Origin of the sequence: Serratia sp. MYb239 (assembly GCF_002966855.1) — a bacterium.
In the GTDB taxonomy this organism is placed as follows: Bacteria; Pseudomonadota; Gammaproteobacteria; order Enterobacterales; family Enterobacteriaceae; genus Serratia_B; species Serratia_B rhizosphaerae.
In genome coordinates, this window is sequence record NZ_CP023268.1 from 3378586 (window position 1) to 3436256 (window position 57671).

Below are 57671 nucleotides of genomic sequence, written 5' to 3' on the forward strand. Positions count from 1 at the left end.
CGGTGGTGCGCGCCTGTGCGCAACTGGTCAAGCCGGGCGGCCATGTGTTCTTCTCCACCATCAACCGCAACACCAAAGCCTGGCTGATGGCGGTGGTCGGTGCCGAGTATATTTTGAAGATGGTGCCGCAGGGCACGCACGACCATAAGAAGTTTATCCGCCCTTCCGAGCTTATCCGCTGGGTCGACGGCACCGCGCTGCGGGAAAAGCACATGATCGGCCTGCATTACAACCCGATCACCGACCATTTCAAGCTGGGACGCAACGTTGACGTGAACTATATGGTTCATACCCAACACGTTGGCTAAGTGCCCTCACCCCGCGCCGGACGTGCTCTGATAACGTCCGGCGTGTCAAGCATTACACACAGAATGTCGCGCTTTTTCCGCTTTGATACTGAAAACGCTATATAAACTGTTTTTAATCATATTAAGTTCGATCAATATGCCGTTTTTATCTAACGTTTAAGAAATCGGCAATCGATCAAATTTTTGTAAACCAGAGGAAAATCTTATCGCGCTTATTGACAACCTTCGGGGCCAGACACGGCGCGCACTGGCAACGCACCCCCACATTTCACCCCCAAGTTATCCACAAAATCGGGCCATTTTGTTCACTTGCAAACCCCCGGCTTTCTCACTATCTTGTTACCACATCAATACACACCCCCTATATATAGTGTTTACATACTGAGCAGAGCGACTACACTTCTGCTTAGGGGAATCACACGGACAGGTAAAAATGAACCAAAGTCTACTTGTAACTAAACGCGATGGGCGTAAAGAGCGCATCAACCTCGACAAAATCCACCGGGTCATCGACTGGGCCGCGGAAGGTTTACACAACGTCTCGGTATCTCAAGTAGAGTTGCGTTCACATATCCAGTTTTATGACGGCATCAAAACCGCCGATATCCATGAAACCATCATCAAGGCGGCGGCCGATCTGATCTCGCGCGACGCGCCGGATTACCAGTACCTGGCCGCGCGTCTGGCGATCTTCCACCTGCGTAAAAAAGCTTACGGCCAGTTTGAGCCGCCGAAGCTGCACGAGCACGTGGTGCGCATGGTTGAGATGGGTAAATACGATAAGCATCTGCTGGAAGACTACAGCGTCGAAGAGTTCGAGCAGATGAATGACTTTATCGACCACTGGCGCGACATGAACTTCTCTTACGCAGCGGTTAAACAGCTGGAAGGGAAATACCTGGTGCAGAACCGCGTCAGCGGCGAAATCTACGAGAGCGCGCAGTTCTTGTATATTTTGGTGGCCGCGTGCCTGTTCTCCAACTATCCGCGTGAAACCCGTCTGGACTACGTCAAACGTTTCTACGACGCGATTTCCACCTTCAAGATTTCTCTGCCTACGCCGATTATGTCCGGCGTGCGCACCCCGACCCGCCAGTTCAGCTCTTGCGTGCTGATCGAGTGCGGCGACAGCCTGGATTCCATCAACGCCACCTCCAGCGCCATTGTGAAATACGTTTCCCAACGCGCCGGTATCGGCATCAACGCCGGCCGCATCCGCGCGCTGGGCAGCCCGATCCGCGGCGGCGAAGCGTTCCACACCGGCTGTATCCCGTTCTACAAACACTTCCAGACTGCGGTGAAATCCTGCTCTCAGGGCGGCGTACGCGGCGGCGCGGCGACGCTGTTCTACCCAATGTGGCATCTGGAAGTTGAAAGCCTGCTGGTGCTGAAGAACAACCGCGGCGTTGAAGGCAACCGCGTACGTCACATGGACTACGGCGTGCAGCTGAACCGCCTGATGTACCAACGTCTGATCAAGGGCGGCGACATCACCCTGTTCAGCCCGTCCGACGTGCCGGGCCTGTACGATGCGTTCTTCGCCGATCAGGATGAATTCGAGCGCCTGTACACCCAATACGAGCAGGACAGCAGCATCCGCCAGAAACGTGTGAAAGCGGTTGAGCTGTTCTCGCTGATGATGCAGGAGCGCGCCTCTACCGGCCGTATCTACATCCAGAACGTTGACCACTGCAACACCCACAGCCCGTTTAATCCGCAGATCGCGCCGGTGCGCCAGTCCAACCTGTGCCTGGAAATCGCCCTGCCGACCAAACCGCTGGAAGACGTCAACGACGAAAACGGCGAAATTGCGCTGTGTACGCTGTCGGCCTTCAACCTGGGCGCCATTGAGCACCTGGATGAACTGGAAGAGCTGGCGACCCTGGCGGTACGTGCGCTGGATGCGCTGCTGGACTACCAGGATTACCCGATCACCGCAGCCCACCGCGGCGCCATGGGCCGTCGTACTCTGGGCATCGGCGTTATCAACTACGCCTACTACCTGGCGAAACACGGCGTGCGTTACTCCGACGGCAGCGCCAACAACCTGACGCACAAGACCTTTGAAGCCATTCAGTACTACCTGCTGAAAGCCTCCAACCGTCTGGCGCAGGAGCAAGGCGCCTGCCCGTGGTTCAACGAAACCACCTATGCGCAAGGCATTCTGCCGATCGACACCTACAAGAAAGATCTGGATGTCATCTGCCAGGAGCCGCTGCACTACGACTGGGAAACGCTGCGTAAAGAGATTCAGGAAACCGGCCTGCGTAACTCCACGCTGTCCGCGCTGATGCCGTCGGAAACCTCCTCGCAGATTTCCAACGCCACCAACGGCATTGAGCCGCCGCGCGGCCACATCAGCATCAAAGCGTCGAAAGACGGCATTCTGCGCCAGGTGGTGCCGGAATACGAACGTCTGAAAGAAGCCTACGAGCTGCTGTGGGACATGCCGAGCAACGACGGCTATCTGCAGCTGGTCGGCCTGATGCAGAAGTTTATCGACCAGTCGATTTCGGCCAATACCAACTATGACCCGACCCGCTTTACCGGCGGCAAGGTGCCGATGAAGCAGTTGCTCAAAGACCTGCTCACCACTTACAAGTTCGGTGTGAAGACGCTGTATTATCAAAACACCCGTGACGGCGCCGAAGACGTTCAGGAAGATATTCTGCCGGCCAAAGGCGGCGATGACGACTGCGAAAGCGGCGCCTGCAAGATTTAATTAACGCTGAGGGCCGGGCGTTCGGCCCCTACAAAGTTCGCACGTAGGGGCCGGTATAATCCGGCCCCTACCTGTGTGGTATCAAAGGATTCAGGCTCATGGCTTACACCACTTTTTCTCAGAATAAAAACGATCAACTGCTCGAACCGATGTTCTTTGGCCAATCGGTCAACGTCGCGCGTTTCGACCAGCAAAAATATGAAATTTTTGAAAAGCTGATCGAAAAACAGCTGTCCTTCTTCTGGCGCCCGGAAGAAGTGGACGTTTCCCGCGACCGCATCGACTATCAGGCTCTGCCGGAACACGAGAAACATATCTTCATCAGCAACCTGAAGTATCAGACGCTGCTGGACTCCATTCAGGGACGCAGCCCGAACGTCGCCCTGCTGCCGCTGATTTCGATCCCTGAGCTGGAAACCTGGGTGGAAACCTGGTCCTTCTCCGAAACCATTCACTCCCGCTCCTACACCCATATCATCCGCAATATCGTCAACGATCCGGCGCTGGTGTTTGACGACATCGTCACCAACGAAGAGATCAAAAAACGTGCGAAAGACATTTCGTCCTACTACGACGATCTGATTGCGATGACCGGCTATTACCATCTGCTGGGGGAAGGCGAGCATCAGGTGAACGGTAAAACCATTACCGTCAATCTGCGCGCGCTGAAAAAACAGCTGTATCTGTGCCTGATGAGCGTCAACGCGCTGGAAGCGATCCGCTTCTACGTCAGCTTCGCCTGTTCATTCGCCTTTGCCGAGCGCGAGCTGATGGAAGGCAACGCCAAAATCATCAAGCTGATCGCCCGTGACGAAGCGCTGCACCTGACCGGCACCCAGCATATGCTGAACCTGATGCGCTCCGGCGCCGACGACCCGGAAATGGCCGAGATCGCCGTCGAATGTCAGCAGCAGTGCTATGACCTGTTCGTTCTGGCCGCACAGCAAGAAAAAGAGTGGGCCGAATACCTGTTCAGCGGCGGCTCGATGATCGGCCTGAACAAAGACATCCTGTGCCAGTACGTGGAATACATCACCAACATCCGCATGCAGGCCGTCGGGCTGGGCGCGCCGTTCGAAACGCGCTCCAACCCTATCCCGTGGATCAACGCCTGGCTGGTGTCCGACAACGTCCAGGTGGCGCCGCAGGAAGTGGAAGTCAGTTCTTACCTGGTCGGCCAGATCGACTCTGAAGTCAACGCCGACGATCTGAGCGACTTCGAGCTCTAAGATGGCAACGCCAACCGTCACGCTGCGGGCTTCCGGCACGCAGCTAAACTGTCCGGCGCATGAAAACAGCCTGCTCGACGTGCTGGAGTTGCACGACGTGCAGGTGGAATATCAGTGCCGTTCCGGCTATTGCGGCGCTTGTCGGCTCAAGCTGGTGAAAGGCCAGGTGATCTATCGCCAGCAGCCGCTGGCGTTTATCAATGACGGCGAGATCCTGCCCTGCTGCTGTATGCCGCAGGCGGATATCGAGCTGGAATTGTAAAAGGGTGCCTGAGCCAACGCCTGGATACCAGAAATAGACGGGGTAACCCGGTTGAAGCTCCGCCTCAACCCTGGCAAAACGCTGCGACAGCCTTGTCCGCCTTGCGCCATCTGAGGTTACCCCGCGCTATGATTACCGCTTCACATCACATGCCAGCGTCATGTGGATAGTAATATTCCCCTGGTCAATCTTCAGCTCGCAGAGCGAACCTTTTATCATCCCAAAGAATATTAAAACCGTAATACATACAACGACTAACAGGTGTAGCGCATATTTTTTATGCACTGCTTGCCTCCTTGCGGTGAAGGGGCTACCATACCGGTGTCTAGGCGGTATGAGCAGCCCCATTCTGATTTAGAGTCAGTCTGGGGCTTTCATTTATCCGCCCTGCCACACCATGCTCAAGACGAACAGACTCAAGCACCCGCAAGCAGAATAACAGCATTGTCCCGCGACGAATATCCCCTATAATATTATGATTAATAAGGGATATATCATTAACATCAACGATTCCTTACTCGATAATCTCCACCATCTCCAACCAGCCGTTTTTACCGCATACCTGTCCACCGGCCAGCCAGCGACGCAGCATATCCAGCGCCAGCATCGCCACCGACTCCTGCCGCAGACGCAGACCATGACGTGAGGCGCGATAGCGCACCGTCTGCCCGACGCTGCCGCGCGGCGTATGCAGCGCAATACTGACCTGCTCATCCTGCATCGCGCTGACCGCCAGCGCCAGCTGTGCGCCCGCCAGTTGCGCCAGCGATTGTGCGCGCGCGATGACCGTTTCCAGCGTTTCCAGACAGTGCGAAGGCAACAGTTCGCCCCCGGCCAGCGGCGCATCTGCGCTTTGCAACTGCAGGTTGATAAGGCCGGCGCTGAACTGTTCGCTGAGCGCCAGCTTCAGCCCCTGCTGACGCAGTTGCTGCGCCAGCGTTGCCGGCAGCCCCGCCGTGCCCTCAAAAATTGTATTGTCGCCGGCGACCTGACGCACTCGCTGCCAGGCAGCTTCCATCGCCGCGCGTTGTGTTTCCGGGCCGGTCAGCTTCAGCTCGATAATCGGGCTGGAAGAGCGGTAACCCAGCACCACGCCCTCCGGCAACGGCATACCGTCCAGCTCGGCGGCCAGATCGCTTTCCGAGCAGCCGAAGGTAGTCAACCGCAGGCACAGCGGCGGCGCGGACAGCGTAAAGTGCTGACGCAGACGCGGCACAATCTGTTCCGTGACCATGGTTTTAAATTCAGACGGTACGCCGGGCGTAAAGAACATCAGGCACTTATTCAGCCGTAGCATAAACCCACAGGCGGTGCCGACGCGGTTATCGATAAGTTCGGCGTTAGCCGGAATCTGCGCCTGCTTACGGTTCGAATCGGCCATCGGCCGGCCGCGCTCGGCGAAATACGCCTCCATGCGGGCGATCCATGCCGCCTGCTCCACCAGCTCAACGCCGGAGGCCGTCGCCGCCGCCAGCGCGCTGAGATCGTCGCTGGTCGGCCCCAGACCGCCGTTGACGATCAAGATGTCAGCGATTTGACTGCGTTCCTGCAGCGTTTCAATCAGGGAAGCGAGGCTGTCCCCCACCGTTTCACGCCCGCTCATCGGGATTCCCTGCTGGAACAGATAATCAGCCAGCCAGGCCGCATTGGTATCAATAATTTGCCCATGCAACACTTCGTCGCCGGTGCTGAGCATCTCAACCCTTAACATTGATCTCTCCCACATTTTCTGGTCATTCCACTATAGAAGTCTGTAAATAACTTTTCACTATCTATAAATCGTTTCTTATCACACTAAGCATTTTTCTGAATAACTGCACCGCCCACGAGGATGTAAACATAACTTTACACACCATGTAACGCATGTTTGACATAATTTGCACCTTCAACTATCCTGCCGCTCACGCAAATCGTTACCTATAATTTTTCCAAACTCATCAACCGCAGAGAAAAACGTGAAGAATCGCACTCTTGGCAGTGTTTTTATCGTAGCCGGCACCTCTATCGGCGCCGGAATGCTGGCCATGCCGCTGGCGGCAGCCGGCGTCGGGTTCGGCGTAACCTTGAGTTTACTGATTGGGCTGTGGTTGTTGATGTGTTACACCGCCCTGCTGCTGGTAGAGGTCTATCAGCATGAGCAGGCCGATACCGGCCTCGGCACCCTGGCAAAACGCTATCTGGGCGGCGGCGGGCAGTGGCTCACCAGTTTCAGCATGATGTTTTTGATGTACGCTCTGACCGCCGCCTATATCAGCGGCGCCGGCGAACTGCTGGCCGCCAGCATCAGCCAGTGGACTGACAGCCACATGCCCAATGCGCTGGGCGTGCTGCTGTTTACCCTGATTGCCGGCGGCGTGGTGTGTATCGGCACGCATTCGGTCGATATGTTCAATCGCCTGCTGTTCAGCGCCAAGGTGGTGTTCCTGATCGTGATGCTCGGCCTGATGCTGCCGAATATTCACCAAACCAATCTGATGACGCTGCCGCTGGAGCAAGGGCTGGCGCTGTCGGCCATTCCGGTGATTTTCACCTCTTTTGGCTTCCACGGCAGCGTGCCGAGCATCGTCAACTATATGGGCGGCAATATCCGCAGGCTGCGCTGGATTTTTATCATCGGCAGCGCGATTCCGTTGGTGGCCTACATCTTCTGGCAGCTGGCGACGCTCGGCACCATCAGCTCAGACACCTTTATCGGCATTCTGGCGCAGCAGGCGGGCTTAAACGGGCTGCTTCAGGCGATGCGCGACGTGGTGGCGTCTCCGCACGTTGAACTGACGGTGCACCTGTTCGCTGACCTGGCGCTGGCAACCTCCTTCCTCGGCGTGTCGCTCGGTCTGTTCGATTTCCTGGCCGATTTATGCAAACGCAAAGATAACATCGGGGGGCGTTTGCAGACCGGTCTGATCACTTTCCTGCCGCCGCTGGTCTTCGCGCTGTTCTACCCGCGTGGCTTCGTGCTGGCGTTGGGCTTTGCCGCCATTGCGCTGGCGGTGCTGGCGCTGCTGCTGCCTTCGCTGCTGGTCTGGAAAACCCGCCGTCAGCATCAGACTTCATACCGCGTGTGGGGGGGAACGCCCGCGCTGGCGCTGGTATTCATCTGCGGTATCGCGGTGATCGCCATTCAGTTAAGCATTGCCGGCGGCCTGTTGCCGGCGGTGGGCTAAGCGAAAATAACAACGGGGGCCGAGGCCCCCGTTATGATTGAGTCAGGTCAGAAACTCAAACCGACGCCAATATATGGCCCGTCGGCCAGCGTGTTATCACGGTGCCCGTCTTTACCTTTCATCTTCATATAGCGATAGCCGACATCCACGCTCAGCGGACGCAGGACATTCCAGCGCAGGCCGCCGTTGGCTTCGCTGTACGACTTCACGCCGCTGGTAAAGGCCTCCGGCGCGAAGTAGCCTTCGCCGTACAGGCTGAAGTAACGGTTAATCGTCCACTCCAGGCCGCCGCCCAGCGCCAGCGCCCCGCCGTCTTTGCCCTCTTTCGGGCTCAGATACAGCGCCTTGCCGCCGACGGTCGCACTCAGCGGGCCGGCAGGCAGGCTGAAGGTCAGCCCCAGGCTGCCGACGTTGCCGTCATGGTCGCTGCGCGCCCAGTTGCCGTTCAGGCCAAACCCGGCGCTGTTGCTGCCCAGGCCGACGCCCAGATTGGTGTAATGGCGCCCGGCTTGTGCAGAAACACCGATGGCGCTTGCCGTTCCGCTGACCAGCAGCAGACCTGCTGCGCATGCCACTAAACTTTTCTTCATGTGCTTTCCCTTTTTGCGTTGATCTGTTCGCCTGATATGCGATGGCTGAACGCGCCATCGTAACGCGAAATACCTATACCGAAGCGCAACAGCCTATCAGCGCAGCCTGCGTGAGAAAAACCTTTTCCAATCAAATGAATGTAAATTTTTGCCGATCGGCAGGAAAATTCTCACTGTTACCGGCAACAATAACTCAGACCTATTTGCCGCTGCGGATTAATAGGTCTACAAATAATAGTGCTTTACCGACGCGGAACGACAATCCGCTCCGCAGGTAAACACCGTGAACGCTGAGTCACCCGAGTATGCGCTATCACATTTAACTGCTATATCAAGGAGCATAGGATGAGCAAGAAAGGATTGACGACCACGGCCGGCGCGCCGGTTGTGGATAATAATAATGTCATCACCGCAGGCAAACGCGGCCCAATGCTGCTGCAGGACGTCTGGTTTCTGGAGAAACTCGCCCACTTTGACCGGGAAGTCATCCCGGAACGCCGTATGCACGCCAAAGGTTCCGGCGCTTACGGCACCTTTACCGTCACCCATGACATCAGCCAGTACACGCGCGCCAAGATCTTCTCTGAGATCGGCAAACAGACCGAGATGTTCGTGCGCTTCTCCACCGTGGCCGGCGAACGCGGCGCGGCCGATGCCGAGCGCGATATCCGCGGCTTTGCCATGAAGTTCTATACCGAGGAAGGCAACTGGGATCTGGTGGGCAACGACACGCCGGTATTTTACCTGCGCGATCCGCTGAAATTCCCCGATCTCAACCACGTGGTCAAACGCGATCCGCGCACTAACCTGCGCAACCCGGTTTACAAGTGGGACTTCTTCTCCCACCTGCCGGAGTCGCTGCACCAGTTGACCATCGACTTCAGCGACCGCGGGTTGCCGAAGTCCTATCGCCATATGCACGGTTTCGGCAGCCATACGTTCAGCCTGATCAATGCCGACAACCAGCGTTTCTGGGTGAAATTCCACTTCCGCTGCGAACAGGGCATTGAGAATTTGATGGACGATCAGGCCGAAGCGATCATCGCCAAAGATCGTGAAAGCTCACAGCGCGATCTGTTCGAGGCGATCGAGCGCGGCGACTTCCCGCGTTGGAAGCTGCAGGTGCAGATCATGCCGGAACATGAGGCGTCGCAAACGCCGTATAACCCCTTCGATCTGACCAAGGTGTGGCCGCACGCCGACTACCCGCTGCTCGACGTCGGTTTCTTCGAGCTGAACCGCAACCCGGACAACTATTTCTCCGAGGTTGAGCAGGTAGCGATGAACCCGGCCAACGTGGTGCCCGGCATCGGTTTCTCGCCGGATAAAATGCTGCAGGGCCGCCTGTTCTCTTATGGCGATGCGCACCGCTACCGCCTGGGCGTTAATCATCACCAGATCCCGGTCAATGCCGCCAAATGCCCGTTCCATAACTACCACCGCGACGGCGCCATGCGCGTGGACGGCAACAGCGGCAACGGCGCCACCTATGAGCCGAACAGCTTCGGCCTGTATCAGGAGCAGCCGGATTTCAGCGAACCGCCATTGAGCATTGAGGGTGCGGCCGACCACTGGAACCACCGCGAAGACGATGATTACTACAGCCAGCCGCGCGCGCTGTTTGAGTTGTTAAGCGCCGAAGAGCATCAGCGGATGTTCACCCGCATCGCCGGTGAGCTGTCGCAGGTGCCCGAGGCTATCCAGCGTCGTCAGGTCGACCTGTTCACCCGCGTCCATCCGGACTATGGCGCCGGCGTCGCCAAGGCGCTGGGTCTGAAATAAAAGGTAATACAACCTCAGGGGCCGTTTCTATCCGGCCCCTTATTGACTCGCCACCCGCCACTGTCGGCTGGCCCACTCCTGCACCTGCCGTCGCGCAATCTTGATGCCACCGCTTTTTAACTGCTCCGGCAAATGCCACAGCGCCACGGGCCGCTGGAAATTCGCCAGCCGATCCTGCGCCCACAGCAGCAGCGCTTCCAGCGACAGCGCGCCGTCCCCTTCAATCACCACTGCCGGACGCTGACCGAACTCGGCGTCATCCACCGGCACCACGAACACCTGCGAGATTTGCGGATGCGCCACCAACACCCGCTCCACATCCTCCGGCTGCACGCCCTCGCCGCCGCTGAAAAACAGATTATCCAGGCGCCCGATAATACGCAGCTCGCCCTGCGCCATCACGCCGCGATCGCGGCTGTGGAACCAGCCCTGCGCATCGCCAATCGGCTGCAGCCGGCCGTCGCGCCAGTATCCCAGCGCCATGCTCGCCGCGCGGATCCACACTTCTTCATCCACCAGCCTGATTTCCCGCCCTGCCAACGGCAAACCGACGCCCGGCAGCGCATCGGCACGCTTGGCGCACACCGTCGAGGCAAATTCGGTCAGGCCGTAGCCGCACCAGCAGCGGATGCCTTTGGCCTCCGCCTGCTCCGTCAGGGAGACCGGGATCATTGCGCCGCCAAGCAGCACCGCTTTCAGCGCCAGTGATGCCTGCGGCTGACTGAGCAAACGCCACAGCTGAGTCGGCACCAGCGACGCGTGGCTGCAGCCGGCCAGCGCCTGCGCCAACGGCATTCCGGCACGCACCACCAGCTGCGCCCCCGCCGCCAGCCAGCGCCAGATGATGCCCTGCCCGGAAACATGATACAGCGGCAGCGACAGCAGCCAGCTGTCGCCGGGCTGAAACGCCATCAGCTGCAGCACTCCTTCCGCGCTGGCCAGATGCCCGGCGCAGCTGTGCGCCGCGGCCTTGGGCAGACCGCTGGAGCCGGAGGTCAACGTCAGCGTCGCCAGGCGTTGGGGTTGCCAGCCGATGTCGCGCGGTTCGCCGCCGTCGGCCGCATCGGCGTCCAGCACCGGCACCCCGCTTATTCCCGCCGGCGTCCCGTCCGGCGCTACGGCGAACCGGATATCCAGCGCCGGCAGCAGCGCCTCCAGCGTCCGCGACGGCAGCGCCGGATTGAGCGTCAGCAGCCGGGCGCCGCACTGCAGCAGCGCCAGATAGGCCAGCAGCAGCGGATAATCATTCTTACCGCACAGCACCACGCCGCAGCCCGGCGTCACGCCCTGATGCTGAAAGCCCGCCGTCAGCGCATCGATCTGCTGGCGCAGCTGCCGCCAGCTTATCGCCTCCTGGCCCACCGTCAGCGCGGTGTCCGCCGGCCGCTGCCGCGCCCAGTAACGCCACGGCCAGTCGTTCAACTGCGCCATACGCACTCCAGCGCATCCGTCTCCAGCAGCGGCAGCGGGCTGCCCGGCCAGCGCCGCAGCAGTTGCGCCTGCATCAGCCCCAGCGTATCCAGCCCCGGTACGGTATCCGGCGTCAGCCAATGCGCCATCCGCGCCAGTTGGGTCAACCCCAGGCTGGACTCAATGCTGGAGCTGATCACCGCCGTCAGCCCGGCCTGATGCGCCTGCTGAATCAACGCGCGGCAGCGGTTCAGGCTGCCGGTCAGCGTCGGTTTTATCACGATGGCCGCCACGCCCGGCTCGGCCTGTACCACAAAACCCGCCTCGCGCACGCTTTCATCCCAGGCGATGGCGATGCCGCTCTCCTGCGCAAAGGCACGCGACTCTGCGCGGGTTTTGCAGGGCTCTTCAATAAACGCGATGCGCTTGCGCCACGCCGGGTTGACGTATTTGGCGAAGCCGGCGGCCCGCGACGGCGTCCAGCTGCGGTTGGCGTCCAGTCGCAGACGCAAATCCGGCAGCGCCTCCAGCAGCATATTGACCACCATGCCGTCACGTACCGCTTCATACAGCCCGACCTTCACCTTGGCGATCTTGTCGCCCGGCAGCGCCGCCAGTTCGGCAAACAGCGCATCGGGGTCGCCGGTGCACAGCGGCGCCTTGCGGTAATCGGCGTCGGCCGGCAACTGCTGCCCGCACTCCGCCAGCGCGCAGCTGACGCCGAACGCCACCGACGGCAACCCGCTCTCGGCCGGTAAATCGCCGCCCAGCCAGCCTGGCAACCAGGCCAGCAGCGCCTGCTGCGCCTGCTCCAGCGTCTCGCGGCTGAATTCCGGCAGCGGCGCGATCTCGCCCCAGCCGCTGCGTTCGCCCTGCTGCAGATGCACCAACAGCCCGTCGCGCGTTTTCAGCCGCTGGTGACGCAGCACCACGCCCGCCTCCATCGGCAGGCAATAGCGGTAAACGCCGGCACTACGCTCAGGGGCCGTCATTACGGATTACGCTTGAATTTGCTGAAGTCAGGCTGGCGCTTTTCGTTGAACGCATTACGTCCTTCCTGCCCTTCGTCGGTCATATAGAACAGCATGGTGGCATTGCCCGCCAGCTCCTGCAGACCGGCCTGGCCGTCGCAGTCGGCATTCAGCGCCGCCTTCAGACAGCGCAGCGCCATCGGGCTGTTCTGCAGCATCTCGCGGCACCAGCGCACCGTCTCTCTTTCCAGCTCGGCCAGCGGCACCACGGTATTGACCAGCCCCATATCCAGCGCCGCCTGCGCGTCATACTGACGGCACAGGAACCAGATTTCCCGCGCCTTTTTCTGGCCGACAATGCGCGCCATATAGGAAGCGCCCCAGCCACCGTCAAAGGAGCCGACTTTCGGGCCGGTCTGGCCGAATATCGCGTTGTCCGCCGCAATGGTCAGATCGCACATCATATGCAACACGTGACCGCCGCCGATCGAATAGCCCGCCACCATCGCCACCACCGGTTTCGGGCAGGTGCGGATCTGGCGCTGAAAATCGAGCACGTTCAGGTGGTGCACGCCGCTGTCGTCCTGATAGCCGCCGTAGTCGCCGCGCACCTTCTGATCGCCGCCGGAGCAGAACGCCTTGTCCCCCGCGCCGGTCAGGATAATCACGCCGATGTCGTCGTCGTAACGCGCATTGCTGAGCGCCTCAATCATCTCTTTTACCGTCTGCGGACGGAAAGCGTTGCGCACCTGCGGGCGGTTGATGGTGATTTTCGCGATGCCGTCGTGTGACTTGTGATACAGGATATCGCTGAAATCGCCGCTGCAGTCTTGCCAGTCGATGGCGGCGTACAGGTGTTCTTCATTCGGATAAAGCATGTTCGATTCCTTTAAGCAGGATTAACAAGAAAATCATTCAGCTGCGCGGCAAACGCGCGCGGATTGGCCAGATGTGCATTGTGCCCGGCCTGCGCGACGGTGCGCAGCGGCAGACCGGCCGTGCGCGTCAGCACTTGAAATTTGTCGTCGTCGGCACCGCACAACACCAGTTTCGGCAGTTGCAGCCGCCGTAACTGCGGCGCCAGCCAGGGCTGACGCCCCAGCGAGGTGGCCTCCAGCATCGCCGCCACCGCCGGAGCGTCATTGAGCGAGCGCGCTTCAATCAGCGCCTCGCGATGAGGCGCGCTCAGTTCGTGAAACACCGGTTGCCGATACCAGTCCGCCAGCACCTGCGGCAGCGGTTCGCTGCGGAAACGCGCCGCCCAGCGGGCGTCGTGCTCACAACGCTGACGGCGCAGTTCATCGCTGGTCAGCCCCGGATTGCCGCCTTCAATCACCAGCCCCTGCAAACCGGTCGTTTCGCCGTAGCAGGCGTGATACATGGCAATGCGTCCGCCCAGCGAATACCCCACCAGCCAGTAACGCTCAATCTTATGCTGCCGCAGCGTAGCGCCAATCTGGCGGCTGACCTCGGCAAAGCTATGGCAGCGCTGACCGACCGATTCGCCATGCCCCGGCAGATCGATGGCCAGCGACGGCCATTGCGCGCAGCGGGCAGCGATCACCCGCCACTCATTATTGTTGCCCAGCAGGCCATGCAGCCAAACCAGCCACGGACGCTGGCGCTCGCCCTGCTGCAGTATGCGTGCGGCCAGCATCAGCGCGCCGCCATCTGCGCCAGCAGGCGCTGCAAGGTTTCCGCCCCTGCGGCAGGCGTGACCTGCAGCTCAATCAGCGTCGCGCCGCGATGACGCCAGCCGCGCTCAACCGCCTGTTGCAGCGCTTCCCAGTCGCTAACCTGCGCATACGCCAGTTGGAACATGGCGGCGGCATGGCTAAAGTCCACCGCCTGCGGCATACAGTAAAAACGTTCTCTTTCCTCTTCCGGCGTCGGCAGCAGCGAAAAAATTTGTCCGCCGTTGTTATTCACCACCACAAGCAGCGTCGGCACCGAGCATTGACGCAGCAACGCCAGTGAGTTCAGGTCATACAGCGCGGATAAATCGCCCACCAGCGCCAGCGTGGGTTTGGCGCCGGCGCGCTGTACGCCGGCGGCGGTGGAAATCAGGCCGTCGATGCCGCTGGCGCCGCGGTTGCTGAACACCGGATAGCCGGCAGGCAACTGCGCCAGCGCGTCAACCAGCCGCACCACCAGACTGTTGCCCAAAAACAGCTGCCCGTTCTGCGGCAATAGCTCCGGCAGGCGATGCGCCAGTTGCGCTTCGCCGAAGCGGTGATAAACGTCGCCCGCCACCGTCTCGAACGCGTCGTGCGCCAATGCAGGCAACTCAACGGCCCAGGGCGTACGCGGCTGCGCCGGATGCTGCGCCAGCCAGTCACTGACCGCAGCACAAATACGTCGGCCGCGATGATGCGCCGGATCGAGCCGCCCCGGCAGAGCGTCAATCAGCCAGTACTCCTCCGGCTGACAGCTCGCCTGCCACTGCAGCAGGCGTTTTCCCGTCAGACTGCCGCCGAACTGAATCACCAGCTGCGCATTGTCCAGTACTTGGCGAGCCCGCGGCTGCGCCAGCCACAGGTCGGCGCAGGGCAGCGGCTGGCCGGTCTGCGACAGTACGTCGCCAATCAGCGGCCAGCCCAGCGTCGCCGCCCACTGCGCCAGCTGAGCGCCCTCTTCGGCGCTGATACGCCCGGCCACCACCACGCCGCGCTTTTGCCGCCAGAAGAACCAGTCCGGCTGTAGCGGCACCTGGTGCGTATCCATCTCGCGCAGCCACGGCTGATTGCCTGTCCACCAGTCTCCAAGCTCTGCAGACCAGCCGGCATAGTGCTGCTCGTCGCCGCCATACAGCGGCTCGGCAAACGGACAGTTAATATGTAGCGCGCCGTGCGACAGCCGCGCCATCGCATCGTCGACGGTAGAAACCAGCCAACTGGCGGGGATATCCGGCGTTGGCCGTGGTAAGTCAATACTGAGGGTCGGATGGGAGGCATACAGGCCGCGCTGGCGAATCGCCTGATTGGCGCCGCAGTCGATCAGCTCCGGCGGCCGGTCGGCGGTGAGAAACACCAGCCGCTCCCCCGTCAGCCCAGCTTCAATCAGCGCCGGATACAGGTTAGCGGCTGCAGTGCCGGAGGTAACGATCACCGCCACCGGCTCGCGAGCGGCCTTCGCCAGCCCAAGCGCCAGATGGCCCAGCCCGCGTTCATCAAAATGGGTATGGCAAATAAAAGCAGGATTGGCTGCCGCCGCCAGCGTCAGCGGCGTAGAGCGTGAGCCCGGGGCAATACACACATGTCGTACGCCGTGGCGGGACACCGCCTCCAACAACAACGCCGCCCAACGGCGGTTAAAGACACTTGTCGACATAGTTGGCTCACAAGTCAAAGCAATCGGCCGGGGATATAGCCATCGCTGTCTGATTCACTAAAAGTCATTAACAAGAATTATATGAGTAGTTATCCTGGCAACTCTTGCGCCAGCGCAAAAACACGCGATATCCCGGCAGCAGGAAATGCGGCCAATCCCCCCGCCGATCAATTTTAGGGATTTATAGCCGCCACACTTCAAGTTACAGCCGCGTTGACTGTACTCAGTCCCTGAATCACTTACCTGTAACAGCCCCCATCAGGCTCCCTTTCCTTGCCGCTATCCTGTCACTCGAATTATTTAGGAGAGATACGCGCAGTTAATCAGCAGCATCTGCAGCCGTTGACTCCGGCTGCAGCAGACTGCGCAGCGCCGCCGCCTTGTTGTCCAGCTCCCGCCACTCCTGCTGTGGGTCCGAACCGCTGACGATGCCGGCGCCGGCATACAGCTGCAGGCTATCGTCGTCAATCTGGCAGGAACGCAGCGCAACGCAAAACTCAGCGCGCCCGGCGGACAGATACCCGGCGCAGCCGGCGTACCAGCCGCGCGTCACCGGCTCATGGGCGGCGATAAATACCCGGGCTGCCCGGCGCGGCAGGCCTGCAACCGCCGCCGTCGGCTGCAGACGCTGCAGGCAATCCGCATCATCCGCCGCCTGCAACTGCCCGGAGATGCGTCGGCGCAGATGCTGCACCTTACGCAAACGCAGCACTTCCGGCGGCTGCACGTCCAGCGCGCTGACGCCGCCCTGCAGGCGCTGGCAAATATCATCCACTACCAGCAGGTTTTCATGCTGATTCTTCCGATCGTCCAGCAACCACTGCGCCAGCCGCTGCGCCCGAACATCATCGCCGTCATTAGCAACCGTGCCGGCCAGCGCCTCGGTCAGCAAATGTCGTCCGTCACGCAGATAGAGCCGTTCCGGGCTGGAGCCGAGGAAGGCCGAACGTGCGCTAAAGCGCAGCATAAAGTGGTAGCAGCGGTGATTAACCCGCCGGCTGGCCGCCATCAGCGCGGGGGCGGACGGCGGCTGCGTCAGCGTCAACCGGCTGTTGCGCGCCAGCACCACCTTCTCCAGCCGCCCTGCGGCGATCGCCGTCAGCGCCTGCTGCAGCATCTGCGCCCAACCGGCGGCATCGGGACGATGCTCTACCGCCTCAACCGTCGTCCGCAGCGGAGCAATCGGCGTCGCCGGCGCCAGTGTCGCCAACCAATCAGCCGTTGCTGATGCGTTTTCCGTAAACAGGTTAAGCGTCAAACTCGTGCAATTATCACGTCTCAGCCACGCCAGCCGTGGTAAAAACAGGTAGGACGGGCCGTCAAATGCCGTTAACCCCCAGACGCGCGCCGCAGGGTTCGCCGCAATAAACGCCTGCGCGGCGGCCACATCACTGAACTGCCGCAGCGCGCCGCACACCGCCGCCTCTTCCTGCTCATCCCGATGGCGCCAGTAAAACTGCGGGAAAGTGGATTGCGCCGCCAACCATGCCAGCAAATCGTCGCTGAGCGCGTCGCTCACGGGGAGGGAAATCTGCCGGAAGCCAGCGGCGTCCGAGGAAGGCTGCGCCAGCCGCTGGCGCAACTGCTGCAACAATGCTGAGATATGTTCCACCGCCACCTCATTAACCAAACGAAATGTGGGGGATTATACGGTAAAACCGCCAGAGAGTCGGAAAAATAAAGCCCCGCGGCCAAAGGTGAGACAGAAGCGGCGGCGGGAAAAGTGAAATGGCAGGCGGCCGCATTGCGGCCGCCTATCAGCACAATGGTTTACTTCCGGGCCAGCAATAGCCCGAAGACGAGACCAATCGTCGCGCCGATGCCCACGCTATGCCAGGGATTATCACGCACATAATCGTCGGTGCGATGCACCGCCTCTTTGGCGCGCGCATAATATCCCTCGGAAGCGCCGCTCAAGCGAGACTTTACTTCTTTCAGCGCCTGCTCCGCATGGCTCTTAATATCCACATAAGCCTGATCGGCGCGGTCGCCCGAATAGTCCAATACTTCCTGCAGGGTATCGCTGAGCATGCGCAGATCGTCATCAAGGGTGGTACGACTTTCGTCCGTATATCTTGTCATTTCACCGTTCTCCATTGTTGTCGCCGCCGGATTTCAGCGCCGTGCCGAAATCCGTACGGCATAGCGGTTCGCCGTCTCTACACTATAGACAACAATTCCCGGCGCTTGCCAGATGTTAACGGCTGACGCGTGCTCTTCTTCAGGCGTCTCCCGTCGCCGAGGTCGAGCGTAACGCCGCCCGCCGCCCACGCGCCGCCAACCACAGGCCGCTGTTTTTCATCGCAAAGCCGAACAATAGCCCCACCAGCAGCGACAGCGTCACCAGACGCCACTCGCCGCCACCGGCGAAGGTGGCGCAGGCGCCGATAAAGGTCCCCGGCACAAAATTGAGCCACTGCTGCCAGGCCTGGATACACATCAGAAACGCCACCACGCCGGTCAACACATAGCCGAGCAGGCTCCAGGCCGGCTCAAGCGCGCTGCCGTGAATAATCAGCATCGCCCAGAAAACGCCGCTGCAGCAGGTCAGCGTGCTGACTAACAATCCCTTTACGCCGCCCTGCGGACAGGCGAAATAGGCCGTGCAGCCCAAAAAGCCCGCCCAGCTAATCAACCCGAGACTGACCGCAACCCAGCCCCAGATGCCAGAAAGAATGCCGGTGGTAACGGCAATGGCAACAAGTACATTCATAATACCGACCCTGGTAAAAAAGAAGCGTGCAGTTTACCGAAAAGCACCCGGCTGTATATGATCGCGATCAGCAAACGCATGTAATAAGCGGCGGATGGCAAGGCACGCAGCGGCAGGAAAAAGGCAAAAAAAAACCAGCGTGCAAGCACGCTGGAAATGACACACAACAACACCAGGGAAATCATCGGTCGTACAGTATGCGGTTAACGCACGTTTAGCGCGGGAACCCCGCTCGCGTCACCAGCAGTCCCAAAACGAGACATACCACTGCACTGACCATAAACAGTAAGTTGACCGCCAGCTGCAGGCTGGCATGGTCGATAACTACCCCCAACAGGATAGGCACCCAGTTGGCGATATAAGCAATCACATAAAACAGCGAAATCAGTCGCGCATGGCTGGATTTTGGTGAAATCAGATTCACCAGCGTCGCGCTGCCGACAAAAATCGCACCATAAGCATAGCCGGCAATTACCATTCCGGCAGCGGCCAGACCCAGCGAGTGGATCTGAATCGCTTCGGCAAACACCACCACCGACAGCGCCTGCGCCAGACAGCCAAACATCAGCGAGTGGCGAGCGTTAATCCGGCGGCTCAGAATCTGGCTGATGCCGGCAATCACCAGATAGACCGCAATCACATAGCCATACATACCGCGGCTGTGCATATTCAGCAGTTTTTCCGCTACGTTCGGACCAATCGCCAGAATACTGGCGGCCACCGCCCAGCAGGTAAACAGCGCGCCGGCGCAGAGATAAAACTTGATGCCGGTGGCCCGCAGGCCGTCAGCCAGCGAACTCTTTGCCGGCGTCGCCGCGCTGGCCGATGCATCACCCGCCGGCGCAACCGCCGCCTCACCCGGCCACTTCAGCATCACGCCCAGAGCCGCCACCGCCGCGACCGCCATAATAATGATAAACGGCAGTGACGTGGTGTAAAACCCTGTCTGCAACGCCAGACCGCTAAAAATCGGCCCCAGCGCCAGGCCGGTGGTAAAGGACAGCGTAGCAATCAGCGCCGCCACCTTACCGCCGTCTTTAGGCCCGAAGCGCACCAGCGCAATGTTCGCTGCACCGGTTAAAGCCCCGGTGCCGATGCCGGCCAGCAGGCGCGCCATAAACATCATCACAAACGAATCCGCCATGGCGAACAGCAGCGCGCCGGCTAATACCACCAGCAGGGCCGGCACAATCATACTGCGCAGATCGCGCACTTTGCCGGCCATGTTGCCCACGCCGAACAGCGAAATCAGCACGCCGCCGGCATAAGCACCATAAATAATCGTCAGACTGACTGACGTTAAGCCCAACTCATGTTGATAAAGCGGATACAGCGGCGTCGGCGCACTGCTATTCAATAAAGCCGACATTAACGCCAGCGCCAAAAATAGCAAAATAGCAAAGTGCGACGCACCCGAATTCACTTTAGCGGCTTCTTCTACGGCCACTCCGTCAGACATCTCATTCTCCTGAAACTCTCGGCGCAAGGCCGTAATAAACACACCCTCCTGAAAACAAAAACGTATCAGGAAACGCGTTTATCATACCGTTCAGGAATAACCGTCAAAATAGCCAAGAATGCATCAGAGTGATTCAATTATGCATACCGCCCTTTAAGGGCATATACCATCAAACGCTATCGGGCGGATACTTTATAAGTATCTATTATTACTGTTACTCACTCAGAAACCTAGCCCGCCGATGGATAAATTATGCATAAGGATATAAGAGAAAGGACTAAGCGATAAATAAAATTTCCCGTTATTTATCAGCAATAAATCTAAAAATAAGTGAAAAAAGAAAAAGTGAAATTATAAAAAATAAAATGGCGCGCGAATAACCCGCAGCGCCATATTAGAGATCGGAGAAATTATCAGCGATCTACCCCCTGCCCGCCGCGGCCGGCTGGCGTGCCTTCGCCGGCGTGCGCCGCAGAATCGCCAGACCGCCGGAAAGAATAATCAGCGCCATGCCTACGGCGGCAATATACGACTGTTTCTCATCAAAGATTAGATAGCCGAGCAGCGTAGAGAAGATAATCGTGCTGTAAGAAAGAATGCTGACAATCACCGGGTTGCCGCTGCCGTAGGCGCGCGTCATGGTAATTTGCCCCAGGCTGCCGAAAACGCCAATTGCGCAGACATTCAGTAAGGTAATGGCATCCAACGCGGCAAAACCGATGGCGCCGGCCATCACCAGCCCCACCAGCGTGCCGACCAGAGAAAAATAGAACACCACCCGCAGTTCCGGCTCGCCGGTGCGCACCAGTTTGCCCACGTTAAAATAGGCCAGCGCGGTCAGCAGGCCGGACAACAGGCCGATCAGCGTCGCCGCATACTCGCCGTGCGGCATATCCGGCCGCAACAGCACCAAAATACCGACAAAGCCCAGCAGGACCGAAAACAGCAGTTTGCCGGTCAGTTGGCCTTTGGCGGTGACAAAAGTAATCACCGATTGAAAAATCGGGTTGGTGTAACCCAGCGTCGTGGCGGTGGCGATCGGTAAATGAATCAGGGAATAGAAACCGCAGTACATCGCCGCATTGCCAATCGCCGCACGCTTCATATGCAGCCCCAGATGCCGGGTGCGGAAGCCGAGATTCTTGATCTTTATCAGCGCCGCGACAATCAGCACATTGATGAACGAGCGATAAAAGATAATGTCAAAAAAACCGACCTTCGCCGACGCCAGTTTTATGCTGGCGCCCATCAGCGCAAAAAACACGCTGGCCACCAACATCCATAACGCAACCATAACTTCCTCATTAATAGCGGTTCGGACAGATCGCCGGCTTATACGCCGGGATGGATTATTTAGCTTCGGCGACGGTCAGCGGGCGGTTATCCGAACAGGCAAAAAACACCAGCATCTCCGCCCCCTGCGCGCCGGCCTGGCCCTGATGCACAATATCTACCGTATCGGTAAACGAATCCCCCTGGCGGAAAGTTCTCTTCTCGCCGGTTTTCGCCACCGTCAGCGAAATGCTGCCCGCGGTCATATGCACCGCGCTGATGCAGGGATGCGTATGCCAGGCCAGCACCCGATTCGGCTCAACGGTCACCTTCAGGATAGTGATCTGCGGCGCGCCGGCCGGATAGTGGCCGTAAGGCGTCCCTTCCCATGATTTTTCGGTTTTCAGCAACGTTTCTTTATTAATGCCTTCACCGTGGGTCTCTTCCGCCAACGCATTCGTACAGGCCACCATCATGGCGGCAATTACGCCAGATCGATACATCATTGTCATCACCCCGCAATCTTATAAAAAAACAGCGTGAACACTCCCGGTTATTGTTCCCGGATACGCTGCTCATATTCAGCAACGCTCTCGGCATAATAACGATTGGGCGCCCGATGGTTTCCTACCATCATTTCAATCAGATATGGTCCGTCATGTGCGGCGGCGGCAGCCAGTGCATCATCCAGCTCGGCCAGCGTGGCGGCCTTGGCGGCGGCCACGCCCAGACTGCCGGCAAACGCCCGCCAGTCGTGCGACGGCAGCGCGGTGTATGCTTCTCCCACGCCGCTCTGCTGTAACGTGTCGATATGCATCGCGCCGTGTGCGCAGTTATTCATCACCACAAAGGTCATTTTCAGGCGGTAGCGGGCGGCGGTCTGAATTTCCATCCCGTGCATCAGCATACAGCCGTCGCCGGTCACCACCAGGCAGTCGCGCTGCGGAGCCGCCAGCTTGATGCCGATTCCGGCGCAAATCGCCCAGCCCATCGGTGCCAAGGCGCTGGAAGTGTGATAATCGCCCACGCCGCTGCTCTGCCAATGGTGCGCCATAAAAACACGGTGCGCGCCGGAGTCCACCACCACATTAGCGTCCGCAGCGGTGCGGCGGCGTAAATGCTCAATCACTTCGCCGGGGTACAGGTGTTTTTCCTCCGCCATCATGCGCGCAGTCCGGTCCGGCTGACGCTGTTCAAGCGGCAGTTGGCCGACGTATTCCATCCACTGATTACGCAGCTTATTGACGCAGGCAAGATGCGGGTCATCAGCGTCAACCGCCGTCAGCAGGTACTGGAGAGAAGCGCTCAGGCTGGAGAAAATCTGCACGTCCGGCTGATAGTGCGAGCTGACTTGATCGAAATCTTCATCAATCACCACCAACGTCTTGGTGCCGTGCAATTTCGGGTGCCAGTTCAGGCTGTCACGCTGATTGAGATCGCACCCCAGCACCAGCAGCACATCGACTTCGTCGCCGTTGATGGTCTCCACCGCCCGGGTATGGCCGGCAAAGCCGTACAGGCCCAGCGCCAGCGGATGTCCTTCCGGAAATGCGCCCTTCCCTGCGAGCGTGGTGGCGACCGGCAGATGGTATTTTTCCGCCACCTGCCGCAGGAGTTCGGCGTCCTGCGGGTTATTCACCCGATTGCCGGCCAGACAGGCGATATTCAGGCCGCGCAGCAGATAATTATCCAGCACCGCCTCCAGCGCCGGCAGGTCAATCGCCGTTTCACGGCGCTGCGACGTGCGCGATGCCGGCGGCTCAACCGCCGGACGCTTTTGCATATCGACCGGCACGCTCAGATAGGTACGCCCTTTCCGCTGGCCGTTCAGGCATGACAGGCTGCGGCGCAGCTCATGCTGCAGCGTATGCGGCTGTTTCACCTCGATGGCGTTGCTCAGCAGCGGTTTGACAATGGTCAGCTCATCGATGCCGCTGTTGCTGCCGTCCTGGAACGCGCCCTGCGCTTCATGATAGGTGGCGATGCCGCCGGCCAGATACATCACCGGGATCTTATCCGCCTGCGCCGCCGCCATTGCCGGCAGGAAATTCATGGTGCCCGGCCCGGAGATGCCAAGGCAGACGCCGAAGTTGCCGCTGGCGCGCGCATAACCGTCGGCCATAAAACCGCAGGCGGTTTCATGAGCAGCGACAATCCCGGCGATCGCGGATTCGTCAATGGACTTAATCAATGGATAAATCAGTTTGCCCGGCACCAAAAAGATATGCTGAATGCCGCGCTCGGCGAGCGCCTGGATAATAACATCGGCGTTATTACTTTGTACCGCTGATTTAGCGGCGGCCGGGAAGCCTCCTGCGATTGCGTCCGCGTTAGCCAATGCTGCGGGAGCGCACGTATTTCCTGCGTGAGACGCCATGTTTAATGTCCAGTCACAATAGAGAATCGAGCGAATCCCATCAGGCATCGCCGCCTATCGAGACTGGCTCCAATGAGTCGCTAACGATGAAATGTGCGGCAGATCACGCCAGCTCATCCGTTAGCATAAAGTTCGGCAGGTAAAAATAAAGATGCAAAATTGCTTCACAATGATGCATTTTTTTATACCATAAAACATAATAGATAATTATGATACGGCTGCCTCATTTTTAGCGCAACCCCCATTGCACCACGGATAAGCCAATACAACCCCAGTGGTATCCCGCCGCTCTCAGAGAAGGAAGTCGTTGATGAATTGGGATGATGCCCGCTTTTTCCTCGCCGTAGCCCGCTGCGGCACTTTACGTAAGGCCGCAAATGAGCTACACGTCGACCAGGCCACCGTCGGGCGACGCATTTCCGCCTTTGAGGAATCCCTGGGTTCCAAATTATTTATCCGCACGCCCAAAGCATTCTCCCTCAGCCCGCTGGGCGAGGAGATGCTGGCGGATGTGATGAATATGGAGAACGCGGTACAGGCCATCGCCCGCAAGGCGACCAGCGGCGATGAAAGCCTGTGCGGCAATGTGCGCATAGCCACCACCGACACCCTGGCCGAAGCCTTCGTTATCCCGGCGCTGCAAAGGCTGCGCGAGCAGCACCCGCAGATCACCGTGACGCTGCTGACCGCGGTGAATATCTCTGATATTTCCTATCGCGGCGCCGATCTGGCGATCCGCGGCGCGCGCCCGGAGTCCGATGAACTGATTATCAAACGGCTGGCGACCATTGAGATGGGGCTGTACGCAACGCGGCACTATCTGGACGTTCACGGTATGCCGGTCAAGGGCGAACATCTGCGCGGCCATAATCTGCTGATGTTTCCGCGTGAACTGGTGCCGCGTCACTGGAGCAGCTTCTGCGGTGAAACGCTGATCGACCCCAACGTGGTGCTGCAGTGCAACTCGCAGCTGCTGTTGCGCTCAGCCACCCGCAACGGCCTCGGCATCGGCCTGCTCTCCTCATTCCTGGCGGATAACGATCCTGAACTGGTGCGGATACTGCCGGAAAATCAGGACTGGGTGGATATCTGGCTGGTGCTGCATCCCGATCTGCAGCGCGCCGCGCGGGTACGCGCGGTGGTACAGGCGCTGGAAACCTCCTTTCAAAACTATCCACAGTAATTGCCTGCGGGCATAAAAAAAGGTCGCCGCGGCGACCTTTTTACGTTTACAACGCGCTATCAGAACAGCGGCTGCGCCATCTGCACCAGCGTAATCAGCGGTTGCGGATAGATACCCAGTACCAGTACCAGCGCTGCGGAGATCAGCACCACCACCCCGCCGGCGGTCAGCGCCCAGTTACGCGGCGTATCGCGCGACAGCGTTTCCGGCGCGTTGAGATACAGGCTGACGGTCACACGCAGATAGTAGTACAGGCCAATGGCGCTGCCCACCACTACCGCGCCGGTCAGCCACCACAGGTGTGCGCTGACGCCCATCGCGATAACGAAGAACTTACCGATAAAGCCCAGCGTCATCGGGATACCGGCCAGCGACAGCATCATCACCGTCATTACCGCCGACAGAATCGGTTTATGCCAGAACAGGCCGCGGTAGGAGAACAGTGAATCGGCATCCGGCCCGCTGTACGGGCTGGACATCAGGCTGACCACGCCGAAGGCGCCCAGGCTGCTGAACAGATAACCGGCCATATAAACGCCGACGGTCTCCAGCGACAGCTGATGGGTCTGCACCGCAATCAGCGCCACCAGCAGATAGCCCAGATGAGCGATGGAGGAGTAGCCCAGCAGACGCTTGATATTGGTCTGGCTGATCGCCATCAGGTTACCGAACAGGATGGAGCAGAAGGCGATAATCGCCAGCACCGTGCGCAGCGCCTCGCTGTCGGCCGCCGGCGCGTACAGGAACAGACGCATCACCACCGCGAAGATGGCGATTTTGCTGGCGGTGGCCAGGAAGGTGGAAACCGGCGCAGGCGCCCCCTGATACACATCCGGCGTCCACAGCTGGAACGGCACCAGCGACAGCTTGAAGCCCAGACCGACGATCATCATGCCCATCCCCGCCAGAACCAGCGGCTGGTGCATCATGTTTTCACCGAGGCTCTTACCGAGACCGGACAGCGCCAGCGTGCCGGATTCCGCGTACAGCAGCGCCATGCCGAACAGCAGGAAGCTGGAGGCGGCGGCGGACAGCAGCATGTACTTGATGGCGGCTTCCAGCGGACGCTTCTGGCGATAGGCGTAGCCCACCAGGCCAAACAGCGGCAGCGAGATCAGCTCAATCCCCAGGAACAGCGAGGCCAGGTGATTGGCGCTCGCCAGCAGAATGCCGCCCAGCGCGGCAATCAGCACCAGCAGATAGAACTCTTCGCGGTTGTCCGGGTAGCCGACCAGCCATGGATAGGCAAAAGTGCAGGTGGCCAGACTCGCCAGCAGCACCAGCCCGGTGTAGAACATGGAGTAACCGTCAACCCGCAGCAGCGGGGTAACGTCCATCGGGCCAGCCTGGCCGACAAAGTACAGCGAAAGCAGCGCCAGGTTAAGACCGATCACGGTCAGGGTCGCGTTGATAAAGTGGTCGCGTCGCCACGCAATGCCTAGCATCACAACCACCACCGTCAATCCGACGATCAACAGCGGCAACAGTGCGATCAGTTGTTGAGGAGTTATTGTCATGGCGAATTACGGCCTTGTTGTTGAAATTGCAGAAACTGACGAACCAAACCAGTGTTGCACGTTGCTCATTGCGGCAGCAGAGGTATCCAGAATCGGCTGCGGGTAAACCCCCAGCAGCACCAGCAGAACCACCAGCAGCAGAATGATGAACAGTTCGCGTGCGGTCATGCCCGGCAGCGGCTGGTCAGACTTTGGCGTGCCGTAGTAGGCGCGCTGCATCATGATCAGCGAGTAAACCGAAGCAAACACCAGACCGAAGGTAGAAATCACGGTGATCACCGGTACGACCTGGAAGCTGCCGAACAGGATCATAAATTCACCGACGAAGTTACCGGTGCCCGGCATCCCCAGCGTAGCAACCGCGAAGAACAGCGACAGCGCGGGAATATATTTGATACGTCCCCACAGGCCGCCCATCTGGCGCATATCACGGGTATGCAGACGCTCGTACAGCTGACCGCAGATGATGAACATACCGGCCGCAGACAGGCCGTGCGCAATCATCTGAATCACCGCGCCCTGGTAAGCCAGCTGGCTGCCGGTGTAGATGGCAATCAGTACAAAGCCCATGTGAGACACCGAGGTGTACGCGATCAGGCGCTTGATATCGGTCTGCGCGAACGCCATCCAGGCGCCGTAGAAGATGCCGATAACGCCCAGCCACATGGCGATTGGCGCAAACTCGGCGGACGTTTCCGGGAACAGAGGCAGACTGAAACGCAGCAGGCCGTAGGCCGCGGTTTTCAGCAGGATGCCCGCCAGGTCAACGGAACCGGCGGTCGGCGCCTGGCTGTGCGCATCCGGCAGCCAGCCGTGCAGCGGCACCACCGGCATTTTCACCGCGAAAGCGATGAAGAAGCCCAGCATCAGCAGGTATTCCACGTTGTGCGACATCGGCGTTTTCAGCAGATCTTCATAGTTGAAGGTCCAGACGCCGGTAGCGTTGTAGTGCACGAAGACCAGGCCCAGAATCGCAATCAGCATCACCAGACCGCTGGCCTGGGTATAGATGAAGAACTTGGTGGCCGCGGTGATACGGGTTTTACCGTCAGACGCCTTGTGGCCCCACAGCGCGATCAGGAAGTACATCGGCACCAACATCATTTCCCAGAAGAAGAAGAACAGGAACATGTCGATAGCGAGGAACACGCCGATAACGCCGCCCAGGATCCACAGCAGGTTCAGGTGGAAGAACCCCTGATACTTCTGAATCTCACGCCAGGAGCAGAGAATCGCCAGCACGCCCAGCAGGCCGGTCAGCACCACCATCAGCAGCGACAGACCGTCCAGCGCCAGGTGGAAACTGATGCCGAAGCGCGGGATCCACGAGCGCAGGTACACTTCCTGCCACTGCGGAATGCCCTGCGGCGTGGTCAAGGTATAGCCGCCCTGCAGCCACAGTTGCAGCGAGAGCGCCAGTGTCAGCCCCATTGTAATCAACGCGATCCAGCGCGGCACCTTGGTGCCGAAACGCTCGAACTGCCAGCTCAGCAGGCCGCCGATAAAGGGGATAAGAATTAGCCAAGGTAATAGCATGGCGTTTTGTGTCCCTAATATGAATAATCTAAAACATGTATCTGGCCCTTGCTTATCAAGGGCCGAACCCAAAATTGCGTCTGCTTAAATTATTCAGTTAAACCAAAATCAACAGCGCCAATACGACCACTGCACCCACACCCATAGACGCGATATACCAGCGCACCTGTCCGTTTTCACTGACCGTCAGACCGCGGTTGCCCCAGCGGGAGAACACCGCCGGAATGTTCATCAGGCTGTTCAGCGGATCGCTTTGCAGCAGACGCGCGACGCCCAGATAAGGTTTGACGAACACTTTGTCATACAGCCAGTCGAAGCCCCAGGCGTGGAACCACCAGGTCGAGAAGAAGCGGCCCGGCGCGCTGGCGGCCACGCTGCTGACCAGGCGACGTTTGCCCAGCCACAGCGCCGCAGCCAGCAGAATGCCGATAACCGCGACCACCCCGGAGGTGATTTCAAGCTGCAGCACGCTGCCGTGCGCCAGTTCGGTGGTTGCCGGCAGTACGCCCTGCAGCGGCGGAACAATCATCGCGCCGACGAAGGTGGACAGCACCAGCAGAACCAGCAGCGGCAGATGGTGAGTAATGCCCTTGCCTGCATGCGCTTTAATCTGCTCTTTACCGTGGAACACGATGAAGATCATGCGGAAGGTATACAGTGAGGTCATAAACGCGCCGACCAGACCGGCAATCATCAGGTTGATATGACCGTTGGCCATCGCCCCCGCCAGGATCTCATCCTTACTGAAGAAGCCGGCGGTCAGCAGCGGCAGCGCCGACAGCGCCGCGCCGCCCACCAGGAAGCAGACGTACACCAGCGGAATGCTCTTACGCAGGCCGCCCATCTTGAAGATGTTCTGCTCATGGTGGCAGGCCAGGATCACCGAACCGGACGACAGGAACAGCAGCGCCTTGAAGAACGCGTGGGTCATCAGGTGGAAGATCGCCGCGTCCCAGGCCTGTACGCCCAGCGCCAGGAACATATAGCCGATCTGGCTCATGGTGGAGTAGGCCAGCACACGTTTGATGTCGGTCTGCACCAGCGCGGCGAAACCGGCCAGCAGCAGGGTCACCGCCCCGACGATGCCCACCAGGTTCAGCACTTCCGGCGCCATCAGGAACAGGCCGTGAGTACGGGCGATCAGATACACGCCCGCGGTCACCATGGTGGCGGCGTGGATCAGCGCCGATACCGGCGTCGGGCCGGCCATCGCGTCCGCCAGCCAGGTCTGCAGCGGCAGCTGCGCTGACTTACCGACCGCACCGCCCAGCAGCATCAGGGTCGCCCAGGTAATCGCGGTGTCGCCCATCGCCAGTTTCTGCGGCGCCAGCACCATCAGCTCGCGGAAGTTCAGCGTACCCAGCTCGTGGTACAGAATAAACAGCGCAAAGGCCAGGAACACGTCACCCACGCGGGTGACGATAAAGGCTTTCATCGCCGCCGCGCCGTTGGCCGGATCTTTATAGTAGAAACCGATCAACAGGTAGCTGCACAGGCCCACGCCTTCCCAACCCAGGTACATCAGCAGCAGGTTATCCGCCAGTACCAGAACCACCATGCTGGCGATAAACAGGTTGGTGTAGGCGAAGAAGCGCGAGTAGCCCTCTTCGCCACGCATGTACCAGGACGCGAACATGTGGATGAAGAAACCAACGCCGGTCACCACCGACAGCATGGTCAGCGACAGGCCGTCCAACACCAGCGTTACGCCGATATTGAAGTTGCCGACCGTCATCCAGTTCCACAGGTTTTGCTCAAACAGCTCTACGCCGGCGGCTTTCTGGCTGAAGAAATCCATCGCCGCGTAAAGGGTGACCACCGCCGCCAGGCCGATTGAGCCGACGCCGACGGTCGCCGCCGTATTTTCAGACCAGCGGCCGCGTGAAAACGCCAGCAGCAGGAACCCGATCAGCGGCAGCAGAATAGTTAAATATAATAGGTTCATCCGCGCATCTCACTGACAGTATCAATATTCAGGGTATGACGACGACGGTAGAGCTGGAGCAACAGCGCCAGGCCGATACTGGCCTCCGCTGCCGCCAGACTGATGGCCAGGATATACATCACCTGTCCGTCCGCCTGACCCCAGTAGCTTCCCGCCACGATAAACGCCAACGCCGCGGCGTTGATCATCACTTCCAGACTGATCAGCATAAACAGCAGGTTACGGCGGATCAGCAACCCGGTCAGCCCGAGTACGAACAGAATCGCCGCCAGAATCAGCCCATGTTGAAGAGGGATCATGCTTGCTCCTCCGATTTTCTTTTCGCCATTTCGCTGCTTGCCGGGGCGTTGCTCAGCACTTCGCCCGGCTTGTGCTCACGGCCAATATGGAAGGCAACCACCAGGCCGGCCAACAGCAGCATTGAGGCCAGCTCAACCGCCAGTACGTAAGGGCCGAACAGGCTGATACCGACCGCCTTGGCGTCGACCATCTCGCCGCTGATGCCCTGGTCGGAGACGCTGCGAATGGCGATAACCAGCACCACCAGCAACACCAGCGACATCAGGCCGGGGCCAATCCACACCGACGGCTTCAGCCATTCGCGTTCCTGCTGCTGCACCGCATTGCCGAGGTTCAGCATCATCACCACGAAGACGAACAGCACCATGATGGCGCCGGCGTAGACGATGATTTCCAGCGCGGCGGCAAAATAGGCGCCCAGTGAGAAAAAGACTGCCGAGATCGCCAACAGTGAGACGATTAAATACAGCAGCGCATGCACAGGATTGGTATGCGAAATCACGCGAAGCGTCGCGAGAATCGCAATCAAACCTGCCAGATAAAATGCAATTTCCATGCTTGCTGGCTCCTTACGGCAACAGGCTTTTCACGTCGATCGGCTTGGCTTCGTTTTCGGCTTCGCCTTTCGCTTTGCCGTCGATCGCCATACCGGCCATCCGGTAGAAGTTATATTCCGGATATTTACCCGGGCCCGAGATCAACAGATCTTCTTTCTCATACACCAGATCCTGGCGCTTGAATTCGCCCAGTTCGAAATCCGGCGTCAGCTGGATTGCGGTGGTCGGGCAGGCCTCTTCACACAGGCCGCAGAAAATGCAGCGCGAGAAGTTGATGCGGAAGAACTCCGGATACCAGCGGCCATCTTTCTGTTCTGCCTTTTGCAGCGAAATACAGCCGACCGGGCAGGCAACCGCACACAGGTTACAGGCGACGCAGCGCTCTTCGCCGTCCGGATCGCGCGTCAGCACGATGCGGCCACGGTAGCGCGGCGGCAGGTAAACCTCTTCTTCCGGATACATCCGGGTTTCGCGTTTGGCGAAGGCGTGCATGCCAATCATCCAAATACTGCGTACCTGGGTGCCGAAACCAACCACTAACTCTTTCAATGTCATGGTTTATTCACCCCTTATTGAGCGTTGTACAAAATAACTGCGGCGGTCGCCAGCAGGTTCAGCAGCGTCAGCGGCAGGCACACTTTCCAGCCGAATGACATCACCTGGTCATAACGCGGACGCGGCAGCGCGGCGCGGATCAGGATGAACATCATCATGAAGAATGCCGTTTTCAGCGCGAACCAGATGAACGGCGGCAGGAATGGCCCCTGCCAGCCGCCGAAGAACAACGTCACAATCAGGGCGGAAACGGTCACGATGCCGATATATTCCCCCACGAAGAACAGACCGAATTTCATACCGGAATATTCAATGTGGTAACCGTCGGCCAGTTCCTGCTCCGCTTCCGGCTGGTCAAACGGATGGCGGTGACACACCGCCACGCCGGCAATCGCAAAGGTTACAAAACCAAAGAATTGCGGGATGACATTCCAGACGTGAGCCTGTGATTCAACGATGTCCTGCATGTTGAATGAACCTGCCTGCGCCACAACCCCCATCAGCGACAGGCCGATGAACACTTCGTAGCTCAGGGTTTGTGCCGAGGCACGCATCGCCCCCAACAGCGAGTATTTGTTGTTGCTCGACCAGCCGGCGAACAGCACGGCGTAGACCGCCAGACCGGCCAGCATCAGGAAGAACAGAATACCGATGTTGAGATCGGCCACCGCCCAGGTCGGGCTGACCGGAACGATGGCAAATGCCAGCAGCAAGGAAGTAAAGGCGATCATCGGTGCCAGGGTGAAGATCACCCGGTCGGAGAAGGTCGGAACCCAGTCTTCCTTAAAGAACATTTTGATCATGTCGGCGACCAGCTGCAGCGAGCCGCCCCAACCGACGCGGTTTGGCCCGTAGCGGTTCTGGAACAGGCCGAGCAGGCGGCGTTCGCCGAAACTCATGAACGCCCCGCAGGCGACCACGACCAGCAGGATCACGACCGCTTTCAATACGGCGATCAATATGTCGATCACCTCAGGGGTAAACCAGCTCATCGTACCGCCTCCCGCAGATTTTCAACCTTCGCACCCGCCAGTACCGGCGGGATCCCTGGCAAGCCGAGCGGCAAACCAACCTGGCCCTGGGTCAGGGTTTCACTCAGGCGCACCGGCAGACGCAGCGTCTGACCCGCACAGCTGAACTCCACCAGCGCCCCTTCGTTAACGCCCAGGCGCGCGGCGTCGGCCGGGTTGACCATCGCATACGCCGCCGGCATACGCTGCTGGATCACCTCGGAACGCTGCGACATCTCGTCGCTGCCGAACAGGTGGTAATACGGCGCTACCTGCCAGCCTTGCGCATTAAATGCGGCAGGCACGTTGGTGAAGTAGCCAAGGCTGCCCTCCCCCGCTTCGATCAGGCGCACGCCCGGATCGCCGTGGCGCAGCTTGCCCCCGACCTCGGCCTGGAATTTGTTCCACGCCTGCGGTGAGTTCCAGCCTGGCGACCAGGCGAACGGGATCTGCTGACGATCGGCCAGCGGGCTGTTGTTCCCTTCCATGGAGAAGGCGAACATGGTGTCTTTATCCTGCGGCTGACGCGGTTCATGCACGCTGATATTGGCGCGCATCGCGGTGCGGCCGCTGTAACGGTGCGGTGAACGCGCCAGTTTCTGCCCGCGGATGCGGAAGCTGGCGTCCGGCGCGGCATCCTTGATGCCCTGCAGCTGCGGCAACGCCTCGACGCAGGCTTCAATCACATCGTCAAGCTGGGTCCAGTCCACGTGACGGCTGGTATAGGTGGAGTGCAGCGAGTGCATCCAGCGCCAGCTCTCCAGAATTTCCGTCCGCACGTTGTTTTTGGCGTCATCGTAGTAAGCCGGATCGTAAACCTGGAAGAAGCGCTGCGCGCGACCTTCCTGGTTGACCAGCGTACCGTCGCTTTCGGCAAAGCTGGCGGCTGACAGCACCAGGCTGGCTTTGTCCATAATCGCGGTGCGCTGGTGATCGGCGACGATCAGGTTGCTGACCTTGGCGAGCGCGGCGTCGATCTTGTCCGCCGACGCATGCCGGTACAGATCGTTCTCCATCACGATGGCGGTGTCGGCCTGGCCGTCCGCCAGCTGCGCCAGCGCCTGATCGAGCGAACCGCCGCCGATCATCGCCAGCCCCATGCTGTTGGCAGCGCCGGCCACCAGGGTGATGCCCACCTCGGAGCCGCGTCCCTTCAGCGCAGTGACAATGTTGGCCGCCGCTGCGATCACCGCGTCGCTGCCGGCGCTGCTGCCGGTCACGATCAGCGGTTTACGCGCGCCGGTCAGCGCCTGCACGATAATGTCGACTTTCTTGTTCAGATCGTCCGTCAGGCCATCGACCGCCGGCGCCGCCGCGTCCAGCGCGTGCGCAATGGCGAAGCCGAGACGCGCCTGCTCATCGACCGGCGCACGGTAGTTCCAGGCGGCGATATCATCCAGACGGGTGCTGTCGACGTTGGTGACGAACAGCGGGTATTTGGCATGCTGACCGATGTTCTGCACCGCCGCGATCTGCCAGTCGGCCACGCGCTGCGCCGCCGCCATCGCCCGGGCTTTGCCTTTCACCGCCTGACGTACCGACAGTGCGATACGCGCGCCGGTTTGCGTCAGGTCTTCACCCAGCACCAGCACCGCGTCGTACTCTTCGATCTCACGCAGCGCCGGCGTATGCACGCCGCTGTTTTGCAGCACGTTGAGCATCAGTTCCAGACGCTGCTGTTCTGCCTGCGCAATGCCGGTATAGAAGTTCTCGGCGCCGACCAGTTCACGCAGCGCGAAGTTGCTTTCCAGGCTGGCGCGCGGCGAGCCAATGCCGATGGTTTTCTTGGCCTGACGCAGAATATCCGCCGCCCCTTCCATCGCCTGCTCGGCGTTCAGCGCAATCCAGTCATTGCCGCGCAGCTGCTGCGGCTGACGAGGACGGTCCTTCAGGTTGACGTAGCCATAGCCGAAGCGGCCGCGGTCACACAGGAAGTAGTGGTTCACGCTGCCGTTGTAACGGTTCTCAATGCGGCGCAGCTCGCCATAGCGCTCGCCCGGGCTGGTGTTACAGCCGATGCTGCACTGCTGGCAGATGCTTGGCGCAAACTGCATGTCCCATTTACGGTTGTAGCGCTCGGAGTGGGTTTTGTCGGTAAAGACGCCGGTCGGGCACACTTCCACCAGGTTGCCGGAGAACTCGCTTTCCAGCGTGCCGCTTTCCGGGCGGCCAAAGTAGACGTTGTCGTGCGCGCCGTAGACGCCGAAATCGGTGCCGTCGGCATAGTCTTTGTAGTAACGCACGCAGCGGTAGCAGGCGATGCAGCGGTTCATCTCATGAGAGATAAACGGCCCCAGCTCCTGGTTCTGGTGGGTGCGTTTGGTGAAGCGGTAGCGGCGGAAGCTGTGGCCGGTCATTACCGTCATATCCTGCAAATGACAGTTGCCGCCTTCTTCACACACCGGACAGTCGTGCGGGTGGTTGGTCATCAGCCACTCAACCACGCTTTCGCGGAACTGTTTGGCTTCGTCGTCATCGATGGAAATGAAGGTGCCATCGGACGCCGGCGTCATACAGGACATCACCAAGCGGCCGCGCGTGTCTTCCGCATTTTGGTATTGCTTTACCGCACATTGGCGGCAAGCGCCGACGCTTCCCAGCGCCGGGTGCCAGCAAAAGTAAGGAATATCGAGGCCGAGGGAGAGACAGGCCTGTAACAGGTTGTCTGCTCCGTCAACGTCGTATTCTTTGCCGTCTACATGAATCGTAGCCATAGTCAGCATGCTTCCAAATGGCCTGCTTTGCGGCAGGCGTTAATCAAAAATTCTGTTATCCCTGCGTACTGCCCCGGCGGCACCGTTGGCCGCCCGCGGACGTACGGCGGGCTAAAAGCGGGCTTACCAGCGTTGCTTCAGCAAGTTGTTGGCCTGAATACCGCTGATGGCATGAGCATTGCTAAAATGCTGTACGGCGATACCGGCTTCAAACTCGTCACGGAAATATTTAATTGCGCTTTGCAGCGGCTCTACGGCGCCCGGCGCGTGTGCGCAGAAGGTTTTACCCGGGCCAAGGAAGCGGCACAGCTGCTCCAGGGTTTCAATATCTCCCGGCTGCCCTTCGCCTTTTTCCAACGCACGCAGAATTTTCACGCTCCACGGCAGGCCGTCGCGGCACGGGGTACACCAGCCGCAGGACTCGCGCGCAAAGAACTCTTCCAGATTGCGCACCAGGGAAACCATGCCGATTTCGTGATCGACCGCCATCGCCAGCGCGGTGCCCAGACGGCTGCCGGCCTTGCCGATCGTGCCGTATTCCATCGGCAGATCGAGGTGGTCGGCGGTCAGGAAGTCGGTCCCCGCCCCGCCCGGCTGCCAGGCTTTGAATTTCAGGCCGTCGCGCATGCCGCCGGCATAATCTTCCAGAATTTCACGCGCGGTGGTGCCGAACGGCAGCTCCCAGACGCCCGGGTTCTTCACCCGGCCGGAGAAGCCCATCAGCTTGGTGCCTTTGTCTTCGCTGCCGGAAATACCGGTATACCACTCCACGCCGTTGGCCAGGATCGCCGGCACGTTGCACAGCGTCTCCACGTTGTTGACGCAGGTCGGCTTGCCCCAGACGCCGGCGGAGGCCGGGAATGGCGGCTTGGAGCGCGGGTTGGCGCGGCGGCCTTCCAGCGAGTTGATCAGCGCCGTCTCTTCGCCGCATATATAGCGGCCGGCGCCGGTGTGGACAAAAAGCTCGAAATCGAAGCCGCTGCCCATAATGTTTTTGCCCAGATAGCCCGCTTCGGTGGCTTCGGCGATGGCGCGACGCAGGCGTTCCGCCGCTTCGACATATTCACCGCGCAGGAAGATGTAGCCGCGGTACGCCTTGAGCGCAAAGGCGGAGATCAGCATGCCTTCCACCAGCAGGTGCGGCAGCTGTTCCATCAGCAGGCGGTCTTTGTAGGTGCCCGGCTCCATCTCATCGGCGTTACACAGCAGGTAACGGATGTTCATGGTTTCGTCTTTCGGCATCAGGCTCCACTTCAGACCGGTGGAGAAGCCCGCGCCGCCGCGCCCTTTCAGGCCAGAGTCTTTGACCAGGCTGACGATTTCATCCGGCGCCATGCCTTTGATGGCCTTTTCCGCTCCCGCGTAGCCGTTTTTGCTGCGGTATTCATCCAGCCACACCGGCTGTTTGTCGTCGCGCAAACGCCAGGTCAACGGATGCATCTCGGGAGTGCGTACAATGTCTTTGATCATTGGTACTGCTCCAGTAGATTATCGATATCTTCAGGCTTCAGCTGACTGTGAGTATCCTCATCAATCATCATGGTCGGCCCTTTATCGCAGTTGCCCAGACAGCAGGTCGGCAGCAGCGTGAAACGGCCATCGCCGGTGGTTTGACCCGGCTTGATGTTCAGTTTCTTCTCGATCGCGGCCTGAATGCCCTGGTAACCGGTGATGTGACACACCACGCTGTCACAGTAGCGAATCACGTGACGTCCTACCGGCTGACGGAAAATCTGGCTGTAGAACGTGGCAACGCCTTCTACGTCGCTGGCAGGAATGCCCAGCACTTCTGCGATGGCATAAATCGCCCCATCCGGTACCCAGCCGCGCTGCTTCTGCACAATTTTCAGCGCTTCAATCGAAGCGGCGCGCGGATCTTCGTAATGGTGCTTTTCATGCTCAATCGCATCACGCTCTGCCGCACTCAGCTCAAACGCATCAACGCCGCTCGCTGGAGCGGCCGCGTCGATAGGCTCAGGCACATGGTGACTCACGTGATTATCTTTTTGATCATGCATAGTTAGCGGTCCACATCTGACATTACAAAATCGATACTACCCAGATAGACGATCAGGTCGGAAACCAGGCTGCCACGGATAACCGCCGGGATTTGCTGCAGGTGCGCAAAGCTTGGCGTACGTACCCGGGTGCGGTAGCTCATGGTGCTGCCGTCGCTGGTCAGGTAGTAGCTGTTAATCCCTTTGGTGGCTTCAATCATCTGGAATGATTCGTTCGCTGGCATCACCGGGCCCCAGGAAACCTGCAGGAAGTGGGTGATCAGCGTTTCAATGTGCTGCAACGTACGCTCTTTCGGCGGCGGCGTCGTCAGCGGGTGATCGGCCTTGAACGGGCCTTCCGGCATATTGTTCAGGCACTGTTCGAGGATGCGCAGGCTCTGGCGCAGCTCTTCCACTTTCAGCATCACGCGGCTGTAGCAGTCGCTGACGCCGTCGCCGACCGGCACCTCAAAGTCGAAGTTTTCATAGCCGGAGTACGGACGCCATTTACGCACGTCGAACTCGATGCCGGTGGCGCGCAGGCCGGCGCCGGTAACGCCCCAGTCCAGCGCGTCTTTGGCGTTATACGCCGCCACGCCGACGGAACGGCCTTTCAGGATGGTGTTTTTCAGCGCCGCCTTAACGTAGGAGTCCAGACGCTTCGGCATCCACTCCAGGAATTCGCGCAGCAGGCGATCCCAGCCGCGCGGCAGGTCATGCGCCACGCCGCCGATGCGGAACCATGCCGGGTGCATACGGAAACCGGTGATGGCTTCCACGAGGTCGTAGATTTTCTGACGGTCGGTGAAGGCGAAGAATACCGGCGTCATGGCGCCGACGTCCTGAATAAAGGTGCTGATATACAGCAGGTGGCTGTTGATGCGGAACAGCTCGGACAGCATCACGCGGATGGTGTCGACGCGCTCGGGCACCTTGATGCCGGCCAGTTTTTCCACCGCCAGCACGTACGGCATTTCGTTAACGCAGCCGCCCAGGTATTCGATACGGTCGGTGTACGGAATGTAGCTGTGCCAGGACTGACGTTCGCCCATCTTCTCCGCGCCGCGGTGGTGGTAACCGATATCCGGCACGCAGTCGACGATCTCCTCGCCGTCCAGCTGCAGGATAATACGGAACGCACCGTGCGCCGACGGGTGGTTCGGCCCGAGGTTGAGGAACATGTAGTCCTCGTTCTCATTGCCGCGCTTCATGCCCCACTCTTCCGGCTTGAAGGTCAGCGACTCCATCTCCAGATCTTCTTTCTGCTTGGTCAGCACGAACGGATCGAATTCGGTGGCGCGCGCCGGGTAATCCTTACGCAGCGGGTGGCCTTCCCAGGTCTGCGGCATCATGATGCGCGTCAGGTGCGGGTGGCCGTCGAAGGTGATGCCGAACATTTCCCAGGTCTCACGCTCGTACCAGTTGGCGTTCGGGAACACCTTGGTCGCGGTAGGCACGTGCAGGTCTTTTTCAGCCAGCGCCACCTTCAGCATGATATCGCGGTTGCGTTCGATGGAAATCAGATGATAGAAAACAGAGAAATCCGCAGCAGGCAGACCCTGGCGGTGAGTGCGCAGACGCTCGTCAACGCCATGCAGGTCGAACAGCATGACATACGGCTTCGGCTGTTTTCTTAAAAACGTCATTACTTCCAGGAGCTGCTCACGCTTGACCCATACCACGGGCATACCGGTACGGGTTGCTTGAACAGTAAAGGCTTCCGGCCCAAAACGGTTGCGCAGTTCGCCGATCACCGGATCGTCAAGATGATCGCGGGTGTGCCAGTCAGGCAGAGCGTCGTGCGTCGTTGAATCTGTCATAATATTTTTTCACCACACTGAAGGGTCAAATCGCTGCAAGCTTAACTTTCGCTGTGTTTACCAATAGCGCATTAAGATGGACGTTAAATGAACGTCTTAAACCTCGTCAGGCGTGCGCAGATTGGTGACTGCAATACGCTCGCCGTGCTTGCGTTCTCTTTCCGACTGCATGTTGGCGCGATACACACCCTGATCGCCAACCACCCACGACAGCGGACGACGCTCTTTACCGATGGATTCCTGCAGCAGCAGCAGCGCCTGCATATACGCTTCCGGACGCGGCGGGCAGCCTGGGATATACACGTCGACCGGCAGGAACTTGTCCACGCCCTGCACCACGGAATAGATATCGTACATGCCGCCGGAGTTGGCGCAGGCGCCCATGGAGATCACCCATTTCGGCTCAAGCATCTGCTCGTACAGCCGCTGGATGACCGGGGCCATTTTGGTGAAGCAGGTACCCGCCACCACCATAAAGTCGGCCTGGCGCGGGGAAGCACGCAGCACTTCCGCACCAAAACGCGCAACGTCATGAACGGCGGTAAACGAGGTCACCATCTCTACATAACAGCACGAAAGGCCGAAGTTATACGGCCAAAGAGAGTTTTTGCGCCCCCAGTTCACCATGTCATGCAATGCATGTTCGAGTTTACCCATGTAAACCGTGCGGTGAACCTGTTGTTCCAGAGGATCGGCGACGATCTCCTGTTTTTGCAGGGGGTAACGGTCGTTCTCACCGTTCGGGTCTATGCGGGTGAGCGTATAGTCCATCTTAATGCCTCGTTTTTAACCACAAATAACTACTGCGGATGACGGTTGGTGTTAGTGATCGTGCTTGGTTTGACCTGACGCTTTGAGCGTGCAGGCGTCCAGTCCAATGCGCCGATGCGCACCAGATAAACCAGACCGGCCAGTAGCACCAAAATGAAAATGGCGGCTTCGATAAAGCCCACCCAGCCGCTCTCGCGAATCGAGACCGACCAGGCATAGAGATACAAGGCTTCTACATCGAAAATAACGAAGAACATGGCAACCAGATAGAACTTGGCGGACAGGCGCATACGCGCCGAACCGACCGAGTCGATACCGGATTCAAACGGGGTGTTTTTGGCACGCGCACGGGCTCTCCCGCCCAGGAAATACGCGCCCAGCAGCATGAGGCCGCACAGCCCGATGGCCACGACAAGAAATACGGCGAATGCCCAGTGATGAGCGATAACTTCAGTGGTTGTTGACATACTCTTTGCTTACTCATCAAAAGTGGCGTCGATCATTCTGCTCTTATCACGGCAGTTAGTGCACCACATCGATTTAAGGGAAGGATAAATAACCACAAAAAACCAACTGCTATCACAATGCGTTAAGCAGCGTTTTTACTGTGGGCTTTTTACTCCTTTCTATAACCTTTTGTCAACTTTGACAAAAGTATCTACACATTAGTTTACATACGTATCATTTAATTAACATTTCATGCGCCAGCTTTCAGGCTAAATCGTGTCAGTCATTTGCTGTGTAGAAACAGATAGATATCAACCAATATGCACATTTCAGTTTTACTATACCATTCTCTCAGGTATTCCCTGTTGTTCCACTCACTACCTAGGGGTATTTTTTTGATCCAGGACACGTTTTCAGCAGAAATCCTCAAAAAAAGTGTGGCTCTTTAACATTTTTTATAAATTTAAGCGCAAATTTTAACCACACAGTCAGACCATAAGATATCCACAGAAAAAACCTGCCTTCTCGATTTTCGCACAATAGACAAAAAAGCGAAGATAAATATTTTCATACGAATAAACGTGGCTTAACGGCAATAAAGAGTTATACAAATAGACGTTACGGAAAGGATTTATACTGAAGTGATAATAAATTGGATTTTTACTAAAAAAGGCCAAAAAAAACCTCCGCCGTAGCAGAGGTTTTGTGGTTACGCAACGCGCTGTTCGGCGTTATTCGTCTTCATCCACCACATCTTCTGTGGGGGTGGCATTCTGGAAGTTGTAGCTGGTATTGCCGTGCTGTACCGCGCCGAAAATCGCCATTGCCAGCTCATTTTCGCACTGGATATCTTTGCACAGCGTGTATTGCGTCTCCGGCAGCGTCGGCAGGCCTTCCGCCGCGCCCAGCACGCGCAGATCCGGGCTCATCATCTCCACCGGCCGGACGGTTACGCCCAGCCCCGCCTTACAGGCGGTGCGAACCGCCGACAGCGTGGAAGCCACATAGGCGATACGCCATGGGATCCCGGCCTCATCCAGATGCTCAATTGCCATCGCGCGGAAAGGACAAGGCTCATCCAGCACCACCAGCGGAATCGGCTCATCCGCCTGGAAGTGGTAATCCGCCGCGCAGTACCACAACGTTGGCGAGGTGCGCAGCACCACATGCGGGTGGCCCACGGTATCAACGGTGGTAATAGCCAGATCCACTTCGCCGCTATTGAGCATATCCAGCATAAATGGACTACGCTTTACCCGTACGTCGACCGCCAGCTTCGGATAGACGGCGGTTACGCGGTTTAACAGGAACGGTAAAATGGTGTCGGCCGTATCATCGGAAGCGCCGATGGTAAGCACGCCCTTGATATTGTTAAACATCAACGAGGCGCAGGCTTCATCGTTAAAGCGCAATATTTTTCTGGCATAACCCAGCAGCTGTATGCCATGCTCGGTAAGCAGTTTATTACGGCCGTGACGGGCGAATAACTCTTTGCCTACCAATTGCTCTAATCGCTGCATTTGCTGGCTGACCGCGGACTGAGTACGGCAGACGGCGACGGCCGCTGCGGCAAACGTATTCAGATCGGCAACAGCCACAAAAGTTCTTAGCAGATCGAGGTCGAGATTAAGTATCGGACGATTTGCATTGGTCATAGTGTTTTTCTTCACTTTTTAAATTCTATATTTGAAACTACCCTGGTGTATTTCTAAGGCACTGTTTAAAAGAACGGCGCCAGGTACGACACTACCCCACTCATAAGTAGAGGGCAAAAAATTCCTTATATTTCGTTACCTCTATCGCCTTTTAGAATGCAACCGATCGCTGCCGCTTAACGGGCACGGATCTGCGCTTTGCTAAAGTGATTGATTTGAGTGGGAACAAGAATTTTACTCATTCCCCCCGCTGAATTACCACACTAAACGTGCTTCTTTTTTCTCATATACGCCCGCAACCTTAGCGTAAAAGCTCATGAAAACTTGGCATTTTTCGCCGATAATACGCGTCAGGCATAAAAATAAATCAATAAATTCAACCAGTAAAAAACCACTCAATCTGAAAGCCAAAATAATAACTTAAATGTTAGTTAAGTCACAAAGTGAAAGTTTTCTAATATAAATATTATTTATGTAGCAGTGTGGTGATGAATTCCCCGTCAAGCCATAAGACTAGTCCGGGAATATCACGCAGATTCGGCATCAAAAGGGAAACATAACGGCTTGCTGCCGAAAGCCAAAGCGCCCTTGCTCACGCTGTGCAGTCAGGTTTACGCCCCTGAGCGCCCAACACAATAAAACACCAACAATAAAATAAAAAACAGAATTTAACGCCAACAAAATTTTTTAACCAGACTTATCATCGTTAAAATCGCCATTTTAGCCGATCATTTGCACCAAAGGTGTGCGCAGCCCTTCAAAAGCGCAGGTACCAGGAGTACATTGGTCAGGTTGCGGCGTTCCACGGTAGGAATGCCCTATCCCAGCAGAAGGCACAGTTTTTTTATGTCCCCCATTGAGAAATCCAGCAAACTGGACAACGTCTGTTACGACATTCGCGGCCCGGTGCTCAAAGAAGCCAAACGCCTAGAAGAAGAAGGCAACAAAGTCCTCAAACTCAACATCGGCAACCCCGCCCCTTTCGGCTTTGAAGCGCCGGATGAAATTCTGGTCGATGTGATCCGCAACCTGCCGACCGCTCAGGGCTACTGTGATTCCAAAGGGCTCTACTCGGCGCGTAAGGCGATTATGCAGCACTATCAGGCGCGCGACATGCGCGACGTCACCGTCGAGGATATCTATATTGGCAACGGCGTGTCCGAGCTGATCGTCCAGTCGATGCAGGCGCTGCTGAACAGCGGCGACGAAATGCTGGTGCCGGCGCCTGATTACCCGCTGTGGACCGCGGCGGTTTCCCTGTCCAGCGGCAAAGCCGTCCACTATCTGTGTGACGAAGAAGCCGGTTGGTTCCCGGACCTCGACGATATTCGCAGTAAAATCACCCCGCGCACCCGCGGCATCGTGATCATTAACCCGAACAACCCGACCGGCGCAGTGTACAGCAAAGCGTTGCTGGAACAGATCGTCGAGATAGCGCGCGAACATAACCTGATCATCTTCGCCGACGAAATCTACGACAAAATTCTGTATGACGCAGCCGAACATATCTCTATCGCCTCGCTGGCGCCGGATCTGCTGACCGTCACCTTTAACGGTCTGTCCAAGACCTACCGCGTCGCCGGCTTCCGCCAGGGCTGGATGGTGCTGAACGGCCCGAAAAAGCACGCCAAAGGCTATATCGAAGGGCTGGAAATGCTGGCATCGATGCGCCTGTGCGCCAACGTGCCGATGCAGCACGCCATCCAGACCGCGCTGGGCGGCTACCAAAGCATCAGCGAATTTATCCAGCCGGGCGGCCGCCTGTACGAACAGCGCAACCGCACCTGGGAACTGCTCAACGAGATCCCCGGCGTCTCCTGCGTGAAGCCTCAGGGCGCGCTGTATATGTTCCCGCGCATTGACGCCAAACGCTTTAATATTCACGACGATCAGAAGCTGGTGCTGGATTTGCTGCTGCAGGAAAAAGTGCTGCTGGTGCAGGGCAGCGCGTTTAACTGGCCTTACCCCGATCACGTGCGCATCGTTACCCTGCCGCGCGTCGACGAGCTGGAAATGGCGGTCGGCAAACTGGGGCGTTTCCTGGAAAACTATCGCCAGTAAATGTCATTCACGGCGCGTTTGCATAAACGCGCCGTAGTGATCAGAATAAAGCTCCTTGCCGCCGTAGAGAACACCCCATGAGCCAGAGCCATTTTTTTGCCCACCTGTCCCGTCTGAAACTTATCAACCGCTGGCCGCTGATGCGCAACGTGCGCACCGAAAACGTCTCCGAGCACAGCCTGCAGGTGGCGTTTGTCGCCCACGCGCTGGCGGTGATCAAAAACCGCAAGTTCAACGGCAACCTGAACGCCGAACGCGTAGCGCTGCTGGCGATGTATCACGACGCCAGCGAAGTGATCACCGGCGATATGCCGACGCCGATCAAATATTACAATCCGCAGATTGCCCACGAATATAAGAAGATCGAAAAAGTGGCGCAGCAAAAACTGCTGGCGATGATCCCGGAAGAACTGCGCAATGACTTTCGCAGCATCCTGGACGAGCACTGCTACAGCGAAGATGAAAAGCTGGTGGTCAAGCAGGCCGACGCCCTGTGCGCCTACCTGAAGTGCCTGGAAGAGCTGTCGGCGGGCAATCAGGAGTTTACGCTGGCCAAAGCCCGGTTGGAAAAGACGTTGCAACTGCGCAACAGCCCGGAAATGGAGTATTTCATGACGGTGTTTATCCCCAGTTTCAGCCTGTCGCTGGATGAGATCAGTCTGGACGCCGAACTGTAACCGTCAGGGCGCAGCAACCACGTACGCGCCCTGCAATTTACCATTCTCAGAACGGAAACAGCCACGGCACCAGCGCGACGCTGACCAGCATCACCAACACGGTGAACGGCACGCCAAGGCGCACAAAATCGCCGAACTTATAATTCCCCGGCCCCAGAACCAGCGTATTCACCGGCGAAGAGACCGGCGTCATAAAGGCTGCAGAAGCGGCAATGGCGATAATCATGGCAAACGGATACGGTGATACCGCCATTTCCCGCGCCGCTGCGATGGCAATCGGCGCCATCAGAACCGCCGTGGCGGTATTGGAGATAAACAGGCCGATCGTGGCGCACAGCACAAACAGACAGAGCAGCATCACGCGCGGCCCCATATTGCCGGCCACGTCCATCAACCCTTGTACGATCAGATCCACCCCGCCGGTCTTCTGCAGCGCCTGCGCAAACGGCATCATGCCGACGATCAGAATAATGCTCGGCCAGTGGATCGATTTATAGGCGCTTTCCATATCGATACAGCGGAATTTCCCCATCAGCAGGCAGGCGATCAGCGCCGCGATAGGGTTCGGCACCTCATCGGTCAGCATCATCGCCACCATCAGCGCCAGACAGAACAGCGCGTGCGGCGCCTGCGTCATCGCCGGCGCCACTTCGTCCACCTCCGCCGGCAGGTTGAGTACGATAAAGTCGTGAGTTTTGCTCTGCAGCTGGCGAATCGCCTTCCAGTCGCCGATCACCAGCAGCATATCCCCCAGCGCCAACGGCTCATCCACCAGCTTGCCCGCCAGCGTCTCACCATTGCGGCGAATGCCGACCACGTTGAGATCGTAGCGGCTGCGAAAACCGTTTTCCCGCAGGCTTTTACCCAGCAGCGCCGAATCGGGGATCAACGATACCTCCGCCATGCCGACGTTGCGCGACTGTTCAGAGAAATAGTCGCCGCGCAACACCATCGGTTCCAGCTGCTGCTCGCTGCAGAATTCACGCAGATCAACGTCGCTGGCCGACATATCGATCAGCAGCACATCACGTTCGCGCAGCTCGGTACTGCCGGAGGCGCTGACCATCACCCGCCGGAAACGCTTCCAGCGCTCAATGCCCACCACGTTGGCGCCGTAGCGCGCCCGCAGATGCAGCTCATCCAGCGAACGCCCCACCAGCGGGGAGCCGCGGCGCAGCGCCAGGCGTCGCGCCCGCCCGGTCAGTTTGTAATCGCGGATCAAATCGCGGAAAGTGCGTCGCTGCCAGCTCTCTTTACGGTTGTCCGGCGATTCGCCGCCCAGCCAGCGCCGCGCCAGCAGCATATAGCCCACGCCGAGCACCAGCACCACGATGCCGATCGGCGTGACGCCGAAGAAACCGAAGCCGCGAATGCCCTCGCGCACCAGCTCACTGTTCACCACCATATTCGGCGGCGTCGCCACCAGCGTCATCATCCCGCTGATCAGGCCGGCAAAGCTCAGCGGCATCATCAGCCGCCCCGGCGCGGTTTTCATCCGCGCCGCCACGCTGAGCACCACCGGGATAAAAATCGCCACCACGCCGGTGGAGCTCATAAACGCGCCCAGCCCGGCCACCGTCACCATCAGCAGCACCAGCATTTTGGTTTCGCTGCTGCCGGCCACCTTCACCAGCCAGTCCCCGACCTGATAGGCCACGCCGGTGCGCACCAGCCCTTCGCCGATAACGAACAGCGCGGCGATCAGAATTACGTTCGGGTCGCTAAAGCCGACCGTCGCCTCCTGCAAGGTTAGCGTTCCGCTTAACACAAAGGCGATGATCACCAATAAGGCGACCACATCCATGCGCAGTTTGTTGGTGGTAAACAGCACAATCGCCACCAGCAACAAACACAACACCCACAGTAATTCGCTGTTCAAATCGGCCTCGTCCGTCCGCCAGGTTCCAAAGTCTTAAAAATTAGCACAAAAAAACCCCGCGCATGCGGGGTCTAATCAATTTGCCGGCGAATAGCGGCGATCAGTCGCGCAGCGTGATGCGCGCGCCGTGCGCCCCGCCGTCAACCTGCAATTGCTCCAGGGAGGAAAGGCGCAGATCGACCTGTTCCAGCTGCGGCGCATCGGCAGGCGCATTGACCGCAATCACCTGACAGCCGGCGGCCAGGCCCGAAGCGATGCCCGCCGCCGCGTCTTCCACCACCACGCACGCCTGCGGCGCCAGCCCCAGGCGCTCCGCACCCAGCAGATAAGCGTCCGGCTGCGGTTTACCGCGCTCGACCTGCTCGGCGGTGACAAATACCGCCGGCAGCGGCAGCCCCGCCGCCTCGCGGCGCGCGCTGGCAACCGGCACCGAACCGGAGGTGACGATCGCCCAAGGAATACCCAGCGTGTTCAGCCGTTCCAGCAGCGCCGCCGCACCCGGCAGGGCGCGTACGCCGTCGGTATCCTGCGCTTCCACCTGCTCCAGCAGGTCGTGCTCATGCTGAATATCGGCCTCGCTGGCGCCCGGCATAAAGTGGCGCAAAGAGGTAATGGCCTGTTTACCGTGAATAAAATCCAGCACCTCCTGCGGATCGACGCCGTGCCGGTTGGCCCACTGGGTCCAGGCGCGCTCCACGACGGGCAATGAATCTACCAACGTACCATCCAGGTCGAACAGAAAACCTTTACACTCCACAGGAAACCTCTTTTTAATCAAGCATTAATAATTTGCGCTATTTCGACGGCGCTCAAATGATACTGACGCGGACAGGACAGCCACAGCGCCAGCATGCGCTGATATTTATCCCACATTTTGGTCTGGGCGTTAAAGCCGTGGCTGCCGGCGTCGAAGTGAGTATAGCGTCCCTCGGTGTTGACCAGGAAACGCACATAGCTCAGGTAGCGCGCCTCGGTCGCCGCATCAAAGCCGAGGAACGCCAGACGACGCGCCTCCAGCCCCTGGCGATCCTTGAGATTCTCCCAGGACACCTGCAGCGCATGGTGCATTTCCATAATATTGATGATGGTGCGGCAAACCTCTTCGCTCATCTCGTCAAAATCACGATCCAGTTCACGCAGCTGCAGGCCGAAACCGCGCTCCACCACGGTTTGCAGGCGGCGGTAGCGCTCGGCGTTGCCCGGGTCGAGCATCGTCATCATCTTATACTGGTTAGACAGGATCAGGCGTTGGGCGTGGGTCATTTCCATGTTTAGGGTCCTCAGTTCTGCAAATTGGCGTGAGCATCGCATACTGATTTGAGGCATGGAATCACAACCCGCCGCTTCTTTGATTTGCGCCAAGTTTGACGCCGCCGGGGCGTTACGCCCGGCGGCGGCGGACCTCAGAGATCGTCCAGGAAGGTCTTATCCAGCTGCTTGAACGCGCGCTTGAGCAGATCCGCCAGCGACTGATAGGTCGGCGTGCCTTCCACCGGCGCCAGCGCCTGACCGGCCTGCGCCAGCTTGTCGCGCACCTCATGGAACCAGCCGAGCAACGCCGGCGGCAGCGGCGTCAGCGAACGGCGACCCAGCCACCACAGCCCCTGCATCGGCAGGCTGCAGGCAAACAGCGCGGTGGCGATCGCCGGGCCGAGCTGGCCGCCCAGCGCAATCTGCCAGGTCAGGGTGAACACCGCCAGCGGCGGCATAAAACGAATGGCGAAACGAGTGGCGCGCGCAACGCGATTCTCCGGAAATACCGGGGCCAGACGTTTGTCCGACGGCCAGGTTTTCATATAGTGCTGTCCGCGTTGGAATACCTGAAACCAACTTACGGAACCGGACGGTTTGCTCGTCATCGCGTACCTCAACGTCGCAGAAAAATGGGGTGGCGCCAACCACAATACTAAAAAATTTGAAGCTTTAAATTTATTTTGTGTTTACCGCGGGCTATCGGTATCCTAAACCGGCCTTTTGGCCAGCTAGAAGATGACGACAAGTTTGTCAAATTTTGTCAATTTTTAGCCCTATAACAAGCAAGATTACTTAAACCGTGGAGAAACACCCGGTTTTTTCACCATCATGTGTTTTCTGTGCTTCACATGATGTTAATCATAAATGTCAACGGCATTATGCGCTACGCTTGTTGTCTGATTGACGATTAATTCACTACGTGTTTTTTGATTTTCTTTTAACAACACGAACTATAAGTAGGTACTTCCATGTCGAGTAAGCTAGTACTGGTTCTTAACTGCGGCAGTTCTTCCCTGAAATTCGCGATCATTGATGCTATCAACGGTGAAGAACATCTTTCCGGTTTGGCTGAATGCTTCCACCTCCCCGAGGCGCGCATTAAGTGGAAAATGGACGGCGGCAAGCAAGAAGCGGCACTCGGTGCCGGTGCGGCCCACAGCGAAGCGCTGAATTTTATTGTTAACACCATCCTTGCACAAAAACCTGAACTTTCCGCCCAGCTGACCGCCATTGGTCACCGTATCGTACACGGCGGCGAGAAGTTTACCGCCTCCGCCTTGATCAACGATGAAGTACTGCAGGGTATCAAAGATTCCGTGCCGTTTGCACCTTTGCACAACCCGGCGCACCTGATCGGTATCAATGAGGCGCTGAAGTCTTTCCCAGCGCTGGCTGACAAGAACGTCGCCGTGTTCGACACCGCGTTCCATCAGACCATGCCTGAAGAATCCTATCTGTATGCCCTGCCGTACAGCCTGTACCGCGACCACGGCGTACGCCGCTACGGCGCACACGGCACCAGCCACTTCTTCGTGACCCAGGAAGCGGCCAAAATGCTGAACAAGCCGGTGGATGAGGTCAACGTCATCACCTGCCACCTGGGCAACGGCGGCTCCGTGACCGCAGTGCGCAACGGCAAATGCGTCGACACCTCCATGGGCCTGACCCCGCTGGAAGGTCTGGTGATGGGCACCCGCAGCGGCGACATCGACCCGGCGATCATCTTCCATCTGCATGATGCGCTAGGCATGAGCGTCGATCAGATCAACAAACTGCTGACCAAAGAGTCCGGCCTGCTGGGTCTGACCGAAGTCACCAGCGACTGCCGCTATGTGGAAGACAACTACGCCACCAAAGAAGATGCCAAGCGCGCGATGGACGTCTTCTGCCACCGCCTGGCGAAATACATCGGCGCCTACAGCGCGCTGATGGACGGCCGTCTGGACGCGGTGATCTTCACCGGCGGCATCGGCGAAAACGCCGGCATGGTGCGTGAAATGACCCTGAACAAGCTGGGCCTGCTCGGCTTCGAAGTCGACCATGAACGCAACCTGGCCGCCCGTTTCGGCAAAGCCGGGGCCATCACCAAAGACGGCAGCCGTCTGGCGCTGGTGATCCCGACCAACGAAGAGTTGGTTATCGCGCAGGACGCAGCCCGCCTGACTGCGTAACGTACCAAACACCGTCAGCTCCGGCTGGCGGTGTTGTTTCAGCCTTATCGCCGCCGCAGACGGCCCCGTTGGCCGCACTGCTTTGCCGCCCGGCCGCAGCGCACGATCAGGCGACTACCGCATATCCATCGTGAAGAGGACTATTCTGTGTCACGTACAATTATGTTGATCCCCACTGGCACCAGCGTCGGTTTGACCAGCGTCAGCCTGGGCGTCATCCGCTCCATGGAGCAGCAAGGCGTTCGCCTCAGCGTATTCAAACCTATCGCCCAGCCGCGCACCGGCGACGATACCCTCGACCAGACCACCACCATCATCCGCAGCAACTCCACCATTCCGGCCGCCGAGCCGCTGCGCATGAGCTATGTGGAAAGCCTGCTCAGCTCCAATCAGCAGGACGTGCTGATGGAAGAGATCGTGGCGCGCTACCACGAAAATACCAAAGACGCGGAAGTGGTGCTGATCGAAGGCCTGGTGCCGACCCGCAAGCACCAGTTCGCCAGCGCGCTGAACTATGAGATCGCCAAAACCCTGAACGCCGAGATCGTCTTCGTGCTGGCGCTGGGCAACGACTCGCCGGCGCAGCTGAAAGAACGCATCGAACTGGCGCGCACCAGCTTCGGCGGCAGCAAGAACAAAAACATCACCGGCGTTATCATCAACAAACTGAACGCGCCGGTCGACGAGCAGGGCCGCACCCGCCCTGACCTGTCGGAAATCTTCGACGACTCCACCAAGGCCAGCGTCGCCAATGTCGATCCGAAGCAGCTGTTCGCCAACAGCCCGCTGCCGGTGCTCGGCTGCGTGCCGTGGAGCTTCGATCTGATTGCCACCCGCGCCATTGATATGGCACGCCACCTGAAGGCGCGCGTGATTAACGAAGGCGATATCATGACCCGCCGCGTGAAGTCCGTGACCTTCTGCGCGCGCAGCATCCCGCATATGCTGGAACACTTCCGCCCTGGCTCGCTGCTGGTGACCTCCGCCGACCGCCCGGACGTGCTGGTTTCCGCCTGTCTGGCGGCGATGAACGGCGTGGAAATCGGCGCGCTGCTGCTGACCGGCGGCTATGAAATCGACGAGCCGATCAAAAAGCTGTGCGAACGCGCGTTCGCCACCGGCCTGCCGGTGTTTATGGTGGACACCAACACCTGGCAGACCTCACTGAGCCTGCAGAGCTTCAACCTCGAAGTCCCGACCGACGACCATCAGCGCATCGAAAAAGTGCAGAACTACGTGGCCAGCCATATCAGCGCCGAGTGGATCGAATCGCTGACCGCCGCCTCCGAGCGCTCGCGTCGCCTGTCGCCGCCGGCGTTCCGTTACGAGCTGACCGAACTGGCGCGTAAAGCCGGTAAACGCATCGTTCTGCCGGAAGGCGACGAGCCGCGCACCGTGAAAGCGGCGGCAATCTGCGCCGAACGCGGCATTGCCGAATGCGTACTGCTCGGCAACCCGGATGAGATCCAGCGCGTTGCCGCAGCGCAGGGCGTGGAACTGGGCAAAGGCATCGAGATCGTCGATCCGGAGCAGGTACGTGAAAACTACGTGCCGCGTCTGGTTGAACTGCGCAAAAACAAAGGCATGACCGAAGTGGTGGCGCGTGAGCAGTTGGAAGACAACGTGGTGCTCGGCACGCTGATGCTGGAAAAAGGCGAAGTCGACGGCCTGGTTTCCGGCGCCGTGCATACTACCGCCAATACCATCCGTCCGCCGCTGCAGCTGATCAAAACCGCGCCGGGCAGCTCGCTGGTCTCTTCCGTGTTCTTTATGCTGCTGCCGGATCAGGTGCTGGTCTACGGCGACTGCGCGATCAACCCGGATCCGACCGCCGAGCAGCTGTCCGAGATCGCCATCCAGTCGGCGGACTCCGCCAGCGCATTCGGCATCGAGCCGCGCGTGGCGATGATCTCCTACTCAACCGGTAACTCCGGCGCCGGCAGCGACGTGGAAAAAGTCCGCGAAGCGACCCGCCTGGCGCAGGAAAAACGTCCGGACCTGATCATCGACGGCCCGCTGCAGTACGACGCCGCCATCATGGCCGACGTGGCGAAATCCAAAGCGCCGAACTCGCCGGTTGCCGGTAAAGCCACCGTGTTCATCTTCCCGGATCTGAACACCGGCAACACCACTTATAAAGCGGTGCAGCGTTCCGCCGATCTGGTGTCCATCGGGCCGATGCTGCAAGGCATGCGCAAACCGGTGAACGACCTGTCGCGCGGCGCGCTGGTAGACGATATCGTCTATACCGTAGCGCTGACGGCCATTCAGTCTTCCCAGGCTGATGCCCAGGCGTAATTCAAACGCCTGACAAAAAAATACAGGGGCCGGCAATGCTGGCCCCTGCCATTTCCGCTATCCGCACTCCGTCCGATTCAAGGTTCCTGACCGGTGATAACCTGTAAGATACGGCCGTCGTCGATTTTCAGCGAAAAACTGCGTTGCCAGAAGCGTTTGCTATCGGCGTCCTGCGACGCTACGGTACTGATTGCCACGGTATAAAGTACATCGTTCTCAAAAGCGCTAAAGGAATAAGGGATGCATTGCCCGGCACTCACCGACTCCGCCGGCTGCGGCGGCATAACACTCCTGCGCCAGACTTCACGCGTTTGCTTATCCTGCCGTTGATCGATAGCAATGCTGACAAGGTTAACCTTGGCATCTGCGCTCAGATGCTCTGCCGGCAGAGAGAAACAGAGATTGCTCCCCTGTAAAACGACCTCTGCCGCATAAAAACGCTGCTTCTCAAGCATACAGCCGCTGAGTAACACGGTGATGATCAGCGTATAGATTCTTTTCATTTTAGACTTTCCTGTCTGTAAGAGTGTACCGCAATCCTTTCGGTGGCCAATTATAACGCTTTCGAACCCAAGGCCGGCACTGCCGGCCCCGTTTTTACAACAGCTGCTGCGCCGCCGCCAGAATATGCTCCGCCGTCAAACCATACTCCTGCTGCAGAAATGCCTGTGTGCCGACCTGGCCGTAGCGCTCCTTCACGCCTACCCGGAGCATCGGCGTCGGGCAGTGTTCCGCCAGCACCTCCGCCACCGCCGAACCCAGCCCGTTATGGATACTGTGGTTTTCACAGGTGACGATGCGCCCGGTTTTGGTCGCATAGCGGGTAATGATATCGCGGTCGATCGGCTTGAGGGTGAACATATCGATCACCGCCGCGCTAACCCCTTGCCGCGCCAGCATCTGCGCCGCCTGCAGCGCTTCGGCCACCATAATGCCGTTGGCGATCAGCGTGATGTCCTCGCCGTCGCGCAGCAGGTTGCCCTTACCGATGGTGAACTGCGCGCCATCCTGATAAATACGCGTCGCCTGCTTGCGCGTGGTGCGCACCCAGTAAAAGCCTTCCAGCGTCATCAGCTGGCGCAGGATATCGGCAAACATGGTGGCGTCAGTCACTTCCAGCACCACCGAGTGTGCCAGCCCGCGCACGATGCCCATATCCTCAAACGACATATGGGTGCCGCCGTTATGGCAGGCGGTCACCCCCGCATCGGAGGCGATCACCTTGACGTTATTGCGCTGATAATCCAGTGACATAAACAGCTGATCGAAACAGCGGCGGCTGGCGAAGGCGGTAAAGGTGTGCACGAACGGCACCCGCCCGGTCAGTGACAGGCCGGCCGCCACGCCGATCACATTCGCCTCCATAATGCCGCAGTTAATCACGTGGTGCGGATGATCGCGCTGTACGCCATCCATCGCCATCGAGCTCATCAGATCCGCCTCCAGCGCGATAATCGGCGCCCCCTGCTCTATCTGGCCGCGCACCATGCCGGCATACACCTGTCGCATTTCAACGCGGTCTTGTTCCATCTGCGTTCTGTCGTTAAACATGGGCGGCCTCCAGTTCGGCTATGGCGTGTTCGATATGCTGACGCACCTCCGGCGTCAGCCGCAGGTGGTGCGAGTTGCTCAGTTGTTCCAGATAGGGCACCCCCTGGCCTTTAACGCTGTCGAGAATCACCACCAGCGGCCGCTGCTCGCCACTGCGGCGCGGCGCTACCGCCGCACGGATCGCCGCAATATCGTCCCCTTTGACGCTCTCGGCCGCGAAGCCGAAGGCGCGGAACTTGCCCTCCAGATCGAAGGGTTTGATCACCTCATCCAGCAGGCCGTCCAGCTGCTGTTTGTTGTAATCGATAAACAGCGTCAGGTTGTGCAGATTATGGTGCGCAATAAACTGGAACGCCTCCCAGCACTGACCTTCGTTCAATTCGCCGTCCCCAAGCAGGCAAAACACCCGGTTATCGCGCTGCGCCAGCCGGTGCGACAGCGCCATGCCGGCGGCGATGGAGACGCCCTGTCCCAACGAGCCGGTGGTGGCATCCACCCCTCGGGTGCGCAGCCGGTCCGGATGGCTGGGCAGGCGGGTGCCGTTCTGGTTCAGCGTGCCCAGCTCTTCCAGCGGGAAATAGCCTTTCAGCGCCAGCGTGCTGTACAGCGCCGGGCCGGCATGCCCCTTCGACAACACAAAATTGTCGCGCTGCGGCCAGTCCGGATCGCCGGGATCGATGCGCATTACCTCGCCGTACAGCACCGCCAGCGTCTCCACCACCGACATGCAGCCGCCGTAGTGGCCGAACCCCAGCCCGGTCAGCGCCTTCAGCGTCTCCAGACGAATTGCCTTCGCCAGCTGGCGCAGTTCCCTGATATCTGTCGTTGTCATTATATGGCCCTCACTATTTTTTAACGCCGTCGCCGGAAGGCGCGCCTTTGCGTTTCCCCAGCAGGTTATGCGCCACCAGCAGTGCGAAAATGATCACCACCGTCGCCATAATCGCTTCGGTATTCATAAAGCGCGCCATATTGCCCAGCACGATGCCCAGCACGCCAAAATCGGCGTCGGAGAAAGTGGTGTTGGCAAAACCCAGCGCGCCCAGCACCGGCAGCAGCAGCATCGGCAGGAAAGTAATCAGTACGCCGTTGGCAAACGCCCCCAGCATGGCGCCACGGCGACCGCCGGTGGCGTTACCAAAGACGCCCGCCGTCGCGCCGGTGAAGAAATGCGGCACCACGCCCGGCAGGATCAATACCAGCTTGAACTGTCCCAGCAAGAACAGGCCGACCAGCCCGCCCAGAAAGCTGAACAGGAAGCCGATCAGCACCGCGTTAGGCGCGTAGGGATACACCACCGGGCAGTCCAGCGCCGGGCGCGCATTCGGCACCAGCTTTTCGGAAAAGCCGGTAAACGCCGGCACGATTTCCGCCAGAATCAGGCGCACGCCCTGCAGGATAATAAACACCCCGGCGGCGAAGGTGATGGCCTGAATAATGGAGTACACCAAATAGTTCTGCCCGGCGCTCAGCGCGCTTTCCACATAGCTCTGCCCGGCGCTGATCGCCATGATCAGGTAGATAATGATCATGGTCAGCGAAATGGAGATCGAGCTATCGCGCAGGAAGCTGAGATTTTTCGGCAGGTTCATCTCTTCGGTGGAACGCGAGTTTTTGCCGACGCGGCCGCCAATCCAGCCGGACAGCACATATCCCAGGGTGCCGAAATGACCGAAGGCGATATCATCATTGCCGGTAATCCGCCGCATATAGCGCTGGGCAATGGCGGGGAAAAACGCCATCACCAAACCCAGCGTCAGGGCGCCGGTAAACACCAGCGGGATCCCCTCAAAGCCGGCCACCGACAGAATGATGCTGATCATGCAGGCCATATAGAAGGTGTGATGACCGGTAAGAAAAATGTATTTCAGCCGGGTAAAGCGGGCGACGATAATATTCGCCACCATGCCAAACGCCATAATCAATGCGGTAGAGGCCCCGTACTTCTCCAGCGCAATAGAAACGATCGCCTCATTATTCGGAATGATGCCCTGGATATTAAATGCGTGTTCAAACATCCCCCCCAGCGGATTCAGCGAGCTGACTAATACGCTCGCGCCGCCGCCCAATACAATAAAACCGAGAATAGTTTTTACCGTGCCCTTTACCACATCGGAAAACGATTTTTTCTGCGCTAATAAACCAATCAGCGCAATAACCCCCACCAGCACCGCAGGGACTTTTAATATATCAACCACAAATCTGAGCGTTTCCTGGATAAACATATCCACCTCGCCAATTGCGTTGCTTAGATAATGGAGTGCGCAATAAAGTAAGCGCGCAGTTTGTTTTCCAGCTCGTTAATATCAATGATATTGCTGATGACCACGAGCTGATCTGCCGGCACGCTGGCGCTGTCGGCGATATCTTTTGCCATCACAAAAATATCGGCGGCGCCCGGCGTGGCGGAGGAAAGATCCGAGTGCTCCACCTCTGCCTCAACCGCCATTTTTTTCAGTACCTTTTTAATATTCATTTCCACCATAAAGCTACTGCCGAGGCCGGAACCGCAAATTGCCATAATCTTCATTATTTTCACCTGTCAAATTTTAAGCGTAGGGTAAGGCCGCAGAAATTATTCTGCGCTGGGTCTTTTCCGGTAAGGATAAATAAACCTGGGAATTAATAGCGGGCGATAATCTCCTCAATCTGTTTTATATCGGTGGCGCCGAATAACGCACTCATCGCCCGTTCATCGGCAAATAATTCCGCCAACTGCGCAATCAGTTCGATATGGCTGTCACCATCCGGCGCCGACAGCATCACCACCACAAACACCGGGTCGTTGTCCTGTGAATGGAAACGCACGCCCTGATGCAGCTTCAGCAGCGACAGGCCGAGCGCCTTTGCCCCCTCTTCCGGTCTGGCGTGGGGCATGGCGATGCCGGGCGCCAGCACAAAATAGGGTCCCAGCGTCTGATACTGACGAAAGATCGCCGTCAGATAGTCGGCGCTGATGATCCCGCCCCGCAGCAAAGGCTGCGCGCTCAGCGTTATCGCCTGCCGCCAGTCTTCCACCTGCTCGCACAGCTGGATATGCTCTGCCTTCAGCCAGTCTTTCAGCACATCTCCTCCTTCAGCCCGATACAGCGTCGCCGTCGACGCCCGTTTGCCCGGGCAACGAAGAAACTTTAATCAACGTTTTTACGCCTCACTGTGATAAAGATCTCAAAGATAGCGCTACCAAAACGTTATCGCCCGGTTCTGTGATAGCGCTATCAAAAAAATGCAGCGCCGCTGCCGTTGTCGCACAGTTTTTTATCGCTGATGGAAGGAACGCGTTAAAATGGATCCCATACCGGGATAGTAAGGGTCAGTGACAGCGCTTCTTACAGCCACATTCACTTGGCGCCTATCCCATTAGGCCATTTTACCGTTTAGCCCTGGGCAGGGCTCAGAACCCCCACGTACCCTGTGTACGCTCCGGTTCTTCCGCGCTGTCCGTGGCCAGACTGTCGGTAACATTTAACGCCTACTGGGGTTGGCGCTTATGCGCACGATGCGCATTTTCAGTCGGGATTACGCATGTCGATCGGTAAAAAACGCCGCAGTACCGGCAGGGTTACGCTGGCCGAGGTCGCCCAGCTGGCAGGCGTCGGCACCATGACGGTGTCGCGCGCGTTACGCACGCCGGAACAGGTTTCAGACAAACTGAGAGAGAAAATTGAAGCGGCGGTCAATGAGCTGGGCTACCTGCCCAATCTGGCCGCCAGTTCGCTGGCGTCGGCGTCGTCTTATACCATCGCCATGGTGGTGCCGAGTTTTTCGGAGTCCGGCTGCGCCGAGATGTTCGCCGGCCTGCAGCAGGTGCTGCAGCCGGCGGGTTATCAGATCATGCTGGCGGAGTCGCAGCACTATCCGGAACGTGAAGAGAAACTGCTGACCACCCTGCTGTCCTACAATCTGGCGGCGGCGGTGCTGCTCAGCGTCGAACACTCGCCGACCACCCGTCAGGCGCTGCAGGCCGCCAATATCCCGGTGGTGGAAATCGGCGCCCTGCGCGATGACCCGATCGATATCACCATCGGCATCGATTATGTCGCCGCCATGTACCAGTTAACCCACACGCTGATCGCCGGCGGCTATCAGAATATCGGCCTGCTGTGCGCCAACCAGGAGCAGTGGATTTTCCAGCAGCATCTGCAGGGTTGGCATCAGGCGCTGCTGCGCAGCCATATGTCGCC

General features: G+C 58.7%; 52 protein-coding genes (2 of these 52 only partly in view). 12 read left to right on the forward strand and 40 right to left on the reverse strand.

The annotated features are described in order from the left end of the window. From ubiG to yfaE, 4 genes are all read left to right on the forward strand, one after another. On the forward strand, nucleotides 1-308 hold the final stretch of the coding sequence (ubiG, locus tag CLM71_RS16260) for a bifunctional 2-polyprenyl-6-hydroxyphenol methylase/3-demethylubiquinol 3-O-methyltransferase UbiG (RefSeq protein ID WP_105231907.1). The gene continues 418 nt to the left of window position 1, outside the view; 308 of the gene's 726 nt are visible here — the last part of the coding sequence; its start codon lies beyond the left edge, outside the window; its stop codon occupies nucleotides 306-308. Nucleotides 309-741: 433 nt separating this feature from the next. Further along, the gene (nrdA, locus tag CLM71_RS16265; protein WP_105231908.1) at nucleotides 742-3030 is read left to right on the forward strand and encodes a class 1a ribonucleoside-diphosphate reductase subunit alpha; all 2289 of its coding nucleotides are present in this window, start codon (nucleotides 742-744) and stop codon (nucleotides 3028-3030) included. A 98-nt stretch (nucleotides 3031-3128) separates the two neighbouring features. Next, complete coding sequence (gene nrdB / locus CLM71_RS16270) at nucleotides 3129-4259, forward strand: class Ia ribonucleoside-diphosphate reductase subunit beta (RefSeq protein ID WP_105231909.1); 1131 nt, start codon at nucleotides 3129-3131, stop codon at nucleotides 4257-4259. 1 nt (nucleotide 4260) lies between these two features. Then, nucleotides 4261-4521: a class I ribonucleotide reductase maintenance protein YfaE gene (yfaE, locus tag CLM71_RS16275; RefSeq protein ID WP_105231910.1), complete on the forward strand. Its 261-nt coding sequence runs from the start codon at nucleotides 4261-4263 to the stop codon at nucleotides 4519-4521. Nucleotides 4522-4653: 132 nt separating this feature from the next. On the opposite strand, the gene CLM71_RS24470 is transcribed toward yfaE, so the two are convergent. Next, nucleotides 4654-4869, reverse strand: coding sequence for a Hok/Gef family protein (locus CLM71_RS24470; RefSeq protein WP_015673130.1), 216 nt, complete (start codon nucleotides 4867-4869; stop codon nucleotides 4654-4656). A 166-nt stretch (nucleotides 4870-5035) separates the two neighbouring features. Continuing rightward, the gene (locus CLM71_RS16285; RefSeq protein ID WP_105231911.1) at nucleotides 5036-6232 is read right to left on the reverse strand and encodes a nicotinamide mononucleotide deamidase-related protein YfaY; all 1197 of its coding nucleotides are present in this window, start codon (nucleotides 6230-6232) and stop codon (nucleotides 5036-5038) included. Between the two features lie 244 nt (nucleotides 6233-6476). Here CLM71_RS16285 and tyrP point away from each other — a divergent pair, with 244 nt between their 5' ends. Further along, nucleotides 6477-7685 (forward strand): tyrosine transporter TyrP, encoded by a 1209-nt coding sequence (gene tyrP, locus CLM71_RS16290; protein WP_105231912.1) that lies wholly within the window; start codon nucleotides 6477-6479, stop codon nucleotides 7683-7685. A 47-nt stretch (nucleotides 7686-7732) separates the two neighbouring features. Here the strand turns inward: tyrP and CLM71_RS16295 are convergent, their stop codons facing one another. Continuing rightward, a complete protein-coding gene (locus CLM71_RS16295; RefSeq protein WP_105231913.1) occupies nucleotides 7733-8275 on the reverse strand; it encodes a YfaZ family outer membrane protein in 543 nt (180 codons plus the stop codon). 345 nt (nucleotides 8276-8620) lie between these two features. Here CLM71_RS16295 and katA point away from each other — a divergent pair, with 345 nt between their 5' ends. Then, a complete protein-coding gene (katA, locus tag CLM71_RS16300) occupies nucleotides 8621-10057 on the forward strand; it encodes a catalase KatA (RefSeq protein ID WP_105231914.1) in 1437 nt (478 codons plus the stop codon). Between the two features lie 39 nt (nucleotides 10058-10096). On the opposite strand, the gene menE is transcribed toward katA, so the two are convergent. The 13 genes from menE to CLM71_RS16365 form a co-directional block, all read right to left on the reverse strand. After that, nucleotides 10097-11488: an o-succinylbenzoate--CoA ligase gene (menE, locus tag CLM71_RS16305; protein ID WP_105231915.1), complete on the reverse strand. Its 1392-nt coding sequence runs from the start codon at nucleotides 11486-11488 to the stop codon at nucleotides 10097-10099. Beyond that, nucleotides 11476-12459 carry an o-succinylbenzoate synthase gene (menC, locus tag CLM71_RS16310; RefSeq protein ID WP_105231916.1) on the reverse strand — a complete coding sequence of 328 codons (984 nt, stop codon included), beginning with the start codon at nucleotides 12457-12459 and terminating at the stop codon, nucleotides 11476-11478. Before menC ends, menE begins: the two co-directional genes overlap by 13 nt. Next, complete coding sequence (menB, locus tag CLM71_RS16315) at nucleotides 12459-13316, reverse strand: 1,4-dihydroxy-2-naphthoyl-CoA synthase (protein ID WP_105231917.1); 858 nt, start codon at nucleotides 13314-13316, stop codon at nucleotides 12459-12461. Before menB ends, menC begins: the two co-directional genes overlap by 1 nt. An 11-nt stretch (nucleotides 13317-13327) precedes the next feature. After that, a complete protein-coding gene (gene menH, locus CLM71_RS16320) occupies nucleotides 13328-14095 on the reverse strand; it encodes a 2-succinyl-6-hydroxy-2,4-cyclohexadiene-1-carboxylate synthase (RefSeq protein WP_105231918.1) in 768 nt (255 codons plus the stop codon). After that, a complete protein-coding gene (gene menD, locus CLM71_RS16325) occupies nucleotides 14095-15768 on the reverse strand; it encodes a 2-succinyl-5-enolpyruvyl-6-hydroxy-3-cyclohexene-1-carboxylic-acid synthase (RefSeq protein WP_105231919.1) in 1674 nt (557 codons plus the stop codon). The genes menH and menD overlap by 1 nt, the downstream gene beginning before the upstream one ends. Nucleotides 15769-16087: 319 nt before the next feature. Then, nucleotides 16088-17380, reverse strand: coding sequence for an isochorismate synthase MenF (gene menF / locus CLM71_RS16330; RefSeq protein ID WP_105233447.1), 1293 nt, complete (start codon nucleotides 17378-17380; stop codon nucleotides 16088-16090). 158 nt (nucleotides 17381-17538) lie between these two features. After that, entirely contained in the window at nucleotides 17539-17850 is a 312-nt protein-coding gene (gene elaB / locus CLM71_RS16335; RefSeq protein WP_105233449.1) for a stress response protein ElaB, read from the reverse strand. Nucleotides 17851-17989: 139 nt separating this feature from the next. Beyond that, entirely contained in the window at nucleotides 17990-18481 is a 492-nt protein-coding gene (locus CLM71_RS16340; RefSeq protein WP_105231920.1) for a DUF1097 domain-containing protein, read from the reverse strand. Continuing rightward, on the reverse strand, nucleotides 18478-18666 hold the full coding sequence (locus CLM71_RS16345; protein WP_105231921.1) for a hypothetical protein: 189 nt from the start codon (nucleotides 18664-18666) through the stop codon (nucleotides 18478-18480). Before CLM71_RS16345 ends, CLM71_RS16340 begins: the two co-directional genes overlap by 4 nt. Nucleotides 18667-18695: 29 nt before the next feature. Beyond that, nucleotides 18696-19940, reverse strand: a complete 1245-nt coding sequence (locus CLM71_RS16350) for an MFS transporter (RefSeq protein ID WP_105231922.1) — start codon at nucleotides 19938-19940, stop codon at nucleotides 18696-18698. A gap of 421 nt (nucleotides 19941-20361) precedes the next feature. After that, a complete protein-coding gene (locus CLM71_RS16355) occupies nucleotides 20362-21234 on the reverse strand; it encodes a DMT family transporter (protein WP_105231923.1) in 873 nt (290 codons plus the stop codon). A 55-nt stretch (nucleotides 21235-21289) separates the two neighbouring features. Then, nucleotides 21290-21718: a cupin domain-containing protein gene (locus CLM71_RS16360; protein WP_234008591.1), complete on the reverse strand. Its 429-nt coding sequence runs from the start codon at nucleotides 21716-21718 to the stop codon at nucleotides 21290-21292. A gap of 47 nt (nucleotides 21719-21765) precedes the next feature. Beyond that, a complete protein-coding gene (locus CLM71_RS16365; protein ID WP_172606269.1) occupies nucleotides 21766-23589 on the reverse strand; it encodes a thiamine pyrophosphate-binding protein in 1824 nt (607 codons plus the stop codon). Between the two features lie 307 nt (nucleotides 23590-23896). Here CLM71_RS16365 and CLM71_RS16370 point away from each other — a divergent pair, with 307 nt between their 5' ends. Continuing rightward, entirely contained in the window at nucleotides 23897-24772 is an 876-nt protein-coding gene (locus CLM71_RS16370; protein ID WP_105231924.1) for a LysR family transcriptional regulator, read from the forward strand. A 59-nt stretch (nucleotides 24773-24831) separates the two neighbouring features. On the opposite strand, the gene nuoN is transcribed toward CLM71_RS16370, so the two are convergent. The 14 genes from nuoN to lrhA all read right to left on the reverse strand — a co-directional run bounded on the left by nuoN (nucleotide 24832) and on the right by lrhA (nucleotide 41596). After that, nucleotides 24832-26289: an NADH-quinone oxidoreductase subunit NuoN gene (gene nuoN, locus CLM71_RS16375; protein WP_105231925.1), complete on the reverse strand. Its 1458-nt coding sequence runs from the start codon at nucleotides 26287-26289 to the stop codon at nucleotides 24832-24834. Between the two features lie 6 nt (nucleotides 26290-26295). After that, nucleotides 26296-27825, reverse strand: a complete 1530-nt coding sequence (nuoM, locus tag CLM71_RS16380; protein WP_105231926.1) for an NADH-quinone oxidoreductase subunit M — start codon at nucleotides 27823-27825, stop codon at nucleotides 26296-26298. Nucleotides 27826-27922: 97 nt separating this feature from the next. Next, the gene (gene nuoL / locus CLM71_RS16385; protein ID WP_105231927.1) at nucleotides 27923-29770 is read right to left on the reverse strand and encodes an NADH-quinone oxidoreductase subunit L; all 1848 of its coding nucleotides are present in this window, start codon (nucleotides 29768-29770) and stop codon (nucleotides 27923-27925) included. Beyond that, nucleotides 29767-30069, reverse strand: a complete 303-nt coding sequence (gene nuoK, locus CLM71_RS16390) for an NADH-quinone oxidoreductase subunit NuoK (RefSeq protein ID WP_004960562.1) — start codon at nucleotides 30067-30069, stop codon at nucleotides 29767-29769. Before nuoK ends, nuoL begins: the two co-directional genes overlap by 4 nt. Next, the gene (gene nuoJ, locus CLM71_RS16395; RefSeq protein ID WP_105231928.1) at nucleotides 30066-30626 is read right to left on the reverse strand and encodes an NADH-quinone oxidoreductase subunit J; all 561 of its coding nucleotides are present in this window, start codon (nucleotides 30624-30626) and stop codon (nucleotides 30066-30068) included. Before nuoJ ends, nuoK begins: the two co-directional genes overlap by 4 nt. 13 nt (nucleotides 30627-30639) lie before the next feature. Next, nucleotides 30640-31182: an NADH-quinone oxidoreductase subunit NuoI gene (gene nuoI / locus CLM71_RS16400; protein WP_015673152.1), complete on the reverse strand. Its 543-nt coding sequence runs from the start codon at nucleotides 31180-31182 to the stop codon at nucleotides 30640-30642. A gap of 14 nt (nucleotides 31183-31196) precedes the next feature. Beyond that, nucleotides 31197-32174: an NADH-quinone oxidoreductase subunit NuoH gene (nuoH, locus tag CLM71_RS16405; RefSeq protein WP_105231929.1), complete on the reverse strand. Its 978-nt coding sequence runs from the start codon at nucleotides 32172-32174 to the stop codon at nucleotides 31197-31199. Further along, nucleotides 32171-34906 carry an NADH-quinone oxidoreductase subunit NuoG gene (gene nuoG / locus CLM71_RS16410; RefSeq protein WP_105233455.1) on the reverse strand — a complete coding sequence of 912 codons (2736 nt, stop codon included), beginning with the start codon at nucleotides 34904-34906 and terminating at the stop codon, nucleotides 32171-32173. The genes nuoH and nuoG overlap by 4 nt, the downstream gene beginning before the upstream one ends. A gap of 123 nt (nucleotides 34907-35029) precedes the next feature. Continuing rightward, nucleotides 35030-36373, reverse strand: coding sequence for an NADH-quinone oxidoreductase subunit NuoF (gene nuoF / locus CLM71_RS16415; RefSeq protein WP_105233457.1), 1344 nt, complete (start codon nucleotides 36371-36373; stop codon nucleotides 35030-35032). Then, complete coding sequence (gene nuoE, locus CLM71_RS16420) at nucleotides 36373-36924, reverse strand: NADH-quinone oxidoreductase subunit NuoE (protein ID WP_105231930.1); 552 nt, start codon at nucleotides 36922-36924, stop codon at nucleotides 36373-36375. The genes nuoF and nuoE overlap by 1 nt, the downstream gene beginning before the upstream one ends. A gap of 2 nt (nucleotides 36925-36926) precedes the next feature. After that, nucleotides 36927-38723: an NADH-quinone oxidoreductase subunit C/D gene (gene nuoC, locus CLM71_RS16425; RefSeq protein WP_105231931.1), complete on the reverse strand. Its 1797-nt coding sequence runs from the start codon at nucleotides 38721-38723 to the stop codon at nucleotides 36927-36929. A gap of 96 nt (nucleotides 38724-38819) precedes the next feature. After that, nucleotides 38820-39494 (reverse strand): NADH-quinone oxidoreductase subunit B family protein, encoded by a 675-nt coding sequence (locus tag CLM71_RS16430; protein ID WP_015673158.1) that lies wholly within the window; start codon nucleotides 39492-39494, stop codon nucleotides 38820-38822. Between the two features lie 29 nt (nucleotides 39495-39523). Then, on the reverse strand, nucleotides 39524-39961 hold the full coding sequence (gene nuoA / locus CLM71_RS16435) for an NADH-quinone oxidoreductase subunit NuoA (protein ID WP_015673159.1): 438 nt from the start codon (nucleotides 39959-39961) through the stop codon (nucleotides 39524-39526). Nucleotides 39962-40672: 711 nt separating this feature from the next. Further along, a complete protein-coding gene (lrhA, locus tag CLM71_RS16440) occupies nucleotides 40673-41596 on the reverse strand; it encodes a transcriptional regulator LrhA (protein ID WP_105231932.1) in 924 nt (307 codons plus the stop codon). Between the two features lie 846 nt (nucleotides 41597-42442). Between lrhA and CLM71_RS16445 the strand changes: the two genes are divergently transcribed. Together CLM71_RS16445 and yfbR are read left to right on the forward strand one after the other, a co-directional pair. Further along, nucleotides 42443-43657, forward strand: coding sequence for a pyridoxal phosphate-dependent aminotransferase (locus CLM71_RS16445; protein ID WP_105231933.1), 1215 nt, complete (start codon nucleotides 42443-42445; stop codon nucleotides 43655-43657). A 77-nt stretch (nucleotides 43658-43734) separates the two neighbouring features. Continuing rightward, nucleotides 43735-44334: a 5'-deoxynucleotidase gene (gene yfbR / locus CLM71_RS16450; RefSeq protein WP_015673162.1), complete on the forward strand. Its 600-nt coding sequence runs from the start codon at nucleotides 43735-43737 to the stop codon at nucleotides 44332-44334. Between the two features lie 46 nt (nucleotides 44335-44380). Here the strand turns inward: yfbR and CLM71_RS16455 are convergent, their stop codons facing one another. The 4 genes from CLM71_RS16455 to yfbV all read right to left on the reverse strand — a co-directional run bounded on the left by CLM71_RS16455 (nucleotide 44381) and on the right by yfbV (nucleotide 48072). After that, a complete protein-coding gene (locus CLM71_RS16455) occupies nucleotides 44381-46213 on the reverse strand; it encodes an SLC13 family permease (protein WP_105231934.1) in 1833 nt (610 codons plus the stop codon). 100 nt (nucleotides 46214-46313) lie between these two features. Next, nucleotides 46314-46970 (reverse strand): sugar phosphatase, encoded by a 657-nt coding sequence (locus CLM71_RS16460; protein ID WP_105231935.1) that lies wholly within the window; start codon nucleotides 46968-46970, stop codon nucleotides 46314-46316. 17 nt (nucleotides 46971-46987) lie between these two features. Beyond that, nucleotides 46988-47482 carry a YfbU family protein gene (locus CLM71_RS16465; protein WP_105231936.1) on the reverse strand — a complete coding sequence of 165 codons (495 nt, stop codon included), beginning with the start codon at nucleotides 47480-47482 and terminating at the stop codon, nucleotides 46988-46990. A 134-nt stretch (nucleotides 47483-47616) separates the two neighbouring features. After that, nucleotides 47617-48072 (reverse strand): terminus macrodomain insulation protein YfbV, encoded by a 456-nt coding sequence (yfbV, locus tag CLM71_RS16470; RefSeq protein WP_105231937.1) that lies wholly within the window; start codon nucleotides 48070-48072, stop codon nucleotides 47617-47619. A gap of 363 nt (nucleotides 48073-48435) precedes the next feature. On the opposite strand from yfbV, the gene ackA reads away from it, so the two are divergent. Together ackA and pta are read left to right on the forward strand one after the other, a co-directional pair. After that, nucleotides 48436-49638, forward strand: coding sequence for an acetate kinase (gene ackA / locus CLM71_RS16475; protein ID WP_105231938.1), 1203 nt, complete (start codon nucleotides 48436-48438; stop codon nucleotides 49636-49638). Nucleotides 49639-49800: 162 nt separating this feature from the next. Next, nucleotides 49801-51936 carry a phosphate acetyltransferase gene (pta, locus tag CLM71_RS16480; RefSeq protein WP_172606333.1) on the forward strand — a complete coding sequence of 712 codons (2136 nt, stop codon included), beginning with the start codon at nucleotides 49801-49803 and terminating at the stop codon, nucleotides 51934-51936. Between the two features lie 77 nt (nucleotides 51937-52013). On the opposite strand, the gene CLM71_RS16485 is transcribed toward pta, so the two are convergent. From CLM71_RS16485 to CLM71_RS16510, 6 genes are all read right to left on the reverse strand, one after another. Continuing rightward, nucleotides 52014-52439 (reverse strand): putative T6SS immunity periplasmic lipoprotein, encoded by a 426-nt coding sequence (locus CLM71_RS16485; RefSeq protein ID WP_105231940.1) that lies wholly within the window; start codon nucleotides 52437-52439, stop codon nucleotides 52014-52016. Nucleotides 52440-52533: 94 nt separating this feature from the next. Further along, the gene (locus tag CLM71_RS16490; protein WP_105231941.1) at nucleotides 52534-53487 is read right to left on the reverse strand and encodes a transketolase family protein; all 954 of its coding nucleotides are present in this window, start codon (nucleotides 53485-53487) and stop codon (nucleotides 52534-52536) included. After that, nucleotides 53480-54319 carry a transketolase gene (locus CLM71_RS16495; RefSeq protein ID WP_105231942.1) on the reverse strand — a complete coding sequence of 280 codons (840 nt, stop codon included), beginning with the start codon at nucleotides 54317-54319 and terminating at the stop codon, nucleotides 53480-53482. Before CLM71_RS16495 ends, CLM71_RS16490 begins: the two co-directional genes overlap by 8 nt. Before the next feature lie 13 nt (nucleotides 54320-54332). Then, nucleotides 54333-55712 carry a PTS ascorbate transporter subunit IIC gene (locus tag CLM71_RS16500; RefSeq protein ID WP_105231943.1) on the reverse strand — a complete coding sequence of 460 codons (1380 nt, stop codon included), beginning with the start codon at nucleotides 55710-55712 and terminating at the stop codon, nucleotides 54333-54335. A gap of 23 nt (nucleotides 55713-55735) precedes the next feature. Beyond that, a complete protein-coding gene (locus tag CLM71_RS16505; protein ID WP_105231944.1) occupies nucleotides 55736-56017 on the reverse strand; it encodes a PTS sugar transporter subunit IIB in 282 nt (93 codons plus the stop codon). Nucleotides 56018-56109: 92 nt separating this feature from the next. Further along, nucleotides 56110-56553 carry a PTS sugar transporter subunit IIA gene (locus CLM71_RS16510; RefSeq protein WP_105231945.1) on the reverse strand — a complete coding sequence of 148 codons (444 nt, stop codon included), beginning with the start codon at nucleotides 56551-56553 and terminating at the stop codon, nucleotides 56110-56112. Between the two features lie 459 nt (nucleotides 56554-57012). On the opposite strand from CLM71_RS16510, the gene CLM71_RS16515 reads away from it, so the two are divergent. Further along, a protein-coding gene (locus CLM71_RS16515) for a LacI family DNA-binding transcriptional regulator (protein ID WP_105231946.1) crosses the window boundary here: on the forward strand, nucleotides 57013-57671 show its 5' portion. 361 nt of this gene lie beyond the right edge of the window; the window shows 659 of its 1020 coding nt (coding positions 1-659); its start codon is at nucleotides 57013-57015; its stop codon lies off the right edge, out of view.

What these genes read in the sequence shown, in the direction of transcription:
- nrdA (WP_105231908.1), top strand. Translation starts at nt 742, where the DNA reads ATGAACCAAAGTCTACTTGTAACTAAACGCGATGGGCGTAAAGAGCGC.
- nrdB (WP_105231909.1), top strand. Translation starts at nt 3,129, where the DNA reads ATGGCTTACACCACTTTTTCTCAGAATAAAAACGATCAACTGCTCGAA.
- yfaE (WP_105231910.1), top strand. Translation starts at nt 4,261, where the DNA reads ATGGCAACGCCAACCGTCACGCTGCGGGCTTCCGGCACGCAGCTAAAC.
- CLM71_RS24470 (WP_015673130.1), bottom strand. Translation starts at nt 4,869, where the DNA reads ATGGGGCTGCTCATACCGCCTAGACACCGGTATGGTAGCCCCTTCACC.
- CLM71_RS16285 (WP_105231911.1), bottom strand. Translation starts at nt 6,232, where the DNA reads ATGTTAAGGGTTGAGATGCTCAGCACCGGCGACGAAGTGTTGCATGGG.
- CLM71_RS16295 (WP_105231913.1), bottom strand. Translation starts at nt 8,275, where the DNA reads ATGAAGAAAAGTTTAGTGGCATGCGCAGCAGGTCTGCTGCTGGTCAGC.
- katA (WP_105231914.1), top strand. Translation starts at nt 8,621, where the DNA reads ATGAGCAAGAAAGGATTGACGACCACGGCCGGCGCGCCGGTTGTGGAT.
- menE (WP_105231915.1), bottom strand. Translation starts at nt 11,488, where the DNA reads ATGGCGCAGTTGAACGACTGGCCGTGGCGTTACTGGGCGCGGCAGCGG.
- menC (WP_105231916.1), bottom strand. Translation starts at nt 12,459, where the DNA reads ATGACGGCCCCTGAGCGTAGTGCCGGCGTTTACCGCTATTGCCTGCCG.
- menB (WP_105231917.1), bottom strand. Translation starts at nt 13,316, where the DNA reads ATGCTTTATCCGAATGAAGAACACCTGTACGCCGCCATCGACTGGCAA.
- menH (WP_105231918.1), bottom strand. Translation starts at nt 14,095, where the DNA reads ATGCTGGCCGCACGCATACTGCAGCAGGGCGAGCGCCAGCGTCCGTGG.
- menD (WP_105231919.1), bottom strand. Translation starts at nt 15,768, where the DNA reads ATGTCGACAAGTGTCTTTAACCGCCGTTGGGCGGCGTTGTTGTTGGAG.
- elaB (WP_105233449.1), bottom strand. Translation starts at nt 17,850, where the DNA reads ATGACAAGATATACGGACGAAAGTCGTACCACCCTTGATGACGATCTG.
- CLM71_RS16340 (WP_105231920.1), bottom strand. Translation starts at nt 18,481, where the DNA reads ATGAATGTACTTGTTGCCATTGCCGTTACCACCGGCATTCTTTCTGGC.
- CLM71_RS16345 (WP_105231921.1), bottom strand. Translation starts at nt 18,666, where the DNA reads ATGATTTCCCTGGTGTTGTTGTGTGTCATTTCCAGCGTGCTTGCACGC.
- CLM71_RS16350 (WP_105231922.1), bottom strand. Translation starts at nt 19,940, where the DNA reads ATGTCTGACGGAGTGGCCGTAGAAGAAGCCGCTAAAGTGAATTCGGGT.
- CLM71_RS16355 (WP_105231923.1), bottom strand. Translation starts at nt 21,234, where the DNA reads ATGGTTGCGTTATGGATGTTGGTGGCCAGCGTGTTTTTTGCGCTGATG.
- CLM71_RS16360 (WP_234008591.1), bottom strand. Translation starts at nt 21,718, where the DNA reads ATGATGTATCGATCTGGCGTAATTGCCGCCATGATGGTGGCCTGTACG.
- CLM71_RS16365 (WP_172606269.1), bottom strand. Translation starts at nt 23,589, where the DNA reads ATGGCGTCTCACGCAGGAAATACGTGCGCTCCCGCAGCATTGGCTAAC.
- nuoN (WP_105231925.1), bottom strand. Translation starts at nt 26,289, where the DNA reads ATGACAATAACTCCTCAACAACTGATCGCACTGTTGCCGCTGTTGATC.
- nuoM (WP_105231926.1), bottom strand. Translation starts at nt 27,825, where the DNA reads ATGCTATTACCTTGGCTAATTCTTATCCCCTTTATCGGCGGCCTGCTG.
- nuoL (WP_105231927.1), bottom strand. Translation starts at nt 29,770, where the DNA reads ATGAACCTATTATATTTAACTATTCTGCTGCCGCTGATCGGGTTCCTG.
- nuoK (WP_004960562.1), bottom strand. Translation starts at nt 30,069, where the DNA reads ATGATCCCTCTTCAACATGGGCTGATTCTGGCGGCGATTCTGTTCGTA.
- nuoJ (WP_105231928.1), bottom strand. Translation starts at nt 30,626, where the DNA reads ATGGAAATTGCATTTTATCTGGCAGGTTTGATTGCGATTCTCGCGACG.
- nuoI (WP_015673152.1), bottom strand. Translation starts at nt 31,182, where the DNA reads ATGACATTGAAAGAGTTAGTGGTTGGTTTCGGCACCCAGGTACGCAGT.
- nuoH (WP_105231929.1), bottom strand. Translation starts at nt 32,174, where the DNA reads ATGAGCTGGTTTACCCCTGAGGTGATCGACATATTGATCGCCGTATTG.
- nuoG (WP_105233455.1), bottom strand. Translation starts at nt 34,906, where the DNA reads ATGGCTACGATTCATGTAGACGGCAAAGAATACGACGTTGACGGAGCA.
- nuoE (WP_105231930.1), bottom strand. Translation starts at nt 36,924, where the DNA reads ATGCATGATCAAAAAGATAATCACGTGAGTCACCATGTGCCTGAGCCT.
- nuoC (WP_105231931.1), bottom strand. Translation starts at nt 38,723, where the DNA reads ATGACAGATTCAACGACGCACGACGCTCTGCCTGACTGGCACACCCGC.
- CLM71_RS16430 (WP_015673158.1), bottom strand. Translation starts at nt 39,494, where the DNA reads ATGGACTATACGCTCACCCGCATAGACCCGAACGGTGAGAACGACCGT.
- nuoA (WP_015673159.1), bottom strand. Translation starts at nt 39,961, where the DNA reads ATGTCAACAACCACTGAAGTTATCGCTCATCACTGGGCATTCGCCGTA.
- lrhA (WP_105231932.1), bottom strand. Translation starts at nt 41,596, where the DNA reads ATGACCAATGCAAATCGTCCGATACTTAATCTCGACCTCGATCTGCTA.
- CLM71_RS16445 (WP_105231933.1), top strand. Translation starts at nt 42,443, where the DNA reads ATGTCCCCCATTGAGAAATCCAGCAAACTGGACAACGTCTGTTACGAC.
- yfbR (WP_015673162.1), top strand. Translation starts at nt 43,735, where the DNA reads ATGAGCCAGAGCCATTTTTTTGCCCACCTGTCCCGTCTGAAACTTATC.
- CLM71_RS16465 (WP_105231936.1), bottom strand. Translation starts at nt 47,482, where the DNA reads ATGGAAATGACCCACGCCCAACGCCTGATCCTGTCTAACCAGTATAAG.
- yfbV (WP_105231937.1), bottom strand. Translation starts at nt 48,072, where the DNA reads ATGACGAGCAAACCGTCCGGTTCCGTAAGTTGGTTTCAGGTATTCCAA.
- ackA (WP_105231938.1), top strand. Translation starts at nt 48,436, where the DNA reads ATGTCGAGTAAGCTAGTACTGGTTCTTAACTGCGGCAGTTCTTCCCTG.
- pta (WP_172606333.1), top strand. Translation starts at nt 49,801, where the DNA reads ATGTTGATCCCCACTGGCACCAGCGTCGGTTTGACCAGCGTCAGCCTG.
- CLM71_RS16485 (WP_105231940.1), bottom strand. Translation starts at nt 52,439, where the DNA reads ATGAAAAGAATCTATACGCTGATCATCACCGTGTTACTCAGCGGCTGT.
- CLM71_RS16490 (WP_105231941.1), bottom strand. Translation starts at nt 53,487, where the DNA reads ATGTTTAACGACAGAACGCAGATGGAACAAGACCGCGTTGAAATGCGA.
- CLM71_RS16495 (WP_105231942.1), bottom strand. Translation starts at nt 54,319, where the DNA reads ATGACAACGACAGATATCAGGGAACTGCGCCAGCTGGCGAAGGCAATT.
- CLM71_RS16500 (WP_105231943.1), bottom strand. Translation starts at nt 55,712, where the DNA reads ATGTTTATCCAGGAAACGCTCAGATTTGTGGTTGATATATTAAAAGTC.
- CLM71_RS16505 (WP_105231944.1), bottom strand. Translation starts at nt 56,017, where the DNA reads ATGAAGATTATGGCAATTTGCGGTTCCGGCCTCGGCAGTAGCTTTATG.